Below are 57,671 nucleotides of genomic sequence, written 5' to 3' on the forward strand. Positions count from 1 at the left end.
ATATAAGCAATTACAGATGCAGAGCCCAGATATCCGCTACCATAATATTCATTGCCAGTGAATGATAACTGATTAAACAAAAACATAACTAAGACAAGTAAGATAGGTAATAAAACAAAGAATAACTCTATCTTCCTTTTAAAAACATACAGCAATCCAGAAACCATGAAGTAAAGACTGCTAATTAATGATATATATAATGGAAAGCCACCGAGCTTAGCACCAGCTTTAGGTAATGCGAATGTTATAAAAAGTAGAAAATTTCTCAGTTTATTCATCTTACATCCTGAGGGATAATATATAAAATTATTTTTGAGTTATTTTTGAAACTATAGCAGATTTAGGTGAAGATACTTTCTCGACCAAGTTACCTTCAACTATTGGTGCTAACTCTGAATTTCTAGATTCTAACGTTTTTATATGGAAAACAGGGATATCTGCGAACCATTTTTGTTCACTGTTAATATGATTATTCTCTACAATTAGATAACTAGTAGAATTAAGCACATTTGAAACATTTACAACAGGCATGTCCTTTTGTGGCATTATATTAAATGAGAAGTTATTTTTAGATATTTTTATCGCCCCATTATTAGGACTAGTTAGTTTTATCAATGTGTTTGTAAATACATTACCTTGGATTAATAACTCACTAACAGTTCCATTTTGGGCAAATACTGTTACAACCCCATCTCCTATAAATTTATTATTAATGAACTTGATATTCCTGTTATCTTGCTTAAGCGTTGAGTTAAATATCGCAGCTACTATGTTTTCCTTTTTTGTTGAAATAGAAGTATTGTTTTCGAATTTAATATCGTTACACAAAAAAAATGTTGCTAGTCCTCCATGCCTAAAGTTTTTTATAATATTATTTATTGCTAACGAATTATTGCAACCTTCAAAGTCAATACCAACATCCCTTCCCTGTTCAAGATAATTGGAATCAATAGTAATATATTCCCCCATCGACCCCCAAATCCCTCCTAGTTGAACATTTTTTACAGTATTGCCTTTAAAATTCAAATGGGATGCTTTCCTAATATTTTCCACAATCCCATCTCTTTTTGGGTTTGCATCCCCCCCCCAGAACATTATACCGTGATAATATCCATCTATTTCACAATCAAAACAATTACAATCCTTTATGTAATGTAACTCAATGAAAGCTTTTCTTGTCGCTATATTTGATGACGCGCCATGACACTCACTAATGTTAACGTTATAATTTAATTCGGAACCATTTATGCGATCATAGCTTTTCATTACATCCGTTCTTAATAACCTACATCCATTACACATTACATCACTAACTGATATAGAATGTGCTCCATTGCGAATACTAATAACTTCAATCATATCGTCTTCAGCGTTAAAAGTACCGCCTGTTATTTCAATATCTTGTTTATCATCAATAAGGAATATACATCCACCGCTACGGTCTGGAACATTTACTTTAAAAACGGCTTCTTTAGAAAAAATCAACTTACTTCCCGATATAACTTTTATTGATATTGCATCTATTAGATAATTACCTGCGGGGATATTTACAGATTTCCCCGCAGACATTAGATCTAAGATGTGCTGAGTTATATTTAAAGCTTCTGGATTTTTCGAAGCTAAAGCTAGCCTACCTTTCAGCCCTAAAGTAAGAAAGGTTAATATAATTAGATTTCTACGATTCATATTTAACCTTCACTTTATGTTTGTAATAAACTACCCTTTAGAAACTATTTACTCTTAGGGTGGCTAGTATATTCATAACCATAGTAATTATAATAACTACTATGTCTTTTTATTATACCATTAAGAATGCATCCATTAATACTTACGCCGCTTTGTTGAAACCGGCTTAAACTCAACTCAATGTCTTTGGTGGTCGTATCTTCAAATCTGGCTACTATTAAGTTCGTTCCCGCATGCCGTCCAATTATCGCAGCATCAGTTACTGCTAATATTGGTGGGCTATCGATGATAACTAAGTCATAATTTTTTGTTGCCCATTCAATTAATTTTGAAAACCTTGGACTCATCAACAATTCAGCAGGGTTGGAAGGTACTTTCCCTCGACCCAGAAAATCAATATTCGCCTTGCTAATTATATTTATAGCTTCTGAATACGGAATATCTGTGGTAAGTATATTCGAAAGTCCGATTCTATCAGATATACCCATAACTTTATGTGCAAACCCTTTTCTCATATCACCATCTATCAGTAATACTTTTTTATCTAGTTGTCCCATTACCACTGCTAAATTCGCACTAATAAATGACTTACCTGCGCCAGGAGTTGGCCCTGAAATCATCAGCACATTATTTGAAGATTCCATCATCGCAAAATACAAGCTCGTTCTAAGGCTTCGTATTGCCTCAATTGCTATATCTGCAGGGTTATCTATAGCGAGTATTTTCTCTACCTTTTCCACATTATTTATATTATTTCTACTTGTTTTTAAATTATTGTTTTTCTCCATCCATTCTGAATTAGGAATACTAGCAAAAACAGTAACCCCCAAGTTTTCAAGCTGTTGAGGTGTTTCGACGCCTTTGTGTAAGAACTCTTTAAGAACAACAATAATAACTGAAAGCACTAAACTTAAAATAAAAGCAATTGCAACAATTATGGCTTTGTTCGGTTTGACCGGCTTCGGCTCGGTTACCGCCTGATCGATGATTCTCACGTTACCAATTGCGCTAGATTTAGCTATCTCAAGTTCCTGTTGCCGGTTTAATAATTGCATATACACAGCACGCCCTGATTCTACATCTCGGCTTAGTCTTAACACTTCTTGCTGTGTAACAGGCATGGCTGATACTTGCTTACTTAGTTTATTTTTTTCATCTTGTAATATTTGCCTTTTCTCTAAGAGGGCTTTATAAGTCGGATGCTCTTTGGTAAACAGTTGAGAAATTTCTGCCTCTCTAAATGTTAATTGATTTAACTGATTATCAACATTCACAATTTGGTCAAGTATTGATTTAGCTTCCAGTGAAAGATCAATTGAATCCTTTTGACGTCGATAAGCATTCATTTTATTTTCAGCATTATCGAGATCGGCTCTTACTTTTGGCAATTGAATTTGAAGGAATTCTAAACTTTTTTCATTTTGCGCTGCTTGTCTCGCGATATTCTGTGCCAGATAGTTATTGCTTACGCTATTTAAAATCCGGGATATCTTTACTGGATCACTTCCCATCATAGATAAAGTGAGCATACCGGTATCCTTTCCTTGGTCTGCCACTAATATACTTTTTTGCAAATCATTAATTACGTCTAATTTACTTGAATATTTTAACGAAAATTTCGTGTCAGGTACTGCATCTATCTTATTGACTAATATATTTATTTGTGGCTTTTCTAATGTAACGCCAACCTGACCATAATAGTCAATCGAATCTATACTTACACGATAATGAGTTTTATCTACTATAGTCAATTCAACTTCGGGAGTATCAGAGTTTAATTTTGGTACAAAAAGTTTACTCACTTCAATACTCTGTTTATTTTCTCCCATAAGTCGAGATAAACCTCTCCCAAAAATCGGAAAATATTTTTGCGAGACTTCTATTTGAAGATTAAGATCATCGATTGTTTCACCAAGAATCATTCTTGATTGTAACAAAGCAATCTCTGGCTCAGATTGAGGTTGTGTCTCTGGTAAAACCTGGCTAATACTATCTAAAATAGCATTACCTTGTTTCTGTTCTACTTGTATTAAAGCATCAGCTTTGTAAATAGGGGATGCAAAAATAACATATATTATTGCAAGTGAAGTTAGTACAAATGTAATACAACTCACTAATTTATAGTGGTCGATCAATGCGCCGAAAAGACGATTTAAATCAAACTCTTTTGAGTCATCTTCATGGGTGTTTTTTGAAATAACTGACCGCATGCTTTATTTCCCTGATTAGTTATACACTGAGTTTTTTAACCCAGCATTGACAAGCCTGATCAATTAATTTAAATACAAATTCAAATACCTCAGGACTTTTCATATACGGATCCGGGATATCTCTCCCGTTCATCCAGTGCCCAAGTAGCATAACCTTCCCTCTTGACTCTGGATGATTTTCAGTAATGTAATCAATATGTGACTTCTCCATTACTAAAATAAGATCATAATCCCGAATTAATCTTGAGCTGCATTGTTTTCCTTTATGACCAGATAAAGAAACCCCATGTTTTTCAGCAATTGCAATTGCTGAGGTGTCAGCATCCTTATTTTCCAATGCTTTTATACCAGCAGAACTTACCTTTATATCTGGTAAGTAATTTTTCAATAGCCTCTCAGCTATTGGTGAACGGCAGATATTTCCGGTACATACAACTAAGATGGAATGATGCATATTAATCCCAGTTTCGGACAAAGCGGGTTGCTTCCGTTATACTATGCACACCAGATATTGTCGGCACTATTTGAGATATAACACGATTCCATCGAACCACAGGAGCCGTGGTAACATAAACAATATCATATGGTTGCAGGTGAAACTCTGTGCTCATTACCATCGCAGAAGCATCTTTTGCATTAAGCTGATAAATATTTGCAATTTTGCCTTGTTTGCTGCCTAAAACCTGTCGGATTACGAAAATCCCAGAAGCATCTGACATTTCCTGTGATACCCCCTCCGCATGGCCTAATGCTTCCGCCAGCGTCATGCCACTGCGATCCATTTTAAGCGTACTTTGTTTTCCTACTTCTCCCATAACGAAAACTTTTAAGTCATCATTGCGCGGCACATATAGTATATCGCCTGGATAAAGCAGATGGTTTTGAGTTAAATCCCCATTTTGTAGCAACGCCTGAAGCGATATACGCGTATCTTGTCCATTATGAGTCAGTATCACGTTGCGCCAGTCAGCGTCAGGAGCCATTCCTCCCGCAGCATTAATCGCATCTATTATTGTAAGTGGAATATTAGTGATTGGCTGCTGGCTAGATTTCACAACTTCCCCTGTAACATAAACTTTCTGCGATCTAAAAGCCGCAACTCCCACATCGACCTGAGGACTTTCAATATAAGTCGCTAAACGACGAGTGATTTCATCACGCACTTCTGCGAGGGTTTTGCCTACTACGTATATTTTTCCAATATATGGATAAAATATCGTCCCATCAGCATTGACCCAGTTCCCTGTATCACTGGCACTGCGGTATTGCCCGGCTGGGGTGGTCAGTTCCGGGTGATCCCAGACGGTAACCATAAGCACATCACCAACACCGATACGATATTGGTAGTTTTGCAGTTGCAGATCTAACTGAGGATTTGGACGTGCTTCTTCAGTTAATGGACGCAGTTGATCAACCAGGCCGGGCGTCATCGGGTACACGTTAACTAATTTATCAATGTCATAATTGCTATCAGTAGGTTGAACAACGTCTTTGTCCATGGTACTTAACGACTGCCCTGGAATAACCGTACATCCGCTCAGTAACAAAGCCCCGAATAATGCAGAAATCTTAAACGTTTTATTTTTCATAAAATCCATATCATGTGGTTCAACAGAAATTGATGTTGGCCATGACGCTAATAACTAGCAGCCAATACATGAGGGTGATGCATTATTTAAATGACTGTTAATAAGCACCGTCTTTTCTAAGCACAACACTTACTGTTTTAAATAAGATGGCAATGTCATTCCACATCGACCAGTTTTTTACATACCAGGCGTCAAGATAGACGCGAGTTTCGTAATCCACATCACTGCGACCACTCACCTGCCATAATCCGGTCATTCCCGGTTTGCTCAGCAAGTAATAATCTACCTCATCACTGTAACGCTCCAGTTCAGCGTTAATAATAGGCCTCGGACCAACAAGGCTCATCTCTCCTTTTAATACATTAAATAACTGCGGCAATTCATCCATGCTGGTTTTACGCAATAAATGTCCGATACGCGTAATACGTGGATCGTTTTTCAGCTTAAATGTCTCATCCCACTCAGCGCGTGCTTCGGGGTTATTTGCCAGCAATTCCTCAAGCACTTCCTTGGAATTGATTACCATTGAGCGGAATTTAAGACATTTGAAAGGACGGCCGCCTTTACCAATACGCTCATGACCATAAATTGCCGGGCCGCCATCTTTCCTCACTTTGAAGCTGATATACAGCAGCAGCGGAGACAATATGGCAATAATCCCCAGTGAAGCCACAATATCGAAAGCACGTTTCAGGAAGCGTGATGACCATTTCGCCAGGTTCTGATGAACACGTAAGATCATCACTTCGTGGCTGAAAATAAACGACATATCCGTACTGTCGAGCGGCATGCCGCGCAGTGTCGGGATCACTGAGACATAACGGTAACCGTGGATCATAAACACCCGCAGCCAGTAGTTACGGATATCGCTCTGGTGTGCTTCCACGGCGACAATAAACTGGGTTTTCTTGTCGCACGGGGTTAATAACCACAGGTCATCGCAGAATATGATCGGAATGCCATCAATGCTGTCCCCCGGCTTGTCAGTCAGTTCGCTGGAAATAAATCCGGTGACGTTCAGCCCGAGATTCTTTTCGCTTTGAATCGCTTTGTAAGCCTCGTGAGCATTTTTACCGGTACCAATAATAATGGCATCGCGTTGCCAGATACCCAGAACCGTTAATACACGCTTAGTCATCATGCGGGCACAAGGTACAAATATCAGCACCAACAGCCAGGTGAGGATCCACATATAACGGGAAAAATTCCACTCCGCGAAAGCCATCACCGCGATCTCAATAACGGCAAAAATGACCAGCGTGCGTAAAATTTCTTTCAGTTCAAACCAGAAGGTTTTGCGGTAGTAATAATGCCGCAAGCGCATGGAGAACCAGCCAACACAACAAAATGCCAGCGTCCAGTGTAATAAAACCAGGGCAGTAACATGTTGAGCGGGAATATAGTCATCAAACTCTTTGAGCATAAAGCTCAGTAATATTTTAGCGACATAAATCGACAGGGTAAAACTGACGAAATCCGAAAGAGCAAGAAACAGGCTTGAGTAAAAATTTCTGGTGAGAAATGTCATATTTCCCTCACAACAAGTATCAAAAAATAATTATTACCTGAGGACATCAGGTTAATAGGCTTATAATAATGGACTTCATTAACGGTCTCCTGACATGCTGACATATCAGAAAAATAATAAATAAGTCATTTTGTAGGTGCCTGACTGTTGCAGTCAGGCACAACCTTTCATTAAGGCAACTGCGGCGAATCTCTGTCTGAAGTAATACCGTACAAGCCGTACTGTCTGCCCAGCATCTGGCCACCATCACGCGTCAGTGGTGTCCAGCTGACGGTTGGTGTACTGCGTGTCGGTTTGACCGTCAGCAAGTCCAGCGGAACAGAGATGTAGAAGCCTTTAGTAAAGGAGCCTTCACCGTATTCCTGTTTAGAGACATTCGTCAGCGTCGCATAGGCTCCCACGGTGACACCGCTGTCAAAGCGTTTGGAGAGATCCAACGTGCCGCCTTTGTCTTTAGCCAGATATTGCCCGACACTCATTTTCACCAGCACATCATCCATAAATGCCGGCCGCCAGTAGGCTGTCAGGTTGCCGGTCGCGGCTTTGTAATCGGTAAAACGCATCATGTCGTCCCAGTCGCGCTGTTTGACATAGTTAGCATCAATACCCAGTGCCCAGTCAGAATCCAGTGGCCGGTAGAGCACTTCGCCCCCGACGCCGCCGTACATCATCTCCAGATAACCGCCATAAAGCTGTCCGTAGAAACCGTTGCCCAGATAATGGAAGTAGTTGGCTTGCAGGTTATTCACATAGACATCGTTCTGAACGTATTCACGGATATGCGTTCGTACGCGTGGCAGAGAAGAGTCATTACTGACGCCGTCATAGCGGAACTTATCGTAGTTATTGGCAACGTTGCCAAACACGCCGCCATCGACAAGCAGATGATCTGTCAGCCAGTAGTTGGCATCCGCCAGCACCCCGATCTGATACATATAAAAGTTTTCAGGGCCGCCGACGGATTGTCTTAATACCGGCGACAGGCTGTAATTAAACCGGTCCTTGCCGATAAAGAATCCCTGACCGACGTCTGTGACCGGTTCAATCCGTTGCTGGTTCAGGGACTGTTCCTGCCCCAGCGGATAACCCTGTTGCTGCTGACGCAGGCTCGCCACGCGGGTACGTGTGGTGACCATCGGCATACCAAAGCGGTTTTGGGTAACATCCAGGGTGTCAACATTCTCCGGCAGATTATTCAGCATGATGAGATTGGCACGCTCTACGCCTTTGGACGTATTGCGATATTTATCCTGCTGACCCGTAACGTTGAGGGTGTCGTCACGGATGTCGATACGCGGTTCGCTAAACCCGGCATTGCCTTTCAGCTGAGCCAGTTGCCCGGTCGCGACGCTGTAATTAACCATTCCCGCACTTTGCGGCTGCGGCTGATAGGCAGGAACCGGGTCATCAATCTGATGAGGAACCCAATCGTTCATGTTACTGCGCAGGGTAAACCCGAACATAAAGGTATTGCCACGCTCGTAGCTGGCGTTGACATCCATCCAGCTTGCCAGGCGATAAACAGCACCGAAGTTAAACTTACTGTTCTGTTTTAGTGCCCCGGCGAAATCATCGCGGTAATTATTCCCATCGTATTCCATCTTCAGGCGCAACGGCTGCCAGGGGGTCTGATACTCCACGCCGCCGAATACCCCCGCAGGGCCGCGGAACATATCATTGAGTGAAATATCGCCGGTGGAATGGCTTTGCGCGCGGGTACAATATTTATCGCTGGCTTTGCAGAAAGGGTTCGTGATATTGCCGCTGTTGCCGATATAACCCCAGCCTATCCCCAGCGTGAAATCTAGCGGTCCGGCCGCTTTGCTGGCGACCAGATATTCACTGTCAAACAACCCCGTGCCGCCGATATCGCGCTTGCCCAACGCAACCTGCGGAAGATAGTAGCCCTCTTCCCACAGTCTTAATTTCACATCGAAAGACTTGTCTTTATAGGTTTGATTGCCGCTGAAGTTTGGATCACTACTGTAAAGCCGGTCACGCACGTCGGTATAACGCAACGTGGTCTCCAGCCAGGGAAACAACGCCATCGAGACCGAATAAAAACGGTAGGCATCATTATCGCGGTAGTTGGCACTGAACTCCCCTTCTTTCGGAACCCGCGCCGTCGGTGTTTGTAAAAGTCCCGCGCCACCGAAATCGGACTGTGAAGGACCAAGGGGTTCATCATACGTTTGCGCCCGGACGGAATTAGCGTAAACCACGGACACAGCAAGCAGGCTGAGAAGATATTTTGGTTTCATCATTCAGGGATCCGGTGCGCCAAAACAGAGACGATGTGCTGATTAAGGTTTTTAAACTGGCGCGGCAGCGTCCAGTCAGAAAAACCGACCCAAATGATACTGCCCGGCTGGGCTTCAGCGTGGCGATAATTCCAGTACGCGACCGGCGCGCCCCGGATGGTTCCATTGGGATCAATCACCACGGCTTCATTCAGATTGGCACCAGAAAGAAATTGATGGTCTGCGAGATATTCACGAATCGTACGACCTGCAACCCACGGCTGTTTTCCCGCACCACTCACCGCACCCAGCAACAACACGCTGTTGGGACGCGTTGCGGTATAGACGCGATAATCCCCCTGTAACTGGCGGTTAGCGGCATTGTTGTTGAGGATCAAATCCGCATCCATCGGGGTAAACTGACGACCGGTAACCTGCAACCCCTGCAACTGCTGAATGACACGGTTAATGGTCTGCTGCGTATCGCCATTCTCCGTGGCACGCCAGGCCTTGAGCTGGTTCTGCATGGACAGATACTGTTGCTGCGCCTCAGGCGTAGCGGCAGGCACAGCAATCACGGTGCCGGGCGACCAGGATTGGCGGATCAGATCGGACTCCGCCATCATCTGGCGCATATCTTTAATATGGCTGAGTACCTGGGCAGGCTGCCCCTGAGAGGCGCTGGTGTAAACGGCCACGTTGCCCTCGGAAAATGCCATCCCCGGCAAGGCGCTAAAAATGAATAAAAGCGTTTTTATTTTCATGCTGGTGGGATCCCCGCATTGGCAGGTTTGAGCAATGTCATACTCACCGGCATATCTGCTCCCAACCTCTGATTGCTCTTGAGCACCAATCCGCTGTGCGGATCTACCCAGAAAGTGTTTTGCCAGCGGTCACCCGTGGCCTCAAGCGTCACATCCTCGCGCCAGACCTGACAGGCGACGACTCTTCCGGGAAGTGTCAGGGTTTCGTCGTCCTCACGGCTGAAACGGGATGTCACAACGGATGACAATGGCTGCCGGTTCTCCGTCCAGCGCATCAGACGTGTCCAGCCTGCCCCTTCACGCAAATTTGCTGCATGCAACAGCGGGTCTTGTTGCAGATTGGTGACTTCCAGCAGATCCCCTTGCGAATAACCGGCCGACCGGACCAGGCGACCATTTTGGGTAATAAATACGACCTGGTCGCCGGTACTCCATTTTTCAAAGCCATCCTGGAGATAACCGACCACAAAGATTTGCGCAGACGTAGGCAGTTTTAAATAAATGCTGCCGTAAGGAATAGCGGCAATTCTTTGGGGTGGCACCACAACATCCTGCGGCCCTTTAATGGCAACCTTAAAAGTATCAACCAGACTGTTTTGCGAAGGGGAACATGCTTGTAACAAGAGGCAGAGGAACAATAAGGAATAGCGCACAAGTGATTCCCTATATCTTTATTATCATGTGGGAAAATAACCACACGGATGTGTGGTTATAATTAAGTGACCTATTAGCGTGAGGTTGTGGTGGTAGTTGAGGTATTGGTGTTGCTGTTACCATCGCTATCATCGTTACCTACAGCAATCAGACCTGCGGCTAATATTGCACCGCTGGTACCGACCACTGCCGCCACTGTTTCCCCTGAGCTGAGTTCAGCAGCAGATGTTGTCTGCGAATATAGCGGCAGCAGCATCAGGGCAATAACAGAAAACATAAATTTTCTCATAATTACTCCTCTTCAATTGACAAACGAATTGTTCACCCAATAACCAATGGGCCCTTTGAGTATATCAATAGAAAATAATTATTGTACAATTTAAGACCGGTATATATTTTAGCTATGCTACCGCCCCTGGTTTACGGCCACCAATTTGCCAAACGATAATTCCGGTAATAATTCGCACAGGTTCCCCTCGCCAAAAATAGGTCAGGCGATAGGTTCCCGTACATTTAAAATAACCGCAGTAATTAGCTATTCGTGCTTATTACAGCGTTATTTTAAAAGTCAATTTTTTCAAAAAAATGACTGTATTAATTCATCCTGACTATAAGGCAGCCATAACGCACCTTGCATAGCAAGAATATCACTGCCGCTTAAGTACTCAATATGCTGCGAATTCTCGACACCATTGATAATAATGCCACGGCAATAGGGCCTGAGATGGGCGATCACTTTTCTTAGAGATTGAGTTCCCTGGTGTTGCCAAAAAAAGGTCTTACTGATTTTTATATATTCAAACTTTTCGCTCATCACCAGCGTAAGACTGGTGTTACCTGCGCCAAAATTATCCAGCCATAAGGGGCAGCATGCAGCTAAAGACTGAAGCACAGGGCGTTCCTGCCCGGCATTGAATTCGTGAAAATCCTCACTCACCTCCAGTCTTATATATTTGTGCTGCTGCAAAACCTTTTGTATCGCCTGATTGCTGGCAATATGCACCGCAATCTCATAGTCAATATTGATCGACAATAAAAAGCCGTTGGCGACAAAGATACTTTCATTCACACACGCTGTGGTGACCTGCTCGAAGAAGTCCTTCACCTTCTCTTCAGCAGAAAGAGGTAATGCGTAATCCTCTGAATACTCGTTGCTTTCCTTTGTATTCTTTTTCTTAACCAGCTCAAAACCAAGTATCACTCCCGAGACGGACACAATGGGTTCATACAGGAAGCCAGGATGACTTCTTTTGAGTGATCGCATTTCATACCCCTGAAAAAATAGCAACGTCTGTCGCGGACCTGCACTGTGCAAGGTCAGCTTAAAAAGTTTTTTTGTTATCTGACAATTCTGTTACCCACGGCGTGTTTGTGCAAAAAGAACAAAGCTGAACTGCTGCTGGCATCAACGCCTATTTTTCTCAATGAGTTGCATTTATGAACACTAATCGTTTTAACACTGAGCTTTAGAATATTTGAAATGCTGGTGACAGACAGACCAGACATCATCATCACCAAAACTTTTTCTTCCATTTTGGTAATATTATAATTGAATTCTTCCTTGTTAATCGCGCTGCCCTGAAGCCGGATAAATTGCTCAACTGATCTCTCGACATCAACCAGATCACTCTTCTTCTTAAGGAACTTGAACTCCTTTTTCAGTAAAAGCTCGAGCATTAACATATCAACAGCTGATGACACAATCAGAATTCTCTCCGGGTCCAATATATTCAGATTTTCTCTTAAAAACTCATAACACCTGTGGAAGCCACCGCCTGAAGGATCGATGATCAAGTAATCTTTCGCAAACAAGTTCATCCCTTCGTTCTGGTCAAATGGGATGACATTGTCTACGTAAGGCAGCTTCTTGGAGATTATTTCTTTCAACGCCAATTTAGTAAATTGGCACTCACTCCAGATTATTACCCGAGGCATTGGGCCGCCTAATTATGTGGTTTTAAAAACGCTCAAATTCTGCCTCGTTAATCCGGGGAAGAATAAAGCACTCTCAGAAAGAGATAAGAAAAAAGAATGTTTAGATCCGCTCTAAATCATATTTAAAACTTTTCAGTATCTGTACGTAGAGTAATACGCAGCCGAAACTCTTCAAATCGTTTTTCTCGCTCATAATAAGACCTAACAATAGGTTTGACCGATCGATTTACACTTTCTTATCGTTAAATGCATGCCTGTTTTCTAGGCGCATTCTTACAATTATTCCTAATTAGGAATCAAAATGTGACGTATACGACGCTTTTAAGGTTAAGCGCCCCCAAAATCTAAGAACTATCTCAGTAAGAATCTCTCTCATTTAAACAACTCCATTAACACACTTAACTGTCTGTATTTTTGTTTTAAAACAGGATTTTCCACTTTTTTAAGTGTGATTTCAGATTTTGCTTTTTACGAAAACTAAACATTCAAATTTCATTATTGAGTCATTATCTGAAAAACCGCTCAAAAAAACTAACCTATTGCTCTTTTATACACATTTATGCATAGCGATTAACCAGGCCAGTAAACCCTAATTTACCCAAGAATATTCTTAACTCATAGGGTAAACAGAATTAATTCTTTATTTTCATGCAAATAATAATAATTATTTGATTATCCATGCCTGTTAATACCAAGACTATTCTTATAAAAATGCCTTTTTAACGTAAATTCGTGCAGATAAATCAGGGTAATTAGCATTTAAATCATTGTGGCTATCAGATAACTCGGATAAATATTAAAAAGTAAATTTTTCAATATGTTGAATTTACAGACAATTAAGAGAGGTGAATGCGCAATAAAAAACCAGCCTTTCGGCTGGTTGATGTTTTTTATGCGGGCTGCTGAAGCGCGGGAAGGTGAGCGGGTGAGTATTTTCTCTGCGGTAATATACAGGCCCCTGAGAGGAAAATATCCCAGGGGCTTGCCTTAACTCGCTTTGCGCCAGCGGCGGGTCAGCACTTTTTCTATTTCAACAATCACAAACAGCGCCACACCGATCATCAGGCCGATGATCCAATAGATGAACGGCAGCGGACGCGTACCGAACAGCGTGTTCATCAGCGGCACATAGATAATGATCGCCTGCAACGCAAACAGCACCAGGGTGACAATCCAGATGCCTTTATTGTGCAGCAGACCGCGGCTGAGCGAGAAGTTATCCGAATCGCGGCAGTTGATCATGTACACCCACTGCGCGGTAACCAGCGTCTGCAACAGCACGGTGCGGATGAATTCCGGCTCATAACCACGCGGCTGCAGCCAGGCTTCCAGCATGAAGGCGCTGATGGAAATCAGCAGCCCGACAAAGGCCACGCGCCAGATGGCGTATTTATCCATGACGTGTGCGCTGACGTTACGCGGCGGACGGCGCATCACGCGGCTTTCAGCCTTCTCAAATGCCAGTCCGAAGGACAACGTGGCAGAAGTCGCCATGTTCATCCAGAGGATTTGCACGGGTGTTAACGGCAGCAGATTGCCCATCAGAATGGCGATAATGATCAGCAGCCCCTGCGCCAGGTTGGTCGGCATAATAAACAGGATGGTTTTTTTCAGGTTGTCGTAAACCCGCCGCCCTTCCCTGACCGCGTTGGCGATGGTGGCAAAGTTGTCGTCCACCAGGATCATGTCGGCGGATTCTTTGGTTACTTCCGTACCCTTAATCCCCATCGCAATGCCGACGTTGGCCTGTTTCAGCGCCGGTGCATCATTCACGCCGTCGCCGGTCATGCCGACAATTTCTCCGGTATCCTGCAACGCTTTCACCAGACGCAGTTTATGTTCCGGACTGGTGCGGGCGAAAATATCAAACTGCTTCGCCGCCGTTCTCAGTTGCGCGTCATCCATATGCTCCAGCTCATAGCCGGTGATGGAATTCTCGCTGTTACCGATGCCAAGCATTTTACCGATCGCCATCGCGGTTTCCTGATGGTCACCGGTGATCATCTTGACGCGGATCCCCGCCTGCTGGCATTCGCCAATCGCCACAATCGCTTCCGGCCGCGGCGGATCCATCATGCCGGCAATGCCGATCAGCACCATGCCGTGACTGAGTTCCGGATGATCGAGTGCAGCAACCGGCTGATCGACCGGCTTCCAGGCCGCTGCGACCATGCGTAATCCTTCACTGGCATATTGCGTGATCGCCGATTCCCAGTAGGCGTGATCCAGCGGCACCGCCCCTTCCGGCGTCTGCTGGAACTGACACAGTTTGAGCAGCACGTCCGGTGCGCCGGTCAGCATGATCTGCGACTGGCCATTTTTCTCACCGGCCACCGCCATATATTTATAGAGAGAATCGAACGGGATTTTACTGCTGAGGTTAAACGGCAATTCTGGCAAATGCGCCTTGGCTGCCAATACTTTCAACGCCCCTTCCGTCGGGCCACCGGTAATGCCCCAGTGCCCCTGCGCATCCTGCGACAGTGTGCTGTCGTTACAGATATCTACCGTTCGCAGGAACTGGGTCAGCAAAGGCGAAGAATCCGCAGGCAGCGGCGACGCCGAACCGGCAATGGAAAAGCTGCCCATCGGCTCGTAACTGTTGCCTTCTACCGTCCAGACATTATCCGCCAGAATCACTGCCTTGACGGTCATTTCGTTCATGGTCAGCGTGCCGGTTTTATCCGAGCAAATCACTGACATCGCACCCAGTGTTTCCACCGTGGGCAGCTTGCGGATAATGGCTTTGGAACGCGCCATCGCCTGTACGCCGAGCGAAAGAATAATCGAAATGATCGCCGGTAACCCTTCCGGCACCGCCGCCACCGCCAGGCTGATCACTGACAGCAACAGCTCGGCAAACGGAATGTCGCGCAGCAGATAACCAAAAATCAGCAATGCCACCATCATGAACAGAATAATGACAAAAATGGATTTCCCCAGTTTATCTATCTGCACCAATAGCGGCGTTTTGTTGTCTTCAATGGAGGACAACATTTCATTGATATGGCCGAGTTCGGTCTGGCCGCCGGTGGCAAACACCACGCCGCTGGCGGTGCCGGAACTGACGGTGGTCCCTGAAAACGCGAGATTTTTACGGTCGCCGATGGATTTCTCACCTTCCAGCGCCCCGGTCTTTTTCGAAACCACGGTCGATTCGCCGGTCAGAATGGCTTCTTCGACACGTAAGTTATGCACGTCAATCAGACGTAAATCGGCAGGGATTTTGTCACCGGGGCGCAGCAGAACAATATCTCCCGGCACGATTTCATCGGTACCGACGGTGACCTGTTGTCCGCCGCGTAATACCAGCGCTTCACTGGAAAGCATATTCTGAATGCTTTTCAATGATTTCTCAGCATTATTTTCCTGGATGAAACCAATTAAAGCATTAATAACCGCCACACCTAATATCACCAGTGTATCAACCCAGTGCCCCATAATGGCCGTGACGACAGCGGCCGCTAATAATATATAGATAAGAATATCTTTAAAGTGCGAGATAAACTTAATAAACAGAGATTTACCTTCTTTTTGCGGCAGGACGTTAGGACCGTAATGGTGGAGTTTATTTTTCGCGTCTTCGGGGGAGAGCCCGTCAGGCCCGGACTGTAGCCCGGTAAGGCTTTCTTCTACGCTTTGCTGATACCACAGTGTTTCTGTTGTTTTATTCACGGAATATGGCGCTGGATTATTCATGATGCCTGACTCCTTGATCCCTGAAAGGGTTCATGAATGATGCGGGTAATGCAAGAATTGTGATGTTAATTTCTGGCAAGATACGTAAAGCTGTATAAACTATAATATACCGTGTTAAATAGTGTTAATTCCCGGCTTTGAAAAAACAATTAGATTAACAAAAACAACAGATAACCTGAGTCTCAATAAGAATAGGTCAGAGATATAATATATTGGCACAGCACATTAAATGTCCTTATATATTCTGTCTTAATTTATTATTTCGTGTGTTGTTTATGAGGGGAAGTATTATGGACATTCGTTTCTCTCCCGCTCTGCTCATCCTATTTCTGATAAGCGCCTGTGACCAGAAAGCCCCGGATCCCCCCTCCCCGCCCCGACAGGTTAAAATTGCGACGGCAGAAGCCGCCAGCCCGCTCAGCACCCGCGTTTTTCCGGCGCGCATTTTAGCCGGTGATAACACCGACATTGCTTTCAAACGTGCAGGTCAGTTGCAAACGCTGGACGTCCGCGAAGGCGAAGCGGTAAAACAAGGACAAATTCTCGCCCGGCTGACCAACAACGATGCCCGTCAGCGCCTTAACGATCGTCAGAGCGCCGCCACGCTGGCGCAGCGCCAGTTTGAACGTTATCAGACGCTGGCACGGCGCAACGTGGTGTCGCAGGCCGAACTCGAGGTGCATAAAGCCAGCCGGGATTCCGCCGCTGCCGCACTGAAAATTGCGCAGGAAGAACTTAACGATCTGAACCTCACAGCACCGTTCAGCGGCGTCATTGCCCGGCTGTCTGTGCGCAATCATCAGGTTGTTGCCGCCGGTCAGCCGGTGGCAACCATAAGCCGTTCCGACGTGCTGGATGTGGTGTTCAGCGTGCCGGAAAATCTGTTTACCAGCCTGGATGTACGCAATGTCGATTACCGCCCGCGGGTGCGTATCAACAACCTTCCCGACCGGGAATTCACCGCAACCTATAAAGAACACACCGCCAGCAGCGAAGCCAATACGCTGACCTGGCAGGTGACGCTGATCATGCCGCGTCCGGAAAACTTCCCGGCGGTGGCCGGATTAAGCGGCACCGTCACGGTGAATCCGGCCAATCTCGCCACGGCAACGCCGGTCAGTACGCTGGTTATCCCGGTCGAAGCCGTTTTTAATCCGGACAGCAGCCAGCGTAATGACGCGCACGTCTGGGTAGTGGCCGGTGAAGGCGATACCCTGCACGTCGAAGACCGTAAAGTCACCGTCGGTGAGCTGACGTCTCAGGGCATTGAAATCACCGCCGGACTGCAAAAAGGCGACAGAGTGGTGGCGGCGGGCGTCGGGGAATTACACGCTCAGCAGCCGGTTCGCATCTGGACCAGAGAGCGGGGTCTGTGATGGGAATTAACGAAAGCTTCATTAATAATCCGACGCGCATCTGGCTGGTGATCCTGCTGCTCGGCGTGGGCGGGCTGATTGCGTTGTTCAATATCGGGCGGCTGGAAGACCCGGCGTTTACCATTAAAACCGCGGTGGTTGCCGTGCAATATCCCGGCGCGTCATCCCAGCAGGTTGAGGAAGAAGTCACTCTGCCGCTGGAAAATGCCCTGCAACGCCTGCCTTACGTCGATAATATTTCCTCGATTTCTGCCGTCGGCTTATCGCAAATTACCGTCAATATCGATTCCCGTTATCACTCCTCCGAACTGCCGCAAATCTGGGATGAACTGCGCCGCCGCGTCAACGACGCCACGTTGCAGTTTCCGCCCGGTGTCAGCCCGCCGTTTGTGAACGATGATTTCGGTGATGTATACGGCTATTTTTTCTCGATTTATGGCGACAACTTTAGCAACCCGGAACTGCGTAAATATGCCGAACAACTGCGCCGTGAACTGGTGCTGGTGCCCGGCGTGGGTAAAGTCGCGATTGGCGGCATCCTTCCTGAACAGGTCAACATTGAGATTTCACGGGCAAAAATGGCTGCTTATGGCGTCACATTGCCGCGCCTTGCCGACGTGCTGAATCGCCAGAATATGGTGTCAGATGCGGGCAGCATGACGGTCGGCAGCGAGTCGATCCGTTTGCATCCGACCGGTGGCTTTGAAAATATTGACGAGCTGAATAATGTGCTGATCAGCCCCGCCGGTTCGACGCACAGCATTTATCTGCGGGATATCGCCACCATCTCGCAGGGGATCACCGATCATCCGGGCAATATTTATCACGCCAATGGCCGTAATGCGCTGACCATTGGTGTCTCTTATATTCCCGGCGTGAATGTCATGAACATTGGCCGGGCGATAGAAGCCAGAATGCATCAGCTTGAAGCCGATAAACCGGCCGGGATCCAGCTGAAAGTGTTTTACGATCAGGCTGCTGAAGTGAAGAAATCCGTCGATGGTTTCATCATTAACTTCCTGATGGCGCTGGCAATTGTGGTCGGCGTGTTGCTGATTTTCATGGGATTACGCAGTGGGATTATTATTGCCGTGTCGCTGGCGCTGAACGTGCTCGGCACGCTGCTGATCATGTATTTGTCCGGCATCGAACTGCAGCGCATTTCGCTCGGGGCGCTGATTATCGCGCTCAGTATGCTGGTGGATAACGCGATTGTGGTGGTGGAAGGCGTGCTGATTTCGCGCCAGCAGGGTAACCCGCTGATGAACGCCATCTCGCAAATCATTAAGCGTTCCGCGCTGCCACTGCTCGGCGCGACGGTGATTGCCATTCTGGCGTTTGCGCCCATCGGGCTGTCACAAGATTCGACCGGTGAATACTGTAAATCGCTGTTCCAGGTGCTGCTGATTTCGCTGATGCTCAGTTGGGTGACCGCGCTGACGCTGACGCCGGTCCTGGTGAAATGGGCCTTCGCCAATATGAAAGTGGCGGATAAAAAACCGGACGAACAGATTGACCCTTACGGTGGCAGGATATTTCGCGTCTACCGGCGGATGCTTTCCGCACTGCTTGCACACCAGGCCCTCACGCTCAGCGTGCTGGCTGCGCTGCTGGTGGCTTCGGTATGGGGTTTCGGTGCCGTGCGGCAGAACTTTTTCCCTTCCTCTAATACACCGATTTTCTTCGTCGATTTGTGGCTGCCCTACGGCACAGACATTAATTACACTGCGCGCATCGCCGGTGAAATCGAAAAAGATATTAACAAGCAGGAAGGCGTGGAAAACACTGTCACCACCGTCGGTCAGGGCGGGATGCGTTTTATCCTCACCTACAACGGCCAGCGGCAATATTCCAACTATGCGCAAATTATGGTGCGCATGGATGACCAGCGGAAAATCGCCGCGCTGGCCCACAGCACTGAACAGAACATCCGCAATCATTATCCTGAAGTCAACGCCAGCCTGAAACGCATCATGTTCGGGCCGTCCGGTGACAGTGCGATTGAAGTGCGAATCAAAGGTTCCGATCCCGACCAGTTGCGTAATATCGCCAGTCAGGTGGATAAGATTATCCTCGATGACGGCGCAGCCGACGGGGTGCGTAACGACTGGCAGGATCGCAGCAAAATGGTTCGCCCGGTATTTTCGCCGTATCTGGGACGTGAACTCGGCGTGGACAAAGGCGAAACCGACAGCGCATTACAGATGAATTTCAGCGGCAGCACCGTAGGGATTTTCCGCGATGGCTCGACGCTGATGCCGATTGTTTTACGCCCGCCATCATCGGAACGGCTGGATGTCGATCATATGGCCAATATCATGGTCTGGAGCCAGACACGTCAGCAATTTATTCCGCTGAGTAACGTGGTCAGTGATTTTAAAGTTGAATGGGAAGATCCGCTGATCATGCGGCGCGACCGCTCGCGGGTGCTCACCGTACAGACCGATCCGGATCCGGCCCGCGGTGAAACCTCCGGCGATATGCTGGCGCGTATTAAACCGCAGGTTGAGGCGCTGAAATTACCGCACGGTTACAGCATCGAATGGGGCGGCGACGCGGAAAACTCCGCCGAGGCGCAGCAGGGGCTGTTTACCACCCTGCCGGTTGGTTTCCTGATGATGTTTATCATTACCGTCCTGATGTTCAGCTCGGTTAAAAACGCCATCGCCATCTGGCTGACCGTGCCGCTGGCCCTGATTGGCGTCACCTTTGGCTTCCTGCTGACCGGTATTCCGTTTGGCTTTATGGCGCTGATCGGCCTGCTCAGCCTGAGCGGGATGTTAATCCGTAACGGCATCGTGCTGGTGGAAGAAATTGGTCAGCAGAAAAAAGAGAAAAACCAGACCGACGCGATTATCTACGCGGCCACTTCGCGTCTGCGCCCGATCCTGCTGACGGCGTTTACCACCGTGCTCGGCCTCGCGCCGTTGTTGCTTGATGTCTTTTTCCAGAGCATGGCGGTTGTTATCATGTTCGGGCTGGGATTTGCCACCGTGCTGACGCTGCTGGCGCTGCCGGTGATTTACAACTGTTTCCATCGTGAAGGGCAACGACGTACACAATGAACACCACGGGACTGAATATTATTAAAACGCTCGGCTGCCTGACCGCCGTGACCTTTTTCACCGTTTATAACACTTACGACAATTACAATTATAACTACGACACTATTCTGGCTTTCCTGACCTTTATTTCCACCATTGCCACACCGCTGTTTTTTGTGGTCACCGGTTATATGGATGCCGGTTCACAGCACACGGCAGAATGGCAACTGAAGAAAATACGCAGCATCTTAACCCTCTTCATTTTCTGGTTTTCGATTTATTATTTATGGGAGCCTTACCAGAAAGGTTATCTGATTCAGCCGTGGTTTATCTTTACGCTGGTGATTATTTACACCTTTCATCCGCTGGTGGAATGGCTGGCTAAAAGACGGGTTATTCTTGCGGCACTGGTCGCCAGCCTGCTGATTTTTTCCTTTGCGTATGATCTGCTGGCGATCTATTTCACTGACCATAAATCTTTTTCAACCCCCGCGCAGTTCCGCATCTGGACCTGGGTACTTTATTATCTGACCGGCCAGTTGTTATATGACCCGGTGGTTTCCGCCCTGTACGGTCGCCCGCGGGTGGCGAAAATCGCCGCCATCGCCATTCCTTTTGTCTATATTTTCACCTGGTATTATGAAAAACACTTCTTCTTTTCCATCTTCAACCTTGAGCGCAACAGCTTTATTCTGACCGGATCGCAGGTCTATATTCTGGTGGTATTGATCATTATCGCGGCCAATGGCGTGAAACAGGACGCCACGCGGTTGCCGGTCAGTGAAATGGTCAGTTCGCTGGGGAAAACCATGACCGGCGTTTATATTCTCCACTACACCTTTTTCAATTTATTAATCCAGTGGATCCCGATCAACTCCCTGACCGCCAAACTGTTCGTCATCCTGCTGACTTTCCTGCTTTCAGTGTTGTCTTCAATGCTGCTGCTGAAGAATAGCGTGACGAAGAAGCTGATTACGTTTTAACTCTGCTCCGATACCAGCACCGCCATGGTGTCCGGTTCCAGCGCGCGAAAGATATGTTCGACGTCGGCGGGATAGGAAATGTAATCTCCGGCATTCAGTTCCACCGGTGAGTCAACCAGCCCGACGAGGGCGCGTCCCTGGGTGATGATGATGTGCTCGACCGAGCCCTGCGGATGCGGGCTGGAGATACGGTCAGCGCCCGGTTGCGTGGTCAGCAGATAAATATCCCGGCGCGCAGCGGGCGGACAGGTCGCGAGTAATACCGCTTTATAATCCGCCAGTTCCGCCACTACCGCCGGACCTTCACCCCGGCGGATCACCTGCATTTTATTCACTTCCGGCTCCATCAGTCGCGCAAAAGGAATGTTCAGCGCCACACACAGCGCCCACAGGGTTTCCAGACTCGGATTCCCGTTGCCCGCTTCAAGCTGGGAAAGCGTCGATTTGGCGATACCGGCACGGCGGGCGACTTCCGCCAGTGACAGGCCAGCCCGCTGGCGTTCACGAACCAGTCCCTTCGAAATAACGCTAATAGGTTGTGACATAACCGCCTCATGATCAGTATAACGAACGATCGTTCGACTTGTAGAACGATGCAGATACGTTCATTATAATGGATACTTGTTCGTTATGGGATGAAATTATGTCTGCGCGTTTCTTTTCACCGTTGGGGAATGATGTGCTTAAAGCCATTTTTCTGGTGTGTCTGGCCGATGGTCTGGTCGGCATTTCTTATGGCTCGCTGGCGGTCGCAGGCGGTTTCCCGCTGTGGGTGCCGCTGATGCTTTCGCTGCTGGTGCTGGCAGGGGCGTCGGAGTTTCTATTTATCGCCATCGTCGGCGGGGGTGGCAGCCCGTTTGCGGCGGCGGCGGCCGGATTGCTGGTCAATGCGCGCCATTTACCGTTCGGGATTGCGGTGAAGGATCTGGTCGGCAGCAAAGCCATGAGCTGGCTGGGTTGTCACATCATGAACGATGAAAGCGTGGTGTTTGGCATCTCGCAATCTACCCATGAAAAACGCAAAACCGCCTACTGGTTATGCGGTGCAGGTATCGCCTTATTCTGGCCGGTCAGTGTGATGGCCGGGGCGTACATCGGCCAGTTCATTCCGGATATCAAAGCCATCGGCCTTGATGCCGTGTTCCCGGCCATTTTGCTGGGGTTGATTTTCCCGGCGCTGCGCAGCCGCAGAACGCGCATACCCGCTACCTCCGGTGCGCTGATTTCGCTGGCTGCGGTGCCTTTCGTTCCGGCCGGTATGCCGGTGCTGTTTTCCCTGCTCGGATTGCTGGCGTGGAGGAACCGAAAATGACCTCACACAGCCTGATGATCGCGGGAATTGCGGTGCTCGCCGCCGGAACATTTCTGATGCGCGTGGCCGGTTACCGGCTGGGCTCACGCCTGAATTTCTCCCCTGCAACTCAGACAATGTTATCGGATGCGGCCACCACCTTATTGCTGGCGGTGGCCGCTACGTCGGCGCTGTTCGAAGGTCAGCATTTCGCCGGATACGCGCGGGTCACCGGCGTCAGCGTGGCGTTGTTTTTAGCCTGGAGAAAAGCGCCGCTGATGGTGATTATTATTGCGGCAGCAGCAGTGACAGCGCTGCTGCGCGGGTTCGGCATTCAGTAGGCAGAAACAAGAATGGCTCCCGCAGGAGCCATTTTCACACCAGTGATGAGTTACGCTACGTCTTCGTATTGCGGTACCGGATTGCGGAAGCTTTTGGTCATGCAGGCCAGATAGATAAAGCCGATTGCGCCCCAGATCAGGCCGAGCACCATCGAGCCTTCTTCCAGATTCACCCACAACGCACCGACGGTCAGCGCACCGCACAGCGGCAACAGCAAATACTGAATATGATCCACAACGGTTTTGTTGCGCTGCTCGCGGATCCAGAATTGCGAAATCACCGACAGGTTCACAAACGTGAATGCCACCAGCGCACCAAAGTTAATCAGCGCCGTGGCGGTGACCAGATCGAAATTAATCGCCAGCAAGGCAATGGCGCCGACCAGCAGCACGTTGAAAGACGGGGTGCGCCATGTCGGATGGATATAGCCGAAGAAGCGTTTCGGGAACACGCCATCACGGCCCATCACATACATCAGGCGGGAAACGCCCGCGTGGGCTGCCATACCGGAGGCCAGCACGGTGATGCTGGAGAAAATCAGCGCGCCAAACTGGAACGCCCGGCCTGCCACCTGCAGCATGATTTCCGGCTGTGAGGCGTCCGGGTCTTTAAAGCTGGAGATATCCGGGAAATAGAGTTGCAGGAAATAGGTCGCCGCAATAAAGATCACGCCACCAATTAAAGCGGTCAGGAATATCGCCCGCGGGATCACCCGTTCTGCGTCTTTGGTTTCTTCCGACAAATTACTGATGCCGTCAAAACCGGTGAAGGAGAAACACAAAATGGTCGCGCCGGTAATCATCGGCACGGTATGCGCATTTTCACCCCAGAACGGTTGGGTGCTGGCGAGCGTGCCATAGCCGGTGCCGTGATTTACGCCATAAATCACCATGCCGGTGATCACCGTGATCAGCACAATCTGCAAGACAACAACCAGCGTATTAATGTTGGCGACCGTTTTGATACTGCGCAAATTCGACAGCGTCATAAAGCTGACCAGTACGACGACAAATATCCACGACGGCACCGACGGCACCAGCGCTTCAAAATAGATTTTTGCCAGCAGAATATTGATCATTGGCGCGAATAAGTAATCAAGCAGCGACGACCAGCCGACCATAAAACCGACCACAGGATGAATGGCTTTTTGCGCGTAGGTATACGCAGAACCGGCGGAAGGATAGCGGCGCACCAGCTTGCCGTAACTCAGCGCGGTGAACAGCACGGCGATCAGCGCAAAAGCATACGCCGTCGGCACATGGCCGTCCGTCAGGCCGGAGACAATACCGAACGTATCGAACAGTGTCATGGGTTGCATATAGGCCAGACCTATCATGACAACCGGAATCAGCGTAAGGCTTTTACGTAATTCCACGCGGGAAGGGGACCCTGTGACGAGGTTATCCGACATGATGTTGATTTCCCATGACGGAGAACGCTGCATATAAAGAGTGCTGCACCATTTATGATTCCTTGCGACAAGACTGTCGGTATCTGAAAGTAAATATCTATCCGGTACTTAGCCCGGCCTCTGGTATTTGAAGGTTTGCTTAATGAAGAATGCGTAGTTCAATGAACGAAAAATGAGTCATCCCCGTTTTGCGGGGCGCATATTTTGCCTTATTAAGTATTGAATTTACAAGCCGGATAAGAATAAACACGGTCAATAAATAAAACAGGCAGTCAAAACGAGCACGTATTGTCAAAGTCGTTTGCCGGTGGTTTTGCTAATTGTTTTTATCCTGTAAAACAAAAATGAATTCCCCGTTATTGCCGTTATCAAATATCGGCAGCGCGTGGGTGAAAATAACGACTGCGGCTATTAATCAACATTCATACAACATTCCGCCGGGTCCCGCTGCCCGGATTGGCGAATGGGCAAAATCTGAAAATTTGGCCTGTTGCGATGAGAGATGAATTTTCCTCGCTTTTGTGGTTAACAATTTGTGCTATAAATTTCATATAAGAAAAACCAATGTAGCCTCTTTTCCGCACAGCAAAGATTTTCGGAGTGCAACGTGTCTCTTTCTATTTCTGAATGGACGATGGCTAATGAGATTGAATGCTCGCGCCTGACAGCGAGCAATTCTTCATTTCCGCGTCATACTCACGACGAATATGTCATCAGTGCCAATCTGACCGGTACGGAAGAAATCTGGCTGCACGGCAAAACCGAACTTGTGCGCGGTGGCGATATCACGATTTACAATCCGGCCACCGTTCAGTCGTCGCTGTTCGGTAACGACAAGGTCGAATTTCTCAGCGTGCATATTCCGCAGGCTTTACTGCGTCAGGTGTCGGTCGATCACAATCTGCGTTCCGATCACTGCGCGCCGGTGTTAACCGAAGGCGTGCTGAGTAATCCCGCGCTGTTTTCGGCACTGTGCCATTACAAACGCACGCTGAATGACGACGATCAGGAACAAAATTTGTTGTGGCTGCTGGGGGCATTGCTGGAAGAACCCGCCAGAGAGCAGGAACAGTCTTTGCGGCCGATTACGCTGGCGCTCGATTTTATGCGTGACCATCTGACCCGCAAAATCCATCTCGATACGCTGGCGCAAATCAGCGGACTGAGCAAGTTTCACTTTGTCCGCCTGTTCCGTCAGCACATCGGCATGCCGCCGCTGCAATACCATATGCAACTGCGTTTGCTCGAGGCCAGAAATCAGCTGCGTAAAAATAATAATGCGCTGGATGTGGCGATAGGGCTGGGCTTTTATGATCAAAGCCATTTCATCAATACGTTCCGTAAGATGATGGGGATCACTCCCCATCTTTATTCGCAGTCACTTCACGCGTCGCAGATACTTATACCAAGATGAACTCCCGATAACCGCTGATCACCACATACAGCGCAAAGTAAGAGAAGATCGCCGCTGAGGCTACATACGAATATTTCAGCATTTTGGTGCCCAGCATTTTTCCGCCAAGGCTGCCGACGGAACAGATCACCATCGTCCAGAACACACCTGCAATAAAGAAGCCGCCCAGGAACCACGAGGCATTCGCCGTGCTTCCCTGCCCCATGCGGGAGATCAGTGCCCCGCCGACGGCGGCAAACCACAAAATAGCGGTGGGTGAAGACATCGCCAGTACGATGCCGCGACCAAAATTCCGAATAACAGAACGTGGCTGCGCGCTGTCACCGGCGCTCAGATCCTCCGCAGGCGCGAGTGCGGCGCGGATCATTTTGTAGGTAAACCACATCAGCATCAGTGAACCACCGACCCACAGCACCCAGCGCACACTCTGGTATTGCAGCAAAATGGTCATCCCGGCCAGCGCCAGCACCGCGTAAATTAAGTCGCCGATGCAGGTGCCGATGCCCAGCCAGAATCCATGAAAATACCCCCGCTGCATCGCCAGTGTCATCATGGCGATATTAGCAATCCCAATGTCCAGACACAGCGACAGGCTGAGTAAAAATCCATTTGAAAACGGCATCATAACGGGACTCTCTTAATTAACTGGTTGTATTCAATCATGTCATTGGTTGTACCGAGGCGCGCCATCAGGATTTCGACATCTTCCGGATTAGTGTGCGGACAATGTTGCAGCATGAACGCCTGCGCACGCTCCGCATCGCCCCCCAGCAGCGCTTCGCTCATCAGGCGGGTCAGATCGGCCATTTGCGGGTAAAACAGCGCCGGATGGAAATCAAGCGTCTCCGCCGACAGCTCAATGCAACCGTGTTCGCGCAGATAGTTGAACTGGATCCAGGCCGCACCAGCATCCGGATAACTTGACGGGCCGCGGCGCAGATAGCGCAACATTTCGAGGAAATAGATCCGCGCCAGCACGGTCCGGTCGAGCTGCAAACCGGTGGCCACCTGCGGCGTGAGGCACATCAGCAAACCAAACTGATCGGCCAGCGCTTCCTGCACTATCATCGATCCCCAGCGATCAATTTTGCTGAGTTTCGGAAAGACGTTCTCGTTACGCACCAGAGAATGCCCGAGGTCGTGCCCGCGGAACCAGGCAATCAGATAACGCTGGCACACATCACTGTCTGGCAGCATGTCTTCGGCCCAGCCCATTTTGGCGGCTTCGGTACGTGAAAACAGCTCGAACAATTGCTGATACGTATTGGCAAACACCACCGTGCGTTTGACCGGCGAATACTTCAGCCCCTCGTCTTCCGGGAAGAAATAGGCAAAATGTTTCGGATAGGTATTGGCTTCACCGGCAATGCCAAAGAGGTTGATAATTTTGTATGCGCAGCCTGGCATCGCCAGTAAATCGGCGGCGATTTCCTTTTGCAGATACAGTAAGCTTTCCGGAAACAGGCTGTCCATCACGTCGGAAACTTCCTGCAAAACCGGGGCAGGTTCACCAAACCACGACGAATAAAAACTCTGTTTGGATTTTCCCACCCAGGTGGACGTGTTACCGATGCCCAGCACCAGTTGCTGTTCCTTCAGGCCAGCAATTTGCGGTAATACCGTTTTTCCGCAACTGTCATCTGCCAGCATTTCCGCCCGTAAAAACAGTCCGCGCCGGGTATCGGGATCATCAAACAGCGGCGCTAAACGGAAACACTGAATCGACATCTCTTCACGCAGGGCATCCAGCAAACGGCTTTCACAGGCCGCTTCCAGCTGGTTGATGGCTTCGGTCAGACGCAGGCAATAATGAATCGTTTGCAAAGCTTTAGGACTTAAATTTTCCGGGGCATCCAGATCCATCATGGATACCTGATATGCCGGGGCGGCTGGCCAAAATGATGTCGTAAACATAGTTTCAAACCCTTGAGCGCAATGGAGAGAAACTACTTAAACACTCCCCTGCGGCGGGGTATTGGAAGAAATTGCGCATAAGTCTGCACGCCGGATATTGCCCCCGGCGACTACAGTTAATCTATCCCCGTTTCTTTTACCAGGTGCCTGACATCATGAGTTTCTCTCTGCGCCATTATCTGCACGTTCGTGGCCGTTTACTGATTTCTATTGTTGCTGGTCTGATTTGCTTCTTCGCGCTTCCCCCGCATCTGGGAATTTTGCAGCGGCTGATGATTGGCTGGAATGTGCTGGCATGGATGTATCTGTTTTTCCTGTGGTTTCGCATGCTTCGCACCGAAGCGAAGGATATCCCGCACATCGCTAAGACGCAGGATGAAAGCGCCAGTCTGGTGCTGACGCTGGTCACGCTCACCTGCCTGGTGAGCATTCTGGCGATCCTGATGGAACTCGGCTCCCTTAAAGCGCTGACGGGAAGCGCAAAAACCCTGCATATCTTGCTGACCGCGACTACGCTGATTGCCTCGTGGGCGCTGCTGCCGACCTCTTTCGCCATGCATTACGCCCATCATCACTATCTGCGGCAGACAAAAGACATCACGCCGATGATCTTCCCGGAAAAGCCTGAGCAGCCCGGCTACTGGGATTTTCTCTATTTCTCCTTCACCATCGCCGTCGCCTCACAAACTGCAGACGTCGCGACCGGCACCACCGATATGCGCCAGATTGCCCTGTTGCAGTCGGTCATTTCCTTTGTCTTTAATCTGGCGATTTTAGGGTTGTCGATTAACGTCGGGGCGGGATTACTGAGTTAACACCGGGTTGAAGTAATGCGCTGTCATTGGGAGGATTTCCCGCAGAGTTCACTGTAAGTCAGAAAAGGTTTAATTTAGACTTCTATACGTCTAAAAGTTAGTGTAGGTTTTCACAATAAATTCCCATTCTGGTTACGTTTAAGGAACTCCATTTATGCGCACTCCGTTTGTAGTTGTGACTCTCCTTGCCGCCACACTGTTTTCTGCTGCCTCATTTGCCGGTGCGACGCTGGATCGCGTGACCCAAACCGGTGTGCTGCGCAATGCGATCGTTAACGATTACCCGCCGTTTGGTTTTATTGATGATAATAACCAACTGGCCGGTTTTGACGTGGATGTGGCGAAAGCGGTGGCGCAGCGCATGGGCGTAAAACTTGAAATCATCGCACCGGGCTGGGAAACGATTGTCGGCGGCAAATGGCAGGGTCGCTGGGATACCTGTATCTGCTCGATGACGCCAAACACCGAGCGCGCCAAAGTACTGGATTTTCCGACGCCGTATTACAACTCTCCGGCGGTCTTAGTGGTCAATAAGAAAGACGACCGCCTTAAATCGGCGGCCGATCTGAGCAATAAAAAGATTGGCGTCGGCATTGGTTCAACCTACGAAACCTATCTGCAAAAAACGCTGGTGATCCCGGGCAGCAAGCCCATCACATTCCCGTTCGATAACGTACACGTGATCCCAAGTGACGAAGAAGTGGCGTTCCAGAATCTGGCGCTCGGGCCGGGTGTGCGCCTCGACGGCGTGGTGTCAGATTTAGCCACCGCGAATGCCCGCATCAAACGTGCGCCGGTGTTTAAAATTGTCACCGAGCTTTATGCTGAACCGAACTGGGTAGCCACCGACAAAGGTGACGCCGAATGGGACAAGAAAGTGGCCGATACCATCAAATCGCTGCGCGACGATGGCACGCTGGCGAAAATCTCTCAGCACTGGCTGGGTGAAGATATTACCCACGAGGTACCGTAATGCCACAAATCCCGGACAGCCAGCCGAAAGTGGAAACGCCGGAACGCTGGCACCACGCACATGCGTTTAAATTTAAAACCGGGCTGACGTGGCTGATTTTGCTCAGCCTGCTGCTCGGCACGTTCAGCAAAATGGGGCTGGACTGGAGCCTGATTGGGCAGAAATTGCCGTTCCTGCTTGGCCTGCGCCTGTCGCCGGACGGCTTTATTCAGGGTGCGGCGCTGACCATTATGATCACCGCCTGCTCGATGTTTTTCTGTCTGCTGATTGGCCTGATTACCGCGCTCGGCCGGATGTCTGAAAATGCGCTGGCGTTTGGTTGCGCGACGTTTTATGCCTCGCTGTTTCGCGGCACGCCGCTGCTGGTGCAGGTGCTGATTATCTATCTGGCGCTGCCGCAGGTGGGAATTGTGCTCGGGGCGCTCAGCTCGGGCATTATCGCTCTGTCGATGAACTACGGCGCGTATCTGGCGGAAACTATCCGCAGCGGCGTGCTCTCGGTGCCGCGCGGTCAGCAGGAAGCCGCGCTGGCGCTCGGCGTGTCACGCTGGACGGTGGCCGTTCACGTCACCGCGCCGCAGGCACTGCGCATCATTATCCCGCCCGCCGGGTCGATGTTTATTTCGATGCTGAAAGATTCGTCTCTGGTGTCACTGATGGGTCTGTGGGAGCTGAATTTTCTGGCGCAATCCTACGGGCGCAGCACATATCGTTATATGGAAATGCTGGCGACTGCGGCGGCAATATACTGGATTATGTCGATCGTGCTGGAACTGCTGCAAAGCCGCCTTGAGCGCCGTTTTGCACAAGGCCACCGCCGCTAAACTTTTTATTTTCAAATGCTCTGACTTCTTATCGCAGGTATATCATGGCTTTTCCTGAAGATTTCCGTTTAATCAGCTATCTCTCGCGCCTCGAACACGCTGTGCGTTTTCCGCTGTCCTCTTCCTATCCTGAATCGATGAGCCTGGATACGTTATTTGAACTGGCAGGGAAAGAACACCGCGCGCCGTTCATGCAGACCATGCTGGATTATCCGCCACTGCGCGGAACGCCGGAACTGCTCGACGCCATCGCCTCGACCTATAAAAATGTCACCGCGCAGGACGTCATCAGTTTTGCCGGTGCCGACGAAGCGATTTACGCCAGTTTTCAGATGTTGCTCAAATCCGGCGATCACGCCGTGGTGATCACCCCAAATTATCAGTCGCTGGAAAGCGTGCCGTTATCGCTGTGTGACGTCACCGGCGTGGCGCTTGATGAAAATAACGACTGGGCGCTGGATACTAATCAAGTCCGTGACGCATTGCGCGCCAATACCAAAGTGCTGGTGATTAACTTTCCGCACAATCCGACCGGCGCGCTGATTAGCCGTCAGCAACTCGACGAACTGATCGGGTTATGCCGCGATCGCGGGATCTGGATTTTCTCGGACGAAGTGTACCGGCTGACAGAGTTTGATCCGGCTGACCGGCTGCCGCAACTGGCGGATATTTACGAACGTGGCATTTCGCTGAACGTGACCTCCAAAGCTTACGGATTACCGGGGCTGCGCATCGGCTGGGTGGCCTGCCAGGATAAAGCGTGGATGCGGGAACTCGAGCGCATGAAGCAGTATCTGTCGATCTGTAATTCCATGCCCGGCGAGTTTCTCACCACGGTGGCACTCAATGCCCGCGCACCGATCCTTGAACGGGTGATGGAACGCTCGCGCCGCCAGCTCGTAACACTGACTCAATTTCTGGCGCAATACCCGCACCTGTTCAGGCTCAGCGTGCCGAAAGCCGGTGTGCTGGCGTTCCCACGTTTTACCGGTGAGCAAGGCGCAGAAGCCTTTGCCACACAACTGGTGGAAGAAGCCGGTGTGATGGTGATCCCTTCTGTCGCCTACGCATCAGAACTGAACAGGGTGTCGGAAGATTTCCTGCGTATCGGTTTTGGTCGCGAAAATCTTGATGAAGCACTGGGTGAAACGGGGAGATGGCTGGACAAACGCGGCCAGCAGGGATGAAAAAAATGGGCGCGGAAATCGCACCCATTTTAGTTTTCCCCGATGAACGGAAACCGGACTTGCCATTGATTTGTTAATGACTTACACGTTACTTACAGGCTTTGATCTCTTTCCACTGTGACCATTCGCCAGTGAACGACGGGTTACCTGGCTCATTGTTCTGAGTCCAGTAATTCGCGAGATACTCCTTACCTTTCCAGTTAACACTTTCTCCGCCGTTATACACTTTACCGGCATCCCAGTTGTCAGCGCAGCCGGTGCTGGTGCCTTCATCAGGGATCGGCAATACCTTCGGTGTGACCGTCAGCACGTAGGTGGCCACACTGCTTTTCTTCCCGTCGGACACGGTGAGGGTAAAGTTGAAGCTTTGCTTAGTGGTGACCACGGGTGCGACAAAACTCAGCGATTCACGATCGTTACCGGCGAGGGTGGACCCGTTCGGCAGCAACCAGCTGTAGGTCAGTTTATCGCCGTCAGCGTCGGTAGATTCTGCTGCATTGAGCGTCACATTCGCCTGGCTTTCCACATCACCAATCGGACCGGAGAGTTTTGCCACCGGCGCTGAATTGCCGTCAGCCGGGGCTGGCGTCGGTTCCGGTGTTGGTGCTGGCGTCGGTTCAGGAGCAGGTGTCACCGCTTCCTCTTTACCGGCATCATCGACCACTTTCACGTTAAAGAAGTGCTGGACGCAGCGTTTGTAATCGCCCTCTTTGAACGCGGAGAACGGTGTCTGATAACCGACCAGCTGGCAGGAATACGTCAGGCCAGTTGGCGTTTCTGATGACCATCCCCAGTCCTGTTCCCAGTACTGCGGCAGCGCACCGGCGCCACCTTCATCAAACTGTTTCATGTTTTTACAGCCCAGCACTTCATTAGCCGGAACCGGCACTTTCAGGTATTCCGCTTCGCTTTTGTAGTAGGAGATACGGTTCAGGCCCTGCGCGATTTCCTGCGAGCCACCGCACTCAACACCGCCATTGATGATCTGAATAGTCACGCCGAATCCCGGCACCAGACCGTTGGCTTTGTCACGATCGTTCGGCTGCCAGGTGCCGTCGATCACATGCAGCATGCTCGGCTTCGGTGCCTGCGGCGTGACGTAGAAGAATACCGCACTGGCAAGGTTCAGCCAGGTATCCGCCACCAGTTCCGGTTTATCCAGCAGGGTTCTGACCGTGCCGAACATCGCATCGGAGAACGGGCCGTAGTTATAGTTATAAGAAAGTTGTTTGGCACCGCGACCGAAGTAGCTGACAAAATCGCCGTCGGCATCTTTGCCGCAAGGCCAGGTTTGTCCCTGCCAGACATTCGGATTACATTCGCCGTTATAGCCGCCTTTCTGCCCTTCTTTCCAGCCCATTTCTCGCAGATAGACCAGCCCCTGACGCCATTCGGCTTCCGGGCGCCAGCTCTCGTGGCCGCCGGTTTCCTGTGCGAAGTGTGCAAACATGGTGGCAAGGCCTTTACGGCAAATGGCATCTGAATCGCGTCCGTCGGTATACGTTCCGCACACGGCCGGGAACTTGCCGATGGCCTGCAGGAATTTGGTGTAGGTATAGCTCGGGTCACGCAGCGGGAAAATGTGTTCCCACTTATCACTGCCCAGAATGCTGTCCACCCGCTTCACGTTAGCCGGGTTATCGCTGCGGCCGGGGGCGATTTTATCGACGGAAGCATTATCCAGTGTGCGGATAGACGCCTTAACCTCCTGCATCAGCGGGTTTTGAGTCAGGCTGTTTTCTTTTTTAATCAGATCACTTTCTTTGATGACATAGGGGTCCGACGTATCGGCTGCCATTGCCGGAGCAACACAGGCCATCAGACAGGAAAGTGTAATAAGATTCAAAAGGTATTTATCTTTAGTTCTGCGCATAAGGACAACCTTATATAAATAGTCGAAGTTAAATGCTGAAAGTTATTTTCTGCATAACATTAACCGGTCAGAGTTTCTGTACTACCCCCTGCCCTGTCAGTTAAAAGGCTAATCGCATAAGCGCATACAGGCTAATAAAAACAAAGCCATAAACATCATAAAAAACGGATGATATTTATCAAAAACCACTTATAAATTTATTCGAAGAACAATAAAAAATGCGGACTGATCACCCGGAATCAGTCCACATACTTATGAACAAACTTTGAATACTTAGTGAATAAAGTTGTTTACCGTTGGGCCAGTGTAAAAGTTCCCGCCAATTTCTTCACCCGGTCCCCTGCCAGAATTAATAGTGGCCCGCCTAACACACCGCCTATACCGGAGGTCATCAGGATCGTATTAAAACCCATATCCCTTTCGATGAAAACAATGCTTAGCAGGAAACCTGTGAAACACGACACAACGATTTGCGCAAAACATTTATAAACATCCTCCACAGTGGGCTTACTTTTGCAGCGCATGATAAATCGCACCAGGCCACCCCAGGATGACATAACTAATATAGAAACCAATAACTCAAATTCTATAAACACAACTTCTTTAGCATGAAGACTGATCATGACGAAAACCTCATAGATTAATTAATAAAGATTGAGATAACTGCGACAATGATAATCCGGCCATCATCAAAGCCATAATCACTTCAGATCAATAATTAATTTTGATAATCCAGCGCTGATTTTTTATTAAAAAAAAATCATTAAAAAATAAACAAACACTCTCTTAAATCACGTTAACCGCATTTCTTGCCACATCCTTCATATTGATTCCGCGCTTTTCAGCTGTGACATCACCAGATGAACATAGCGTCGCTTACTGCTGTTTGAAAGGTAATTCATGTAGACCGGAGAGTCCTTTATTGAAATTTCTTTAGGTAGATCAAAGCACTTTAACTTGCAATGCCGCTCCCTGATAAAGTAATCCGCCAGCACCCTGGGTAACACAGTGAGCATATCACTGCGTTCGAGCGCGCTGATGATACCGTTGATGGAAGAAGAGCGGTAAATGACTTTAACCAGACCCGCGTAAGGTGCATTAATCGTCAACGTCGTGCCGAGAAGACCGGTAAAATCATTATAAATACCGTCGTTATAGACAGCGTGAGGTAATGCGTAGTAATGCATTAACGCCAGTTCTCTCTGGTTGGACAATAAACTGCTGGCACCGCACAGGATAACAAACTTATCCATGGCATCAATTTTTATTGAGGTGATTTTCTCATGATTCAGAGCATGATGCGAAATAACAACATCGATATTTGCCTGTAACAAACTCCTTACCATTTCATCACTCTTAATATTCGTTGAATTAGAAAATTCGACCTTTACTGACTTTCCACTTTCGTTCTTATACATCCGGTTAAAATAATAGTCCTCCAGAACATCCGGACACATTACCCGCAATATGGCACCCGATGGCCCTTCGGTTCTTGAGGACTGTAAAACATCTTCAATAATCGTAATGGCGTTGACAAAAGAATCATGGATATCCAGCGCAGTGGCGGTGGGTTTCAGACCCGTGGCCGTGCGGTAAAACAGTTCTTCACCCAGATGTCGTCTGAGCTTATTTATCGATAAGCTTACTGCGGAAGGTGTAAGATTCAAATTTTCTGCTGCTTTTGAAATATTCCCAGAAACAATCACTTCATTCATTATCTTGATAAGATTGTAATCAAAGTTAATTGTACTTGACTCGTTCATTATTTACTCTCCAGATAAAGGGGGCGTTTGCTTCGAAATAAATAATACAGCTCTTTATGCATTCAGTTTTCATAAAAATCCACCTTTAATATTGTGAAGCGTTTTGAGTTGCGTACGTATTAATCACATATCCCGAGCATATTTAAAGCGTTATCCGCCCCTTCATCCAGCCGTAAACAAACGACTCATTCGCACTACGCCCTTCTGCCAACTCCAGGTAACGTTGCCCCTGACTGCAATTAATAGAAGTGATTAACACGCCCGCTCCCTCGGTGCCACGCTTCTCAATGAACTGTGTTAACGCCTTTAGCGTACCGGGGCCGATTTTGCCGTCCACGACGATATCACCATAATATGCTTCACCGTGATTAAATACATTCAGCCAGCGCTGCAACCATCGGATACCCACTGCCGGTCCCATGTTGGTGCCGGTGTCGCACAGTTCCAGCGCCAGACCTGGCGCAATGGCATACACTTTGTCGAATCCCGGCTGATACCAGTAATTCTTTTCAAGGATCAGATAAGCATCTTCTTTCGTGAAATCGGTCATTTTTCCGGTATAGCCATAACTGCGGGCCGTTTTTTCGGTGATACCCCAATGCGTCGGGCCACCGGTATCATTCGGGTGGTCTACATAGCCACCTTCGTTTTTCAGTACGGAATTAATCACAGGGTTAGTAAACATAAGGTCTTCCTCCGGACAACAGTTAAAGTTGAAACGTCAGAAACAACGCGGTACCGATTAACAGTACCGACACCAAAAAACCAAACATCAGTATCCACGGTCTGAGGTTCTTAACCGGTGATACCTTCTCTTCCATGACTTCCACAGTGGCCGAGGTACTGACACGAATGCCTGATTTCGGCACAGTAATGAAGAATTCATCCAGCCCGGCAAATTTAAGATCGCGGCGGATTAAATAAAGGGTCTGGGTCAAACTGGCATCGCTGGTGAATTTACTGCGGCTTCCCCATAACGCGACAGAGATGGCCTCTTTTTCGATCACTTCATCTTTTGCATGTTCAATAATATAACTCAGGCAACGTGATCTCATTGAAGTCAGTTTAATATTCACATCACTGTGAAGTTTTTTAAACTCCTTGGTTTTTTCATTAAAGACATATTCGCCATTTATAAGATATACAGCCATCATCCTCTCTCCTCCATTATTTCAGCCATTTGTACCTACCCCTTAATCTTTGCTGATGATTAAGCGTATCTGTTTTTATTATTTTCACCACAGGCAATAGGATTAATATTAAGTATTTTAGTTAAGATGTGACTGAATCAAAAAAAACGGGGGGATATTAAGTAAAACTCAAAAACCACTTAATTCTCACTCAACATGCAGAAAGCATTCAACAAGCTGAAAATCAATGCTTTTTATGATTAATTTGTGATATGTCTTTTTATCATCAACGTGATTATTGATGACGATAAAACCCGCTAAATTTCTCCGTTCAAAAAACAACCATAAATTTTATATTAGTCAATTTTATTTATATCTCAATATGATTTGTCGGTTTTTATTTCCGGATCGAATATATCCACCAGCAGCAACCGGCTGTTTATGTACTCATTCAAAATTTAGGAAAATACTATGTCTACCAGCAAAATCATTAAGACCGACGAGTTAACCCAGTCCTCTTATACTCTGGACGGTTTTAATCCAGCCACAGAAACTGAAAATTACAGCTATACGTCGGCACGTGTGACGAAACCGGTTTATAACAAATACAATACGGCGAATAAGCCAAAAGTATTTGGCTATTACACCGACTGGTCACAATATGATGGCCGTCTGCAGAATTCGCAGGCAGGCAAAGAAGCCCGCGGCCGTGGTTTTGACCTCGCAAACATTCCACCGACTGCTTACGACAAAATCATCCTTGGTTTCGTTGGGATTGTTGGCGACCAGGGTGAAAAAGCCAATACCGTGGCCAATGCCGCACAACAACTGGGTAAAACCACCCATCAGGCGACGTTCCTGGATCCGTGGGGTGACTTTGGCTCCTCCGTCAATAACAACCTGGACAATCCGGGCTGGGTGGAACTTTCTCCGGCCACCGCGACGCAAGCCAATGTAAAAGGTCTGGTCGGTGGCTTACGTGACCTGCAAAAACGCGCCAAAGCAGTGGGTCATGATCTGGTGCTTTCGATGAGTATTGGTGGCTGGACGTTAAGTAACGGCTTCCACAATATGGCAAAAACCGCAGAAAGTCGTACCATCTTCGCGAAAAGTATTGCCAGTCTGTTCACCCGTTTCCCGATGTTCAGCGAAGTGGATATCGACTGGGAATACCCGGGCAACACCGGGAATAACAACCCGTATGATGATAATGATGGCGCGAACTATGCGCTGCTGATTGCTGAAATCACCAAACAGATGGCCGCCATCAAACGTTCTGATGTAAAAATCAGTATTGCCAGCTCCGCCGTGGTCACTATTTTGGAAAAATCCAACGTTCCGGCCCTGCTTGAAGCCGGTCTGTACGGCGTTAACCTGATGACCTATGACTTTTTCGGTACGCCGTGGGCAGAAAAATTGTCGCATCACACCAATTTACATGCATTGGTTGAAGGCGGCTGGGGCATTGACACCATCATTAACTATCTGCTGTCGAAAGGGTTCCCGGCTGACCGCATGAATGTCGGCTATGCGGCCTATTCCCGTAACGCGCAAAATGCGGTACTGGAAAGCTATTCTCCTTTAGAAGGTACCTATACTCCTGTTGAAGGTAAAACCACCGTCGGTACATTCGAAAGCGGTACCACCGAATGGTACGACATGGTGAATAACTACCTGGATCTGGAAAATCAGTCAGGACGCAATGGCTTCCAGGTGTATACCGATCAGGTCGCTGATGCTGATTATCTTTATAACAAAGACACCGGCATTTTCATGTCCATTGATACCCCACGTACCGTGCGTGAAAAAGGCCGTTATGTGGTTGAAAAAGGACTGGGCGCACTGTTCACCTGGACTATCGATCAGGACAACGGTCTGCTGGTCAATGCGGCACGCGAAGGTCTGGGTTGTACTATCCAGAATCAGGTTATCGATATGGCGCCTTTCTACTTTGAAGGTGTCAATATCGACGGTCAGGTTCCGGAAGATGAAGTCCCTTCAGAAACCAATACTGCGCCTACCGGTGATATTGCCCTGCAGGTGTTCAGCGGTGCCAAAGTGCGTCTGAGCGCGGCAGGTTCTGCCGATAAAGACAACGATAAACTCACCTACAAATGGACTGCACCAGCCGCCATCGCACTGTCCTCGTACGATGCGGTCTCCGCAGACTTCACCGCACCAGAGCTGGTCAGTAAATCTGACTTCAACTTCACACTGGTAGTCACCGATGAACACGGTGAAAAATCGGTATCGAAAAGCATCGTGGTAACAGTGCTGGGTAACGCAGCCGTTGAGCCAGAACCAACACCGGAGCCGACACCGGTGCCGACCCCGGAACCAACGCCTGTGCCAACGCCTGTGCCAACGCCAGAACCTACACCAACGCCTTCTCCGGCAGGCAAATATGCCACCTGGGATGCCAGCAAAGTGTACAACACCGGCGACAAAGTCAGCCTGAACGGTAAAGACTACCAGGCCAACTACTGGACGCAGGGCAATCAGCCGGGCAAAGCCGAATTTACCGGCGAATGGTCACAGTGGAAGCAAATCTGATCTCTTGGTGACATGTTCTGATGCGCGTTAAAACATCTCACGGGGCCTTGTGCCCCGTTTTTTTATGCGGATGTGATATCTCCCAGGACCTGTTTTTCGGTCAGAAAATCAATAAACACCCGCACTTTTGGCAGCATATGGCGGCTGCTTGGCCAGACCACCGAAAACTTCCCGCCTTCTTTAAGATACGCAGGCAGTACCGAAATAAGCTCACCGGATTCAAGATATGGCCGCACGATGAATTCCGGCACATACGCCAGCCCCAGTCCCTGTATCGTCGCCTGTAAAATCGACTCCAGATTATTACTGCTCAGTGCCAGCGGCAGTTCCGGCGGCGTCACGCTGGTCATCTCCCATTCCTGCCATTGTCCGTTGCCCGGAAAGCGGTAGCGCAGACAAGCGTGCTGATAAAGGTCGTCAGGCGTAAGCGGCGCAGGATGCCTGGCGAGATAATGTGGCGCGCCGACAATCGCAAAACGAAACGGCCCGAGGCGGCGCGACATCATCTGCGAACTGTTCAGTTCGCCGCTGCGGATGGCGATATCAAATCCTTCATCAATGACATCCACCATGCGATCACTGAAATCCAGATCCAGCTCAACATCGGGATAACGCTGACGGAATTCCGGCAAATGCGGCAGCAGTATGCGATAGCCGATAGCCGGCGCGGTGATGCGTAATTTGCCGCGCGGCACAGCGGAGATCCGTACCAGTTCCTGTTCTGCCTCTTCCAGTTGCGAAACAATATGCTGGCAGCGTTCAAAAAATAGCTGGCCCTCATCGGTCAGGCTGATACGCCGCGTACTGCGGTTGAAGAGTCGCACACTGAGTTTTTCCTCAAGGCGCGCCACGCTTTTCCCCACCGCCGAGGCCGAAATGCCCATGCGCTCCGCTGCTGCGGCAAAACTCTGACTTTGGGCAGCGCGAACAAAGGCCAGCAGGCCGTTGAGATTTTCCATTTTCACTCCTGTTTATTCGAGCGATTTAGTCCGCAATCCTCGGACTTACAACCTGTTTCCGCCATATTCAAGACAATTTATCATCACTGTTATACCCCAATATCAGGAAAGCGAACAATGACCTCATCTTCATCAGGCAGCCTGCAGGTGCTATTTACCGTGTGTCTGGCGGCGGTAATTTTGCCGCTCAATTTTGTCAGCGGTGCGGTGGCAACACCCGCCATTGCCCGTGAACTCGGCGGCAGCGCGCAGGCACTGAGCTGGATCACCAATTCGTTCATGCTCACATTCGGCTGTTTTCTGATGGCGGCCGGGGCGCTGGCCGATGAACTGGGGCGCAAAAAAGTGTTCGTCAGCGGCGTTTCTCTGTTTGCGCTGTTGTCGTTACTCCAGGCTTTCAGCAGCAGTTTGCTGTGGATTGATTTACTGCGCGCCGCGCAGGGTATTGCTGCTGCCGGTGCGCTGGCCGGTGGTGCGGCTGCTTTGGCGCAGGAATTCGATGGCGCAGCGCGTACCCGGGCTTTCAGCCTGATGGGCAGCAGTTTTGGCGTCGGACTGGCCTTCGGCCCCTTTCTCGCAGGCGTGCTTATCGCAAACTTCGGCTGGCGTTCGGTGTTTTTCTCCGCGACGGTGATTGCCGTTCTTTCCCTGATAGCGGGCGCCGGAAAAATGCGTGAAACGCGGAATCCGCAGGCATCCGGCATCGACTGGCCGGGGACGCTGTCCTTTACCGCCATGCTGGCATTGCTGACCTGGGCGCTGATGGAAATTCCACAGTCTGGTCTGCACAGTACACGGGTACTTTCCCTGCTGGGAGGCGCGGCGCTGTTGCTGGCGGTATTTGTGGTTGTTGAGCTGCGGGTGAAAAACCCGATGCTGGATTTATCCCTGTTCCGTTATATCCGTTTTATCGGTGTGCAGGCACTTCCGCTGGCGACGGGTTTCTGTTTCGTGGTGCTGCTGGTGGTGTTGCCGATGCTGTTTATCGGGGTCTCCGGACTGAGCGAAGAACGCGCCGGGCTGATGATGATGGCACTTTCTGTCCCGATGCTGATTGTGCCACTGCTGGCCGCGTGGCTGACGCGCTGGATTTCGGCAGGCGTGTTGTGCACATCAGGTTTGGTGATTGCCGCCGCCGGTTTGGGCTGGCTCAGTCAGGCGGTGCTGGCGCAGGATGTCACAGGCATGATTGCGCCGATGGTGGTTGTCGGCATCGGTACCGGTTTGCCATGGGGGCTGATGGATGGACTGTCGGTGAGCGTCGTGCCGAAAGAACGGGCGGGCATGGCAACCGGCATTTTCAGCACCACACGCGTGGCCGGAGAAGGCATCTCGCTGGCGATTGTCGGCGCTATTCTGTCGATGTTAACGCACAACGCACTGGCGGCCCGCTTTACCGGCGATGCGATCAGTCCGGAGGCCATCAGCCAGGCGGCGCAACGGCTGGCGACCGGTAATCTTACCGTGGCACAGCAGCTTATTACACAAGCCAGTACGGCACAGCTTCAGCAGCTTTATGCCGTCTCATTGCATCCCTTACTGTTGTGTCTGATGGCGATTACGCTGTTCTCTGCGCTGCTGGTGTTGCTGGCGCTGCGCGGTAAACATCAGTAGCACTGTTAACCAATCGCGGAAAGAAACCCATGTCCATACAAAAGTAAATGTTAAACACCTTCATCTTTTTGTTTAGGTAACACAATAATTAACCAATAAAAATCAATATAAACAGGATTAAAATTTTATAATTTGTAATTTATAGAATTTTTATCCTTATTGACAAAAATAATGAAAAGAGTCCCTTAAGGTAAATTTATTAACTTATATTTAACCATGACTGCGTTTTTCATCATGCACATAAGGTCAGGGCTCCGCTCCGTTGTGAAGGGAAAACATAATACCCGGCCTGCACGCTGTTTATTACCGGCTTTTCTTGCCGTTTTTTTGCGTTAACTATTAACCACCAGAGGATTTCCACATGCAACGCCGTTGCATGAATACACATCCGTGTAAGTTATTTTGGGAGTCATCATGGGCGAAAAAAAATCATTATTACTGGCCGTGCTTTCTGCGGCGACGCTGACTTTAGTCGCAGGTGCACAGGCCGCCGGTACCTTAACAGGCCAGGTAGGCGTTCAGCTCACCATCAGCACAGGTTGTACTGTCGGTAACGGCACATCAACGGGGGGAACCAACCAGTGGGGTACGCTGAATTTTGGTAACTACGCGGATCTGACCAGCGTTATTAACGGGACCGTATTCGGCGCTGACGGCACCGGTGCCGTCACCATCGCCTGTAGCACAGGACTGACCCCGACGCTGTCACTGAACGGCGGACTGGCGGCAACCGGCGGGCTGCGTTCCATGACATCCAGCGGCAACAGTATTCCTTACCGCCTCTATTCCGATACCGCACGTACCACCGAAATCGCGATTAATACGCCAATTACGCTCACAACAGGGACCACGGCGCAAAATATCCCGATTTACGGTCGTGTGCTGCCTGCTGACCAGACCAGCACCACGCCGGCTGCAGGAACCTATAACGATACCGTTGTTGCCACTCTTTCCTGGTAAGCGTTTTTCCCTCAGCGCCGGTTCCGGCTCTGACTGGCTTTCGGTTCAAGGAAGGAAAAATCATGGACATCAAGGTACTGCGGCTACTGCCTGCCACCCTGCTGGTGTCGGTGCAGTTGCACATTCCGCTGAGTCAGGCGGCAACGATAGGCATCAGTGCCACGTTGCTGCCCGCCTGTGAAGCGGGAACCACGACGTCCGGCAGCACCCGTTTCGGTACGCTGAATTTTGGCAATTATGCGTCGCTCAGCAGCGCGGTGAATGCTACCAGCACACAACTGGCGGGTTCGATCCGCGTAAAATGTGTGAGCGGGCTGACCTACAAAATTGTCATGGATGGCGGCAGCAGCGGTGTGGTTACCGCCCGCAGAATGGTCAATACCACCAACAGCGCCGAGACGCTGCAGTACAACCTTTACACCTCGGCGGCACGCACCACCGTGTGGGACAACACCACCGGCGTCAGCGGCACCGGTAACGGCGCGGATCAGTGGAGCACGGTCTATGGCCGCGTTCCGGCACAGACCACGCCTGCCGCCGGTGTTTATCAGGATACGGTGAATGTCACCGTATTCTGGTAGAGGTGACGATGCCTGCCAGACTGCGTTTTCCGCCCGTGTTATTACCGATGATGTTATTGCTGCTGATATTGTGCAGTTCAGCGCATGCCGCCACGGCAACCACGACGTTTACCGTTTCGGCGACCCTCACCAATGGCTGCGTATTTGGCAGCTCGCTTGCCAGCCCGATCTCCAGTCTCGGCACCCTCAACTTCGGCTCTCTGTCGGACATCACCAGCAACGTCGATATTGTCAGCAGCACGGGCGCAGGTTCTGTGGTCGTCACCTGCACGCCGGGTACCTCCGTCAGTATTGCCATGGATTACGGCACTCACGGTGGCACCGCCACACGTCGCTATATGCAAAACACCACCAATACCGATCTGCTGGGCTACCAGCTTTTCCGCGATGCCGCCCGCAGTCTGGTCTGGGGCAATGGCGCGCTGGTGATGTCCATCCCCAGTTTTCCGGATACCTCGCAAACCTACCCGGTTTATGCACGTTTATACGCTGTGACCCCTCTGCCTTCCGCCGGGACGTATACCGACACCGTTACCGTCACGTTAACTTATTGAATCACCAGGATATAAAAATATGAAGACACTGTTTCTACGCCTTTTCACTACCGCCGCATTGCTCGGTGCCTTTCTGTCTTGCGTGAACGCACAGGCTGCCAGTTCGGTGCTGGTCTGGCCGGTCTATCAGATTATTGAATCCGATCAGAACGGATCTGCCCTGTGGCTGGAAAACCGTGGCGCAGAACCGGTGTCCTTGCAGGTGCGCGTACTGGCCTGGAAGCAGGAGAATTTTAACGAGAAGTATGCCGATCAGACCAACGTGGTCGCCAGCCCGCCATTTGCTACCGTGCCACCGGGGCAGCGTCAGTTGATCCGCCTGATCCGCAATATCCCGGTTCCGGCCAATACCGAGCAGGCGTATCGCATCATTATTGATGAAATCCCTTCTCCGCTGAACGATTCCGCGCAGGGTAAGGACAAAGCGGTCGTCGGTCTGCAATTGCAGATGCGTTATTTACTGCCGCTGTTTATGGATGGCGGCAATTTGTGGACCAACGATCGCGCGGATATGAAACGCGACCCTTCCACGGCGACGCGCCCGATCCTCAACTGGCGTACGGTGTCCGAGGGCGGGAAAACCTATTTGCAGGTGCGTAATACCGGCCTCGTCCATGCACGCCTGAGTAACGTTTTCTGGTCGGTGACGGGTAACCAGAAACAAGGCGTAAAAACCATGGTGGGCGGTTTTATGGGTTATGTATTGCCGGGACAACAAATGCGCTGGCCGGTGCCCGCAGGTATGACGCCAGGGGCGCAACTCAATGCGCAGATTGCCGATAACACCCAACCGATTGTCATTCCACGCGGCCAGTAACAGCAGGAGCCGCAACGAATGACAATCAGACGTTTTCTCCGGGAAGGTCATCAGCGACCGCTTTATTTCCGGGGAAGCCTGTGCCTGATATGCCTGAGTACGCTCAGTGCACAGGCGCAGGAATATTCTTCACTGCCTGATGCCCCGCGTGCGGCACCGGTGGTCACGGACGCCATGTTTTATCTGTCGGTTGTGGTCAACGGTCAGACGGATAATCAGGTCGTGCCGGTGACGTATCGCAATAACGCCTACTTCGTCGAAGCCGGTGTTCTGGCGAAGAATCACATCCACATTAATGGCCGGCAGGGGCTGATCAATGTCGGTGAATTGCCGGACGTAAAAGCCAGATACGATTCGGCCACCCAGCAACTGGTGTTAACGGTGCCAGATGCCTGGCTGCCGAACCAGAATGTCAGCGGCGATCCGCTGATGAATTACACGCCGTCGCAAAGCAGCACCGGCCTGTTGTTTAACTATGATTCGTACTACACCGATCCGCCCGGCGGTGCGAAGTCTGTCGCCACCTGGATGGAGCAACGGTTATTCAGCAGCCTCGGACTGGTCACCAATACCGGCACTTACCGCTACAACATTGATAACGCCGACAACAGCAACGGCGGCCAGACCACGCAGGACGGCTATCTGCGTTACGACACCTTCTGGCGGTTCACCGACGAGAAAAATCTGATCAGCTATCAGGTCGGGGATTTCGTCAGCGATTCCCTGACGTGGAGTAACTCGGCGCGCATGGGCGGCCTGCGTATCAGCCGTAACTTTGGCGTGCGTCCGGATCTGGTGACCTACCCGTTGCTGCAATACAGCGGCACGGCGGCGGTACCGACCACGGTTGATTTGTTTCTGAACGGCTACAAGGCCAGCAGTAATAACCTCAATTCCGGGCCTTTTACCCTGACCAACGTGCCGTATATCAATGGCGCCGGTGAAGCGACGATCGTGACCACCGATGCGGTCGGACGTCAGGTCTCGACCAGCGTGCCGTTTTATGTTTCCAACACGTTGCTGCGCAAAAGCCTCAGCGATTTCGATTTCTCGCTCGGGGCTGTACGTAACAATTATGGCGTCACCAACGGCGACTATTCAGATGCCGCATTCAGCGGGATTTACCGATACGGGCTGAGCGATTACCTGACGCTGTCCGGCCATTCCGAAATCGTACAGGGTCTGGCGCTGGGTGGATTGGGCACCGATATCGCGGTCAGTACCTGGGGCACTCTGAGTGTTTCAGGCAGCCAGAGTAAAGCCGACCGTGCGCGGGGCGAGAACGTGACCGATAAAAAAGACGGCAGCCAATACACGCTGGGCTATTCCTACTATTCGACGGTATTCAGCCTGTCTGCTCTGCGCTCAAAACGCACGGCGGGTTATCAGGACATCACGTCTTACACCAGCGACACGCGGTTAAGCCGTCAGGCAGATCAGGTGACGTTCAGCGCGTCGCCGTTCGGGAACGCTAACGGCACGATGGGCATCGGGTATTACGATGTCGAAGCCTATGACAATTCGCATACGCGGCTGGTGAATTTTTCTTACAGCCGCTCGCTGTGGGGACAAAGCAGCATGTTTTTATCCCTCAATAAAACGCTGGGCGATACCGGCTACAGCGCGCAGTTGCAGTTCATCATTCCGATTGGCACCAACATCAATATGAATGCGGGCGTACAGCGCGACAGTGCGGGTAATTATCAGGAGCAAACCGGCGCCAGCAAGGCGACGCCCACCGACGGCGGTCTGGGCTGGAATCTGGCTTACAGCGGCGGCAACAATCCGTATCAGCAGGCCGACGCCACCTGGAAATCCCGCTACGCGACCCTGCAGGGTGGGTTCTACGGCAATCGGGGCGATTACACCCACTGGGCAGATCTGAGCGGATCCGTGGTGTTTATGGCGAACGACTGGTTCCTGTCGGATAAGATCAATGATGCCTTTATCGTGGTGGATACCGATCATTACGCGGATGTTCCCGTGCTGTTCGAGAATCAGAAAATGGGCAAAACCGATAAAAACGGCCACCTGCTGATCCCGACCGTCAGTTCGTATTATCCGGCCAAAGTGGAAATCGACACCCTGCCGCTGCCCGCCGACGTGGTCACCAATAACGTCAATGACCGCATCGCGGTGAAACAAGGCAGCGGCGTGGTGGTGAAATTCAGCGTCGAGAAAGTGCTGTCCGCCAATATCACCCTGCATGACGCCGCCGGACAGCCGCTGAAACCCGGCACGCTGGTCACGGAACAAAACACAGAACAGACCACCGTCACCGGTTACGACGGGCTGGTGTACTTCTCGCACTTACAGGAAAACAACGTGCTGAATATCCAGACGGAAGATCATTCGCTATGCCGGGTCAGTTTCACCCTGAACCCTGCCCGTCACAGCATTGAGCAGGTCGGCCCGCTGACATGCCCCGGCGGCACAGCGAAAACAACGGCAGGAGATAAATCATGAGGATTTTCAGGCAGCAGATGCATCGCGGATTATTGCTGATGCTGTTGCTGGGTACAACGTGGTGGGCAAAAGCGGGATGCACGACGGCGCCCGGGAGCATTACGCTGGGCACACAAAACTCGTTTGCAGTCAGTTCATCGCCGCTGATCACCTCAGGGGGCAGCGGATTAAGTTGTACTGGCGGGCTGCTTAACATCGCAGGCACCAATACCATCACCGCGTTTATCGGCGTGACTCAGCATCCCAGCAATTCGCAGCCCAGACTTTACAGCGGGACAACGGGGCAGTATTTACCCTACAGCCTGTGCAAGGATGCCAGCTGCAGTGCCGTTTATAATCAGGGCGATACCATCAGCTGGAGCAGCACCACGGCGCTGGGATTACTCGGCTTGTTTTCCGGCCCCAACAGCACCTTACCTCTCTACGTCCGGCCGGTCGCCATTTCCAATCTGGCCGCAGGCACTTATACCGATGTCATTCCCATCTCATGGACATGGAATATGTGTTCAGTGGCTATCGGCACCTTACTGTGTCTCGCAGACTCCGGTAACGTGTCGGGCAATGTCGCCCTGACGCTCAATGTCACCAATTTCTGTTATATCGACAGCGCGCCCAATGTGGGTTTCGGCAGTGCTGCACTGCCTTCCGGCCTGACCACAGTGGTGGCAAATACTATCAGCGTACGCTGCACCCTGAACGCCAGCTATTCCGTCAACCTGACCAGCAGCGTGCCGGTGTCCGGACAATACCGGCAGATGGCCTCCACCGTCGGCGGCACCACCCGTTATCTGCAATATCAGATATTTAAAGGTGACAGCACGGTATGGACGGCTTCCACCGATAGCAGCGCGACCGGCACCGGCACTTCACAATCGTTTCCGTATACCGCATCCGTAAATCTGGCGCAAAGCAATCAGCCCGCAGGTAACTACAGCGATATGGTGACGGTCACGGTGACGTATTAAGAAAGAAGGGAAAGCAGAACCGGTGCCACGGATGTGCACCGGTTTGAGAAGGGATGTTACAGCGCTTTCAGCGTCTTGACGGTGGCATCCACGTCAATTTCATCTTCAGTGAACACATAGGTGCTGTTCTGGAAAGTGGTGATCAGCAACTTTTTCATGGTGCGCATCTCCGCTTTTTTTTCTTCTTCCTGCGGGCGGATACGGTTCATCAACAATCCGACGGAAAGCACAGCGTTTTCTTTGTCGATTTTGGTTTCAGCAGGAACCTCTTCGTTAAACGCCAGGAAGGATTTGATGCTGGTGATTTTGATACGCTCACCGGCAATAAAGATGTATTTGCTCTCCGGCTCGACTTTCACCGCAAAGGCGGAAAGGCCTTTGTTGTTGGTGGTCGGCTCAAAGGTGACTGCCGCATCTTTTTTAATCAGCTCAGGGTTTGCAACTTTAATCACGTGGAAATAACGGTTATCGCCGTTTTCATCTTTGATAAAACCGAAACCTTTATCTTCAAACCAGGTTGTGATTACGCCGTTCATCGCTTACCGCCTAAGTAATTATTTATTCAACATGTCATTTTTTGCAGGGCGGCAGTGTAAAGCAGAATGCGGACAAAGTCCTGTGCTTTACGGCCTGATCCCCACGGAATTACGTCGCTTTACGGAACGTAAGATTAAACCGGTACGATCCGGTCAGCGGATGCTCGCCCGCTTTCAGTGGCAATACGCCGTGATAACGCAGCCGCGACGGGCCGCCCCACACCACAATATCGCCATGCATCAGCGGCACACGCTGGGTTTTATCACTGCGCTCCATGCCGCCAAACTGGAAAACAGCCGGTAAGCCCAGTGAGACAGAGACGATCGGCTGGCCGAAATCGTGCTCGTCTTTGTCCTGATGCAGGCTCATTTTCGCCCCCGGCTGATAGCGGTTGATCAGACAGGCATCCGGCTCAAAGCCTGCAAAACCCGCCTGTTCCGCCGCGCTGACGGCAAGCGAACGAAACAATTCCGGCATCGGCGGCCATTGCTGATGACTTTCCGGCGAGGTGGCCTGGTAGCGATAACCCGCCCTGTCCGTCACCCAACCGACATCACCGCAATTGGTCATTGCCACCGACATCGCATAACCGCCCGGCGTGGCGCGATACTGAAAAGGCACCAGCCCGGCGATCCGGTCGATTTCCGCCAGCAATGCGACATCCTCTGCCAGCGCCGCACCGCGCAATACCACCGCGCCCGGGCACAGTTCTTCGCGCCAGTTGGGGTGAAAATCGGGGTGATCAAACAAGTCCAAATTCATATCAGCCTCCGTGTTCACGCATCTGTTAAGTATAACAGCCGATTTGAGACAGAGGCAGATTGTCGGGGCGGATCGTTTCAGCTAAGGTTCATTAAGAGGCCGTAAGGTCATAAAGAACATCTTAAAAGGAGAATGAAATGAGTCGGGAAATTAACAAAGACACGCAGTTGTGTATGTCCCTTTCCGGTCGTCCGGGCAATTTCGGTACCCGTTTTCATAACAGCCTTTATCAGGCATTAGACCTGAACTTCGTCTACAAAGCATTTTCCACCCAAGACATCGAAGCCGCGGTGAAAGGCGTACGCGCACTGGGTATTCGCGGCTGCGCGGTCTCGATGCCGTTCAAGGAAGCCTGCATTCCTTTCCTCGATGAGTTGGATCCTTCCGCGACAGCCATTCAGTCGGTGAATACCATCGTCAATGACGACGGCTTCCTGCGCGCCTACAACACGGATTACATCGCGGTCGCCAAACTGCTCGACAGCCATCAGGTGCCGCGTGATGCCGTTTTCGCCCTGCGCGGCAGCGGCGGCATGGGCAAAGCCGTGGTCGCGGCCATTCGTGATGCCGGTTTCAAAAAGGGCTACATCATTGCCCGCAACGAAGCTAACGGCCGTGCGCTGGCGGAAGAATATGGTTATGAATGGAAAGCAGAAGTCGGCGATGTTGCCGTCGATATGGTGGTGAATGTCACGCCAATCGGCATGGCGGGCGGGCCGGAAGTGGATTCACTGGCCTTTGAACCGGCGGTGATTGACCGCGCCAGCATCGTCTTTGACGTCGTCGCGCTGCCGGTAGAAACCCCGCTGATCCGCTACGGCCGCGAACACGGCAAGAAAGTGATTACCGGTGCGGAAGTCGCCACACTTCAGGCCGTCGAGCAGTTCGTGCTGTATACCGGTGTACGCCCTTCGGATGAACAGATAGAAAAGGCCGCGGCACACGCACGGGGCTGAGTTTCCTGTCAGAACGTAAAAAGCCTCTCACCGGAGAGGCTTTTTTATAGTTGCATATCACTTACCGCACCAGACACGGTTTTTTCGGATCAAACTTCCAGTCCGGTACCAGGAACTGCATGCCCTGCGCATCGTCACGGGCACCCAGCCCCATGCCTTTGTACAGCTCGTGCGCCTTCATCACCTGATCCATATCCAGCTCAACGCCCAGACCCGGTTGTTCCGGCACGCGCACCTTACCGCCTTTGATCTGCAACGGTTCTTTGGTCAGGCGCTGATTGCCTTCCTGCCAGATCCAGTGCGTATCGATGGCAGTGATTTTACCCGGCGCAGCGGCGGCCACCTGGGTAAACATCGCCAGTGAAATATCAAAGTGATTGTTAGAGTGCGAACCCCAGGTCAGCCCCCATTCGTGGCACATCTGCGCGACGCGAACTGACCCCTGCATCGTCCAGAAGTGCGGATCCGCCAGCGGAATATCCACGGATTTCAGCTGGATGGTATGCCCCATCTGACGCCAGTCGGTGGCGATCATATTAGTGGCCGTCGGCAGGCCGGTTGCCTGACGGAATTCGGCCATCACTTCGCGCCCGGAGAAACCCTGCTCTGCACCGCATGGATCTTCCGCATACGCCAGCACACCGCGCAGTTGTTTGCCGAGCGCAATCGCTTCATTCAGCGACCAGGCACCGTTAGGATCAAGCGTGATCCGCGCCTGCGGGAAGCGTTGCGCCAGCGCCGTCACGGCTTCGGCCTCTTCGCTGCCTGCCAGTACGCCGCCTTTCAGTTTGAAATCATTAAAGCCGTATTTTTCATATGCTGCTTCCGCCAGACGCACTACCGCCGCCGGTGTCAGCGCCTCTTCATGGCGCAGGCGATACCAGTCGCAACTGTCGCCCGGCTGGCTCTGATAGCCCAGTGAGGTTTTGTTGCGGTCGCCGACGTAGAACAGATAGCCGAGCATTTCGACTTCATCACGTTGCTGCCCGTCGCCCAGCAATGATGCCACGGTGACGCCCAGATGTTTGCCGAGCAAGTCCAGCATCGCGGCTTCGATCGCCGTCACGACGTGGATAGTGGTACGCAAATCAAAAGTCTGCAAACCGCGGCCAGAGGCATCACGGTCGGCGAATTTTTCCCGCACGGCGGTCATCACATTTTTGTATTCACCCAGCGTTTTGCCAATCACCAGCAACGCGGAATCATCCAGCGTCTGACGAATTTTCTCGCCGCCCGGCACTTCACCGACGCCGGTGTTACCGCTGCTGTCCTTGAGGATCAGGATGTTGCGGGTGAAGAAAGGGGCATGTGCGCCGCTGAGATTAAGCAACATGCTGTCGTGCCCGGCCACCGGGATCACCTGCATGGAGACAATTTTAGGTGTAGATGAAGAGGTCATGCTTACTCCTTAGTGAATTCAGATTCCGTTAACCACGCCCCAGTGCCGGGCGCTTGCGATCGAATGTCCAGCCGGGGATCAGATACTGCATCGCGGCGGCATCGTTGCGCGCACCGGTCGGCAGTTTCCGGTGCAGCTCGTGGGCGCGATGGATTTGATCCATGTCGATCTCCACGCCCAGCCCCGGTTTTTCAGGCACTTTGATTTTCCCGTTCACAATTTGCAGCGGCTCTTTGGTCAGGCGCTGGTTGCCTTCCTGCCAGATCCAGTGCGTATCTATCGCTGTCGGTTTACCCGGTACGGCTGCACCGACATGGGTAAACATCGCCAGCGAAATGTCGAAATGGTTATTCGAATGGCAGCCCCACGTCAGACCCCACTCATCGCAAAGTTGTGCGACCCGCACCGCGCCATGCATGGTCCAGAAATGCGGATCCGCCAGCGGAATATCCACCGACTGCAACATCACCGCGTGCTGCATCTCGCGCCAGTTAGTGGCAATCATGTTTGTGGCGACCGGCAAACCGGTGGCACGGCGGAATTCCGCCATCACTTCGCGGCCGGAAAAACCTTGCTCCGCACCGCACGGATCTTCGGCATAGCTGAGGATACCGTGCAGGTCTTTGCACAGGTCGATTGCTTCATCCAGCAGCCACGCGCCGTTCGGATCAACCGTGATCCGCGCATCCGGGAAGCGTTTTGCCAGTGCTTTAACCGCCTCGATCTCCTGCTCGCCCGGCAGCACGCCGCCTTTGAGTTTGAAATCTTTGAAGCCATAGCGATCCTGCGCCGCTTCGGCCAGCCGCACCACCGCCTCACTGTTCATCGCTTCCTGATGACGCAGGTGATACCAGTCGTGATGGCTGCGTTCCCCTTCCTGATACGGCAAATCGGTTTTCTGCCGGTCACCGATATAAAACAGATAACCGAGCACCGTGACTTCGTCGCGCTGTTTGCCCGGCCCGAGCAGTTCACACACCGGCACGCCGAGGAATTTGCCCATCAGATCCAGCAGCGCGGCTTCCAGTGCGGCGACGGCGTTAACGCGCAGTTCGAACGTCCACGCACCTTTACCGAAAGAGTCAAAATCCGATGACTGATTGCCGACGTGGATCTGATGCACCAGCCGGTTCATGCGCGCCACTTCCTGGCCTTTTACCTGAGCAATGGCCTCCACCAGCGTGTTGTAAATCACCTCCCCGCCCGGCGCTTCGCCGACACCGGTGTTCCCGGCGCTGTCCTTGAGGATAACGATATTGCGGGTGAAGTAAGCACCGTGCGCGCCACCAATATTCATCAGCATGCTGTCATGCCCTGCCACAGGAATGACCTGCATATCCGTGATAACCGGTGAGGATTGCGTACTCATCATCTTTCCCCTTTTACTGTGCCTGTACCGTGGTACGGGCGAAGCTGAATACGTTCGATTTTTCCGACAATAAACACGTAACTGACAACGGCGAGCAGTGCGTGGATGCCGACATAAATCAGCGCGCCGTTGAAGGAACCGGTGGTCCCGATAATGTAGCCGATAGCGATCGGCGTGATGATGCCGGAGACGTTACCGAACATGTTGAACAATCCGCCGCTCAGCCCGCTGATTTCTTTCGGTGCGGTATCGGCCATTACCGCCCAGCCCAGCGCACCCAGACCTTTACCGAAGAAGGCGAATGCCATAATGCCAACCACCATCCATTCGGTATCGACGTAGTTGCAGAAAATCATCGACATCGACAACAGCATACCGATCACAATCGGAGCCTTACGCGACAGTGTCAGGTTGCTGGTTCTGCGCATCAGCCAGTCGGAGATAATTCCACCCAGTACGCCGCCGAGGAATCCGCAAATCGCCGGTACTGAGGCCACCATGCCTGCTTTAAGTATCGACATACCGCGCGCCTGAACCAGATACACCGGGAACCAGGTGATGAAGAAATAGGTCAGCGCGTTGATACAGTACTGGCCGATGTAAATGCCAATCATCATGCGGGATTTCAGTAACTGTTTCATCTGGAAGGTTTTTTCGCCTTTTACGACGGCTTTTTTGGTGATTTTCTGATCCATATTGATCAGCGCACCACCGGCTTCCATGTAATCAAGTTCGGCCTGATTTACGCCCGGATGATCTTTCGGATCGTGGATCACTTTCAGCCAGATGAAACTCAGCACGATCCCCAGACCGCCCATGAAGAAGAAGACGTGTGACCAGCCCACTTCGTGCGTCAGCCAGCCCATGATCGGGGCGAAAATAACCGTGGCGAAGTACTGCGCTGAGTTAAAAATAGAGACTGCGGTGCCACGTTCCTGAGCCGGGAACCAGGCTGCGACGATACGGCTGTTGCCGGGGAAGGACGGCGCTTCGGCCAGGCCAACCAGAAAACGTAAAGCAAACAGCGATACCACAATGCCGAAGCCGCTGAAGACATCGACAAAGCCTTGCAGCAGGGTGAATAACGACCAGATGAAAATGCTGTAGAAATAAACTTTTTTCGAACCGAATTTATCGAGCAGCCAGCCACCGGGTATTTGCCCGATGACATATGCCCAGGAAAATGCCGAGAAGATATAACCCATCCCGACGGAATCCAGCCCGATATCTTTGGCCATCGCCGAACCGGCAATGGATAACGTGGCACGATCGCCGTAATTAAATGAGGTGACAATAAATAACATCACCACTATCCAGTAGCGCGCGTTAGTTCTTTTTTTGACGGCACTGGCTGCTGAAACGGTAGTTTCCATGGTGTTCTCCGGAATTAATGACAACGCCTCTAAACAGAGATAAAAGTCATTCCATTCACAGAACTGTAGGGTTCAGAGAGGAAGGAACGCAGCCAGTATATGAACAACATTCCCTTTACTCATTGGGCAATCAACCAAGCATAAATAGCCCTTTGCATTTATCCTGAGGCAAATGCCCAGCGACGTGCGAGTTGTTTCACAAAAAATGAAACGGCTGTGATGGCGGTCACAGATGGTTGTTATCTAATTGCAGGGCCACGTACAGCAATAAACGATCGTCGAAGTTCCCCAGATCCAGGCCGGTTAATTCCGAGATACGGTTGAGGCGATATTCCAGCGTATTACGATGAATATACAGTGCCTTAGACGTAGCGGTCGGCTGAACATTATGGTGGAACCACGACGTCAGTGTGCGGCGCAGTAATCCGTTGCCATCCGTCGCTTTCAGACGCGCCAGCGGACGCACCAGTTCATCGGCCTGCCAGCCGCCACGCAGGCTGTCGAGCAGCACGGGTAAGATCAGATCCTGATAGAAGTAACACCGCTGTTCCGGCATCCGCTGTTTGCCCACACTCATGGTGGTACGTGCGGTGCGATAAGAACGGGCGATGCTGCCAGGGCCGGTAAAAAAGTTGCCAAGGGAAATGCGCACGCGCAGACGACCAGTTTCGGTCATGCGCGACAGCAGATGATCAATGCGCTGGCGGTGGCCCTCCGGATCCCAGCGATCGTAGCTGTTCAGGGCCGGTTTCAGCACCACCATTTCGGTGAGGGAAACGATAGCGATCAGATTGTCACGCTCCGGCGTGGTCAGTAAAGTTTGCAGTTGTTGCAGTTCTGCCATGGCAGAGTCCACACCGAGCTGTCCGCTGTCGACTTCCACCACCGCCGCGACACGTGGCCGGTTGAGGTCGATGCCCAGACGCTGCGCCCACTCCATCAGCGCCGGAGACAGTTCATCCACACGAATCAGGTTAAGCACCAGTTCTTCCCGCAGACGGCTGTCCTGCGCCAGCATGTGCAGCAGACGCGCCTGTTCGAGCATCATTTCGGCGGTCATACACACCAGCTCGCCATACTGACGCAACTGGGACGGATTGCCCGTCAGGCCGATAACGCCCACGATCTGACCGTCGATACGCAACGGCAGGTTGATGCCCGGACGTACACCGTGCAAATGCCGTGCAACGCCCTCGTCGATGTCGACAATGCGCTCCTGCGAAATCGCCAGCAGTGCGCCTTCGTGCAATTCACCAAGACGCTGATCATCGCCGCTGCCGATAATCCGTCCGCGACCATCCATGACATTCACATTACTATCAATAATTTGCATTGTGCGGGCAACAATTTGTTGCGCCAGCTTTGCATCGAGATGATATGCCGACATGGAACCCCTGCCTTGCTGTTTTATCGTTGTTAAAACAGCATACTCAGGCCGCGATGCCCATACATTATGCAAATGCCCAAAGAGCGAAAGCACCTATTGAAGTTGCGGGGAATATCACATTTTTAAGCAAATGCCCAACCGGCCCGGCAAAATCCACATGATTGATGAGAGTCCCTGAAAGACAGGCAAAAAAAAGCACGCGGGAGCGTGCTTTGTGTGAGGTATAGCAGGCGGAAATTACTGCGCCAGCAGGTAAATTGAGGTATCACCACGCTGAATATCCAGCGCCAGAACGTTTGGTTTGGTGTCGAGAATTTTACGCAGCTCGCCCAGATTGGTCACTTTCTGCTGGTTCACACCCAAAATGACGTCGCCTTTTTTCAGGCCGATGCGCGCGGCCGTTGAACCCGGCTTCACTTCATCGACTTTCACACCTTTCTGATCACCTGCCGCACCGTTACTCAGTTCAGCCCCTTCGATGCCGGTATAAATGTTGCCGGATTCGATTTTCGATGTCTGAGTGCTTTGCTCAATGGTCACGTCAACGTTCATCGGTTTGCCTTCACGCAGCAGGCCGAGCGTCACTTTGGTGCCGATTGGCAGGGTGCCGATATCAGCACGGAACGAGGCGAAGCTGCTGATCGGTTTACCGTTCATGCTCAGGATCACGTCACCGGCTTTAATGCCCGCTTTCTCTGCGGCAGATTTCGGCATGACCTGACTGATGAATGCACCGCGCTGTGCGTCAACTTTCATGGCTTTCGCCAGTTCAGAGTTCAGCTCGGTCCCCATAATGCCCAGTTCGCCGCGTTTCACCTGACCGAATTCGATCATTTGTTTGGACAGGTTTTTCACCATGTTACTTGGGATCGCAAAACCGATACCGATGTTGCCGCCGTCCGGTGCCAGGATCGCCGTGTTAAGGCCAATCAGTTCACCATTCAGGTTCACCAGCGCACCACCGGAGTTACCGCGGTTGATCGCGGCATCCGTCTGGATGAAGTTTTCGTAGTTCTCAATATTCAGGCCGGAACGACCCAGTGCAGAAACGATACCGGAAGTCACGGTTTCGCCCAGACCATACGGGTTACCGATAGCCACGGTGTAATCGCCCACACGCAGTTGTTCGGAATCCGCCATCTTAATGGCCGTCAGGTTTTTCGCATTCTGTAACTGAATCACCGCGATATCAGAACGCGGGTCCTTGCCGATGACTTTGGCGTCGAACTTACGGCCATCGTTTAGCTGTACGCTGATTTTGGTTGCGTTATCAACGACGTGGTTGTTGGTGACCACATAACCTTTGTCGGCATCAATGATGACGCCGGAACCCAGCGCGCGGAAATCTTCTTTCTGTTCAGGCGCAGGCTGACCGTCAGGCCCCTGACCGCCGCCCTGACATACCGGAGAACCCTGGAACGGCGAACCGTCCTGGCACAGCGGCGAATTCTGACCAAAGAATTGCTGGAACTGCTGACCCATGCGTGGTGTTTTTACCGGAGCACTGCCTTCAACGTTGACACTCACCACCGATGGCATCACTTTTTCAAGCATAGGTGCCAGGCTGGGAAGCTGAGTGGTGCTGGTGCTGGAAGACGCAGTTTCAGCAGCCAGTGCAGAAGAAACCGGGGCCATTGCCATACCGATGCTTAACGCTAATGCGCTGAGGAATAAACTCGATTTTTTCATTTTTCAGGATCTCTTAAAATTATTGTGGCAACCAAAATAGTCGCATTGCTTGGTAGTCGTGATACTGAGATGGTATTAATAGCGT

The 57,671-nt window shown here is 50.7% G+C and carries 49 protein-coding genes (1 of these 49 only partly in view); 19 read left to right on the top strand and 30 right to left on the bottom strand.

Features of this window, described 5'->3' with window-relative positions; translation table 11 throughout:
- The 13 genes from DXU84_RS09700 to DXU84_RS09760 form a co-directional block, all read right to left on the bottom strand.
- A protein-coding gene (locus tag DXU84_RS09700) for a hypothetical protein (RefSeq protein WP_153375543.1) crosses the window boundary here: on the bottom strand, positions 1–278 show its 5' portion. It extends 940 nt beyond the left edge of the window; 278 of the gene's 1,218 nt are visible here — the first part of the coding sequence; the start codon lies at positions 276–278; the stop codon falls past the left edge of the window.
- A gap of 28 nt (positions 279–306) precedes the next feature.
- The gene (locus tag DXU84_RS09705) at positions 307–1,686 is read right to left on the bottom strand and encodes a right-handed parallel beta-helix repeat-containing protein (protein ID WP_119262068.1); all 1,380 of its coding nucleotides are present in this window, start codon (positions 1,684–1,686) and stop codon (positions 307–309) included.
- 44 nt (positions 1,687–1,730) lie between these two features.
- Positions 1,731–3,896 (bottom strand): polysaccharide biosynthesis tyrosine autokinase, encoded by a 2,166-nt coding sequence (locus tag DXU84_RS09710; RefSeq protein WP_153375545.1) that lies wholly within the window; start codon positions 3,894–3,896, stop codon positions 1,731–1,733.
- Between the two features lie 19 nt (positions 3,897–3,915).
- Complete coding sequence (locus DXU84_RS09715; protein WP_153375554.1) at positions 3,916–4,350, bottom strand: protein tyrosine phosphatase; 435 nt, start codon at positions 4,348–4,350, stop codon at positions 3,916–3,918.
- Between the two features lies 1 nt (position 4,351).
- Complete coding sequence (locus DXU84_RS09720; protein WP_153375556.1) at positions 4,352–5,485, bottom strand: polysaccharide export protein; 1,134 nt, start codon at positions 5,483–5,485, stop codon at positions 4,352–4,354.
- Positions 5,486–5,582: 97 nt separating this feature from the next.
- Positions 5,583–7,013, bottom strand: coding sequence for an undecaprenyl-phosphate galactose phosphotransferase WbaP (gene wbaP / locus DXU84_RS09725; protein WP_013576880.1), 1,431 nt, complete (start codon positions 7,011–7,013; stop codon positions 5,583–5,585).
- Positions 7,014–7,183: 170 nt separating this feature from the next.
- On the bottom strand, positions 7,184–9,274 hold the full coding sequence (locus DXU84_RS09730) for a YjbH domain-containing protein (RefSeq protein WP_194286513.1): 2,091 nt from the start codon (positions 9,272–9,274) through the stop codon (positions 7,184–7,186).
- Positions 9,274–10,017, bottom strand: a complete 744-nt coding sequence (locus tag DXU84_RS09735; RefSeq protein WP_153375561.1) for a capsule biosynthesis GfcC family protein — start codon at positions 10,015–10,017, stop codon at positions 9,274–9,276. The genes DXU84_RS09730 and DXU84_RS09735 overlap by 1 nt, the downstream gene beginning before the upstream one ends.
- A complete protein-coding gene (locus DXU84_RS09740) occupies positions 10,014–10,670 on the bottom strand; it encodes a YjbF family lipoprotein (protein WP_013576883.1) in 657 nt (218 codons plus the stop codon). Before DXU84_RS09740 ends, DXU84_RS09735 begins: the two co-directional genes overlap by 4 nt.
- A gap of 74 nt (positions 10,671–10,744) precedes the next feature.
- On the bottom strand, positions 10,745–10,960 hold the full coding sequence (locus DXU84_RS09745) for a hypothetical protein (RefSeq protein WP_013576884.1): 216 nt from the start codon (positions 10,958–10,960) through the stop codon (positions 10,745–10,747).
- A gap of 288 nt (positions 10,961–11,248) precedes the next feature.
- Positions 11,249–11,935 (bottom strand): EAL domain-containing protein, encoded by a 687-nt coding sequence (locus tag DXU84_RS09750; RefSeq protein ID WP_037033328.1) that lies wholly within the window; start codon positions 11,933–11,935, stop codon positions 11,249–11,251.
- A 74-nt stretch (positions 11,936–12,009) separates the two neighbouring features.
- Positions 12,010–12,483 carry a helix-turn-helix transcriptional regulator gene (locus DXU84_RS09755; protein ID WP_223509121.1) on the bottom strand — a complete coding sequence of 158 codons (474 nt, stop codon included), beginning with the start codon at positions 12,481–12,483 and terminating at the stop codon, positions 12,010–12,012.
- Positions 12,484–13,593: 1,110 nt separating this feature from the next.
- Complete coding sequence (locus DXU84_RS09760) at positions 13,594–16,305, bottom strand: cation-transporting P-type ATPase (RefSeq protein WP_112197488.1); 2,712 nt, start codon at positions 16,303–16,305, stop codon at positions 13,594–13,596.
- Between the two features lie 290 nt (positions 16,306–16,595).
- Here DXU84_RS09760 and DXU84_RS09765 point away from each other — a divergent pair, with 290 nt between their 5' ends.
- From DXU84_RS09765 to DXU84_RS09775, 3 genes are read left to right on the top strand one after another with little or no spacing between them, the layout of a single operon-like run.
- Positions 16,596–17,681: an efflux RND transporter periplasmic adaptor subunit gene (locus DXU84_RS09765; RefSeq protein ID WP_126125125.1), complete on the top strand. Its 1,086-nt coding sequence runs from the start codon at positions 16,596–16,598 to the stop codon at positions 17,679–17,681.
- Positions 17,681–20,746 (top strand): efflux RND transporter permease subunit, encoded by a 3,066-nt coding sequence (locus DXU84_RS09770; RefSeq protein ID WP_013576890.1) that lies wholly within the window; start codon positions 17,681–17,683, stop codon positions 20,744–20,746. The genes DXU84_RS09765 and DXU84_RS09770 overlap by 1 nt, the downstream gene beginning before the upstream one ends.
- Complete coding sequence (locus DXU84_RS09775; RefSeq protein ID WP_013576891.1) at positions 20,743–21,708, top strand: acyltransferase; 966 nt, start codon at positions 20,743–20,745, stop codon at positions 21,706–21,708. Before DXU84_RS09770 ends, DXU84_RS09775 begins: the two co-directional genes overlap by 4 nt.
- Here the strand turns inward: DXU84_RS09775 and DXU84_RS09780 are convergent.
- A complete protein-coding gene (locus tag DXU84_RS09780; RefSeq protein WP_013576895.1) occupies positions 21,705–22,253 on the bottom strand; it encodes a helix-turn-helix domain-containing protein in 549 nt (182 codons plus the stop codon). The two genes, DXU84_RS09775 and DXU84_RS09780, sit on opposite strands and share 4 nt — an antisense overlap.
- Before the next feature lie 98 nt (positions 22,254–22,351).
- On the opposite strand from DXU84_RS09780, the gene DXU84_RS09785 reads away from it, so the two are divergent.
- Positions 22,352–23,020 carry an AzlC family ABC transporter permease gene (locus DXU84_RS09785; RefSeq protein ID WP_013576896.1) on the top strand — a complete coding sequence of 223 codons (669 nt, stop codon included), beginning with the start codon at positions 22,352–22,354 and terminating at the stop codon, positions 23,018–23,020.
- Positions 23,017–23,340 carry an AzlD domain-containing protein gene (locus DXU84_RS09790; protein WP_013576897.1) on the top strand — a complete coding sequence of 108 codons (324 nt, stop codon included), beginning with the start codon at positions 23,017–23,019 and terminating at the stop codon, positions 23,338–23,340. The genes DXU84_RS09785 and DXU84_RS09790 overlap by 4 nt, the downstream gene beginning before the upstream one ends.
- Before the next feature lie 50 nt (positions 23,341–23,390).
- Here DXU84_RS09790 and DXU84_RS09795 read toward each other — a convergent pair whose 3' ends face one another.
- Positions 23,391–24,752, bottom strand: coding sequence for an APC family permease (locus DXU84_RS09795; RefSeq protein ID WP_013576898.1), 1,362 nt, complete (start codon positions 24,750–24,752; stop codon positions 23,391–23,393).
- A gap of 607 nt (positions 24,753–25,359) precedes the next feature.
- On the opposite strand from DXU84_RS09795, the gene DXU84_RS09800 reads away from it, so the two are divergent.
- Entirely contained in the window at positions 25,360–26,166 is an 807-nt protein-coding gene (locus DXU84_RS09800) for an AraC family transcriptional regulator (RefSeq protein ID WP_370461761.1), read from the top strand.
- Here the strand turns inward: DXU84_RS09800 and DXU84_RS09805 are convergent.
- Positions 26,153–26,791, bottom strand: a complete 639-nt coding sequence (locus DXU84_RS09805) for a LysE family translocator (RefSeq protein ID WP_013576900.1) — start codon at positions 26,789–26,791, stop codon at positions 26,153–26,155. The genes DXU84_RS09800 and DXU84_RS09805 overlap by 14 nt on opposite strands.
- Positions 26,788–28,080, bottom strand: a complete 1,293-nt coding sequence (locus tag DXU84_RS09810; protein ID WP_013576901.1) for a hypothetical protein — start codon at positions 28,078–28,080, stop codon at positions 26,788–26,790. The genes DXU84_RS09805 and DXU84_RS09810 overlap by 4 nt, the downstream gene beginning before the upstream one ends.
- Positions 28,081–28,235: 155 nt before the next feature.
- Between DXU84_RS09810 and DXU84_RS09815 the strand changes: the two genes are divergently transcribed.
- From DXU84_RS09815 to DXU84_RS09830, 4 genes are all read left to right on the top strand, one after another.
- Entirely contained in the window at positions 28,236–28,895 is a 660-nt protein-coding gene (locus DXU84_RS09815) for a DUF1345 domain-containing protein (RefSeq protein ID WP_013576902.1), read from the top strand.
- A 154-nt stretch (positions 28,896–29,049) separates the two neighbouring features.
- Entirely contained in the window at positions 29,050–29,868 is an 819-nt protein-coding gene (locus DXU84_RS09820; protein WP_153375563.1) for a transporter substrate-binding domain-containing protein, read from the top strand.
- Positions 29,868–30,692 (top strand): amino acid ABC transporter permease, encoded by an 825-nt coding sequence (locus tag DXU84_RS09825; RefSeq protein ID WP_015690385.1) that lies wholly within the window; start codon positions 29,868–29,870, stop codon positions 30,690–30,692. The genes DXU84_RS09820 and DXU84_RS09825 overlap by 1 nt, the downstream gene beginning before the upstream one ends.
- 44 nt (positions 30,693–30,736) lie before the next feature.
- Positions 30,737–31,879, top strand: coding sequence for an aminotransferase class I/II-fold pyridoxal phosphate-dependent enzyme (locus DXU84_RS09830; protein ID WP_013576905.1), 1,143 nt, complete (start codon positions 30,737–30,739; stop codon positions 31,877–31,879).
- Positions 31,880–31,967: 88 nt separating this feature from the next.
- On the opposite strand, the gene DXU84_RS09835 is transcribed toward DXU84_RS09830, so the two are convergent.
- The 5 genes from DXU84_RS09835 to DXU84_RS09855 form a co-directional block, all read right to left on the bottom strand.
- Positions 31,968–33,752: a chitinase gene (locus DXU84_RS09835; protein ID WP_126125127.1), complete on the bottom strand. Its 1,785-nt coding sequence runs from the start codon at positions 33,750–33,752 to the stop codon at positions 31,968–31,970.
- A gap of 290 nt (positions 33,753–34,042) precedes the next feature.
- On the bottom strand, positions 34,043–34,375 hold the full coding sequence (locus DXU84_RS09840) for a phage holin family protein (RefSeq protein WP_153375565.1): 333 nt from the start codon (positions 34,373–34,375) through the stop codon (positions 34,043–34,045).
- 198 nt (positions 34,376–34,573) lie between these two features.
- Positions 34,574–35,515 (bottom strand): LysR family transcriptional regulator, encoded by a 942-nt coding sequence (locus tag DXU84_RS09845; protein ID WP_153375567.1) that lies wholly within the window; start codon positions 35,513–35,515, stop codon positions 34,574–34,576.
- A 142-nt stretch (positions 35,516–35,657) separates the two neighbouring features.
- Complete coding sequence (locus DXU84_RS09850; RefSeq protein ID WP_015690389.1) at positions 35,658–36,200, bottom strand: glycoside hydrolase family 108 protein; 543 nt, start codon at positions 36,198–36,200, stop codon at positions 35,658–35,660.
- Between the two features lie 22 nt (positions 36,201–36,222).
- Positions 36,223–36,666, bottom strand: coding sequence for a transcriptional regulator (locus DXU84_RS09855; protein WP_228388988.1), 444 nt, complete (start codon positions 36,664–36,666; stop codon positions 36,223–36,225).
- A 450-nt stretch (positions 36,667–37,116) separates the two neighbouring features.
- Between DXU84_RS09855 and DXU84_RS09860 the strand changes: the two genes are divergently transcribed.
- Positions 37,117–39,198, top strand: a complete 2,082-nt coding sequence (locus DXU84_RS09860; protein ID WP_153375569.1) for a glycosyl hydrolase family 18 protein — start codon at positions 37,117–37,119, stop codon at positions 39,196–39,198.
- 62 nt (positions 39,199–39,260) lie between these two features.
- Here DXU84_RS09860 and DXU84_RS09865 read toward each other — a convergent pair whose 3' ends face one another.
- A complete protein-coding gene (locus DXU84_RS09865; RefSeq protein ID WP_153375572.1) occupies positions 39,261–40,157 on the bottom strand; it encodes a LysR substrate-binding domain-containing protein in 897 nt (298 codons plus the stop codon).
- 117 nt (positions 40,158–40,274) lie between these two features.
- Between DXU84_RS09865 and DXU84_RS09870 the strand changes: the two genes are divergently transcribed.
- The 7 genes from DXU84_RS09870 (at position 40,275) to DXU84_RS09900 (ending at position 48,114) form a co-directional block, all read left to right on the top strand.
- Entirely contained in the window at positions 40,275–41,771 is a 1,497-nt protein-coding gene (locus DXU84_RS09870; RefSeq protein ID WP_153375574.1) for an MFS transporter, read from the top strand.
- Between the two features lie 414 nt (positions 41,772–42,185).
- Entirely contained in the window at positions 42,186–42,731 is a 546-nt protein-coding gene (locus DXU84_RS09875; protein ID WP_013576914.1) for a spore coat protein U domain-containing protein, read from the top strand.
- A gap of 62 nt (positions 42,732–42,793) precedes the next feature.
- A complete protein-coding gene (locus DXU84_RS09880) occupies positions 42,794–43,312 on the top strand; it encodes a spore coat U domain-containing protein (protein WP_153375575.1) in 519 nt (172 codons plus the stop codon).
- Positions 43,313–43,320: 8 nt separating this feature from the next.
- Positions 43,321–43,866, top strand: coding sequence for a spore coat U domain-containing protein (locus tag DXU84_RS09885; RefSeq protein ID WP_153375577.1), 546 nt, complete (start codon positions 43,321–43,323; stop codon positions 43,864–43,866).
- A gap of 19 nt (positions 43,867–43,885) precedes the next feature.
- Positions 43,886–44,683, top strand: a complete 798-nt coding sequence (locus DXU84_RS09890) for a molecular chaperone (protein WP_015690395.1) — start codon at positions 43,886–43,888, stop codon at positions 44,681–44,683.
- An 18-nt stretch (positions 44,684–44,701) separates the two neighbouring features.
- Positions 44,702–47,149, top strand: a complete 2,448-nt coding sequence (locus DXU84_RS09895; protein WP_015690396.1) for a fimbria/pilus outer membrane usher protein — start codon at positions 44,702–44,704, stop codon at positions 47,147–47,149.
- Positions 47,146–48,114 carry a spore coat protein U domain-containing protein gene (locus DXU84_RS09900; protein WP_013576919.1) on the top strand — a complete coding sequence of 323 codons (969 nt, stop codon included), beginning with the start codon at positions 47,146–47,148 and terminating at the stop codon, positions 48,112–48,114. Before DXU84_RS09895 ends, DXU84_RS09900 begins: the two co-directional genes overlap by 4 nt.
- 56 nt (positions 48,115–48,170) lie before the next feature.
- Here the strand turns inward: DXU84_RS09900 and DXU84_RS09905 are convergent, their stop codons facing one another.
- Complete coding sequence (locus DXU84_RS09905; RefSeq protein ID WP_013576920.1) at positions 48,171–48,650, bottom strand: cold-shock protein; 480 nt, start codon at positions 48,648–48,650, stop codon at positions 48,171–48,173.
- 109 nt (positions 48,651–48,759) lie between these two features.
- Positions 48,760–49,413, bottom strand: coding sequence for a DNA oxidative demethylase AlkB (alkB, locus tag DXU84_RS09910; RefSeq protein WP_037033358.1), 654 nt, complete (start codon positions 49,411–49,413; stop codon positions 48,760–48,762).
- 137 nt (positions 49,414–49,550) lie between these two features.
- Here alkB and DXU84_RS09915 point away from each other — a divergent pair, with 137 nt between their 5' ends.
- Positions 49,551–50,369 (top strand): shikimate 5-dehydrogenase, encoded by an 819-nt coding sequence (locus tag DXU84_RS09915; RefSeq protein WP_013576922.1) that lies wholly within the window; start codon positions 49,551–49,553, stop codon positions 50,367–50,369.
- 61 nt (positions 50,370–50,430) lie between these two features.
- Here DXU84_RS09915 and gudD read toward each other — a convergent pair whose 3' ends face one another.
- The 5 genes from gudD to degP all read right to left on the bottom strand — a co-directional run bounded on the left by gudD (position 50,431) and on the right by degP (position 57,586).
- Positions 50,431–51,768 (bottom strand): glucarate dehydratase, encoded by a 1,338-nt coding sequence (gene gudD, locus DXU84_RS09920; protein ID WP_013576923.1) that lies wholly within the window; start codon positions 51,766–51,768, stop codon positions 50,431–50,433.
- A 28-nt stretch (positions 51,769–51,796) separates the two neighbouring features.
- On the bottom strand, positions 51,797–53,140 hold the full coding sequence (locus DXU84_RS09925; RefSeq protein WP_013576924.1) for an enolase C-terminal domain-like protein: 1,344 nt from the start codon (positions 53,138–53,140) through the stop codon (positions 51,797–51,799).
- Positions 53,137–54,510 carry an MFS transporter gene (locus DXU84_RS09930; RefSeq protein WP_013576925.1) on the bottom strand — a complete coding sequence of 458 codons (1,374 nt, stop codon included), beginning with the start codon at positions 54,508–54,510 and terminating at the stop codon, positions 53,137–53,139. The genes DXU84_RS09925 and DXU84_RS09930 overlap by 4 nt, the downstream gene beginning before the upstream one ends.
- A gap of 226 nt (positions 54,511–54,736) precedes the next feature.
- Complete coding sequence (locus DXU84_RS09935; RefSeq protein ID WP_013576926.1) at positions 54,737–55,897, bottom strand: CdaR family transcriptional regulator; 1,161 nt, start codon at positions 55,895–55,897, stop codon at positions 54,737–54,739.
- 237 nt (positions 55,898–56,134) lie between these two features.
- Positions 56,135–57,586 carry a serine endoprotease DegP gene (degP, locus tag DXU84_RS09940; RefSeq protein ID WP_013576927.1) on the bottom strand — a complete coding sequence of 484 codons (1,452 nt, stop codon included), beginning with the start codon at positions 57,584–57,586 and terminating at the stop codon, positions 56,135–56,137.
- Between the last annotated feature and the right edge of the window lie 85 nt (positions 57,587–57,671).

Source organism: Rahnella sp. RcJ3 (assembly GCF_009498575.1).
GTDB lineage: Bacteria > Pseudomonadota > Gammaproteobacteria > Enterobacterales > Enterobacteriaceae > Rahnella > Rahnella aceris.

Coding starts and splice junctions, on each gene's coding strand:
- DXU84_RS09845 (WP_153375567.1), bottom strand. CDS start 35,515: ATGAACGAGTCAAGTACAATTAACTTTGATTACAATCTTATCAAGATA.
- DXU84_RS09870 (WP_153375574.1), top strand. CDS start 40,275: ATGACCTCATCTTCATCAGGCAGCCTGCAGGTGCTATTTACCGTGTGT.
- DXU84_RS09705 (WP_119262068.1), bottom strand. CDS start 1,686: ATGAATCGTAGAAATCTAATTATATTAACCTTTCTTACTTTAGGGCTG.
- wbaP (WP_013576880.1), bottom strand. CDS start 7,013: ATGACATTTCTCACCAGAAATTTTTACTCAAGCCTGTTTCTTGCTCTT.
- DXU84_RS09860 (WP_153375569.1), top strand. CDS start 37,117: ATGTCTACCAGCAAAATCATTAAGACCGACGAGTTAACCCAGTCCTCT.
- DXU84_RS09780 (WP_013576895.1), bottom strand. CDS start 22,253: ATGTCACAACCTATTAGCGTTATTTCGAAGGGACTGGTTCGTGAACGC.
- DXU84_RS09835 (WP_126125127.1), bottom strand. CDS start 33,752: ATGCGCAGAACTAAAGATAAATACCTTTTGAATCTTATTACACTTTCC.
- DXU84_RS09880 (WP_153375575.1), top strand. CDS start 42,794: ATGGACATCAAGGTACTGCGGCTACTGCCTGCCACCCTGCTGGTGTCG.
- DXU84_RS09765 (WP_126125125.1), top strand. CDS start 16,596: ATGGACATTCGTTTCTCTCCCGCTCTGCTCATCCTATTTCTGATAAGC.
- DXU84_RS09815 (WP_013576902.1), top strand. CDS start 28,236: ATGAGTTTCTCTCTGCGCCATTATCTGCACGTTCGTGGCCGTTTACTG.
- DXU84_RS09875 (WP_013576914.1), top strand. CDS start 42,186: ATGGGCGAAAAAAAATCATTATTACTGGCCGTGCTTTCTGCGGCGACG.
- DXU84_RS09840 (WP_153375565.1), bottom strand. CDS start 34,375: ATGATCAGTCTTCATGCTAAAGAAGTTGTGTTTATAGAATTTGAGTTA.
- DXU84_RS09930 (WP_013576925.1), bottom strand. CDS start 54,510: ATGGAAACTACCGTTTCAGCAGCCAGTGCCGTCAAAAAAAGAACTAAC.
- DXU84_RS09915 (WP_013576922.1), top strand. CDS start 49,551: ATGAGTCGGGAAATTAACAAAGACACGCAGTTGTGTATGTCCCTTTCC.
- DXU84_RS09905 (WP_013576920.1), bottom strand. CDS start 48,650: ATGAACGGCGTAATCACAACCTGGTTTGAAGATAAAGGTTTCGGTTTT.
- DXU84_RS09850 (WP_015690389.1), bottom strand. CDS start 36,200: ATGTTTACTAACCCTGTGATTAATTCCGTACTGAAAAACGAAGGTGGC.
- gudD (WP_013576923.1), bottom strand. CDS start 51,768: ATGACCTCTTCATCTACACCTAAAATTGTCTCCATGCAGGTGATCCCG.
- DXU84_RS09855 (WP_228388988.1), bottom strand. CDS start 36,666: ATGGCTGTATATCTTATAAATGGCGAATATGTCTTTAATGAAAAAACC.
- alkB (WP_037033358.1), bottom strand. CDS start 49,413: ATGAATTTGGACTTGTTTGATCACCCCGATTTTCACCCCAACTGGCGC.
- DXU84_RS09715 (WP_153375554.1), bottom strand. CDS start 4,350: ATGCATCATTCCATCTTAGTTGTATGTACCGGAAATATCTGCCGTTCA.
- DXU84_RS09720 (WP_153375556.1), bottom strand. CDS start 5,485: ATGAAAAATAAAACGTTTAAGATTTCTGCATTATTCGGGGCTTTGTTA.
- DXU84_RS09710 (WP_153375545.1), bottom strand. CDS start 3,896: ATGCGGTCAGTTATTTCAAAAAACACCCATGAAGATGACTCAAAAGAG.
- DXU84_RS09830 (WP_013576905.1), top strand. CDS start 30,737: ATGGCTTTTCCTGAAGATTTCCGTTTAATCAGCTATCTCTCGCGCCTC.
- DXU84_RS09885 (WP_153375577.1), top strand. CDS start 43,321: ATGCCTGCCAGACTGCGTTTTCCGCCCGTGTTATTACCGATGATGTTA.
- DXU84_RS09925 (WP_013576924.1), bottom strand. CDS start 53,140: ATGATGAGTACGCAATCCTCACCGGTTATCACGGATATGCAGGTCATT.
- DXU84_RS09825 (WP_015690385.1), top strand. CDS start 29,868: ATGCCACAAATCCCGGACAGCCAGCCGAAAGTGGAAACGCCGGAACGC.
- DXU84_RS09770 (WP_013576890.1), top strand. CDS start 17,681: ATGGGAATTAACGAAAGCTTCATTAATAATCCGACGCGCATCTGGCTG.
- DXU84_RS09895 (WP_015690396.1), top strand. CDS start 44,702: ATGACAATCAGACGTTTTCTCCGGGAAGGTCATCAGCGACCGCTTTAT.
- DXU84_RS09935 (WP_013576926.1), bottom strand. CDS start 55,897: ATGTCGGCATATCATCTCGATGCAAAGCTGGCGCAACAAATTGTTGCC.
- DXU84_RS09820 (WP_153375563.1), top strand. CDS start 29,050: ATGCGCACTCCGTTTGTAGTTGTGACTCTCCTTGCCGCCACACTGTTT.
- DXU84_RS09745 (WP_013576884.1), bottom strand. CDS start 10,960: ATGAGAAAATTTATGTTTTCTGTTATTGCCCTGATGCTGCTGCCGCTA.
- DXU84_RS09865 (WP_153375572.1), bottom strand. CDS start 40,157: ATGGAAAATCTCAACGGCCTGCTGGCCTTTGTTCGCGCTGCCCAAAGT.
- DXU84_RS09785 (WP_013576896.1), top strand. CDS start 22,352: ATGTCTGCGCGTTTCTTTTCACCGTTGGGGAATGATGTGCTTAAAGCC.
- DXU84_RS09730 (WP_194286513.1), bottom strand. CDS start 9,274: ATGAAACCAAAATATCTTCTCAGCCTGCTTGCTGTGTCCGTGGTTTAC.
- degP (WP_013576927.1), bottom strand. CDS start 57,586: ATGAAAAAATCGAGTTTATTCCTCAGCGCATTAGCGTTAAGCATCGGT.
- DXU84_RS09760 (WP_112197488.1), bottom strand. CDS start 16,305: ATGAATAATCCAGCGCCATATTCCGTGAATAAAACAACAGAAACACTG.
- DXU84_RS09775 (WP_013576891.1), top strand. CDS start 20,743: ATGAACACCACGGGACTGAATATTATTAAAACGCTCGGCTGCCTGACC.
- DXU84_RS09805 (WP_013576900.1), bottom strand. CDS start 26,791: ATGATGCCGTTTTCAAATGGATTTTTACTCAGCCTGTCGCTGTGTCTG.
- DXU84_RS09790 (WP_013576897.1), top strand. CDS start 23,017: ATGACCTCACACAGCCTGATGATCGCGGGAATTGCGGTGCTCGCCGCC.
- DXU84_RS09890 (WP_015690395.1), top strand. CDS start 43,886: ATGAAGACACTGTTTCTACGCCTTTTCACTACCGCCGCATTGCTCGGT.
- DXU84_RS09900 (WP_013576919.1), top strand. CDS start 47,146: ATGAGGATTTTCAGGCAGCAGATGCATCGCGGATTATTGCTGATGCTG.
- DXU84_RS09795 (WP_013576898.1), bottom strand. CDS start 24,752: ATGTCGGATAACCTCGTCACAGGGTCCCCTTCCCGCGTGGAATTACGT.
- DXU84_RS09735 (WP_153375561.1), bottom strand. CDS start 10,017: ATGAAAATAAAAACGCTTTTATTCATTTTTAGCGCCTTGCCGGGGATG.
- DXU84_RS09810 (WP_013576901.1), bottom strand. CDS start 28,080: ATGTTTACGACATCATTTTGGCCAGCCGCCCCGGCATATCAGGTATCC.
- DXU84_RS09750 (WP_037033328.1), bottom strand. CDS start 11,935: ATGCGATCACTCAAAAGAAGTCATCCTGGCTTCCTGTATGAACCCATT.